Source organism: Ruegeria sp. AA6, assembly GCF_056542865.1.
Genome location: NZ_JBQGAN010000001.1, coordinates 115344 through 173014 on the forward strand (window position 1 = coordinate 115344; position 57671 = coordinate 173014).

A 57671-nucleotide genomic window follows, 5' to 3' on the forward strand; every position below is an offset into this window, starting at 1 on the left:
ACCAACCACCGTTTTGAGATGCGCCGAAGCACAACGGTTACTTAATACCATCCTCAGTTTTCGATTTAGCACGTCTTCGGTCGGTAACTGGTTCGTGTGGCCGTACCCGTGCGTTATTATAAGGAAAACTCCGCTTCCACGGTATGAGAAGACTCCCTCCGACTTCTTTGAGGCGTTTTGCAAGCATTCGCCAATGTCAGAAATCACCCGTCGAAACGAGCCAAAATCACTCATGTCAAAATGATATTCGGCACCCTGAAGTTTGACTGCTGTTACCCACGAGTCAAAACGGCGCCCTCTTGATAGTTGGTCGACGTAGTTGTCAAACTCAACATAGCGAAGGCAGCGGTCCAACCCTTCGATCGACAATGGATCTTCAAAGTTGAATTGTTTGTTGAAATCCAGTTCTTTACGGAGATTCATCAGCGAGGCCGACGAAGATTGTGCTCTGATCCGTTCCATCATCAAAAGATGGGCAGCATTCATGCGGCTGCGCAGTTCGAAGAAGTCAAACGGCTTTGTAATGTAGTCAAATGCGCCTTCCAAAAAAGCCTCTTCGATGTGCTTTTGGTCCGTCATCGCAGTCAACATAATAACCGGCGTGTCCAGATTTCCTGGCATTTTTCGCAGTTGTTTGAGCAATTCGATCCCGCTGGTGCCGGGCATCTGTATATCTACAAGCAGGCAATCGAACGGAGTTTCAGCCGTTTCAACTTTCTTGAGTGCCGCTTCGGCGGAATCTGCGACAGAAACACTGCAGTTTTCAAGCTCGGGTAGCGCCGACTGAAGCAGCTCAAGAATACTTGGCTCGTCGTCGACAACCAGAACGTTAAGTGTGACCTGTCTCAGCGCCTGGATTTCCAGCTTTTTTTGGAACCGATCATGGCCGAGAGTGGAATGTTTCATAACTGATAAACCGCTGTTACTCTGTCTAACTTGGTCAGAATAGTAAGCGAGTGGGACGAAACAGCGGCAAAACGGCAGAAAACCTGCGGGAAACAGGGTATTTTCTTGACCTTATTTTGGCAATTGCTGCCTTAACACCAATTTTGTTGTCGAATTTCGCCGCTTCGTTCGAAACTGGCCAAAGCGACTGGATCGGGCGGCAGACAATAATTCACGGGACGATGCAGGGCTTTGAAATGGCCTTTAGTAGCAATGTCCAGAGGGTCTCAGGTGTGCAGTGTATCGAACTGGATTCGGCGTCCTTCCGACTCCTATCGCGGTTCAAGGCAATACTGATAGAGCCAAATGCACTTTATGTAACAATGCATTCAAGCCGCGTTAGGAGTTCTCACAGCCACTAGCCGATATTGAACAGAACCGACTGACTTGCAGTGCCATCTATTGAGAACTTGGCCCCTACCGGAGAGGCAGACACTCCCAACCGCCTAGACCACCGCGCCCAGACAGATGGCACAATTCCCAAAATACTGGACGCGCCGCCCTGCTGCGCGGCAATGGTCATTTGGTGAAATAGTTCCTGCTGGACCAGAAGCCTGCGCGAGGACGAGACACCTTCGGTCACAAAAAAACGGGTCGCTTCCCACACCGTAGGTTTTACAGGAGCTTCGAAGAACAGGATATCAGTTGGAATATCTCTAAGAATGCCGCGCTGTGCATCCCGCAACATGTAGCTATAAATTCCACATTGTGCCGTGCTTGGTAAAAGGCGGACCCCGCCAAGAACCTCGCCAAATTCGTGAAGAACGACCCATTGGCACGCTGGAGTATCGTATTGGTCGAACTCCATTCCATCAGTTTCACCGACTTGCCACTTGAGTCTGTCGATAAAAATGGACTTTCGCGTCTCGAGGTACTTCGCAAGCAATGTCCCGTGTTCGTGAATGTTACGAAAGCTCATTGTCGTCGCGCGAACGCCACCAAGCTCGCCCCGCGAAGTGGGCAAACTGCGTTTTAGCGCAAAAGATTTGCGCCGCACCAAGGTTTTTGGCGCTGCTTGTGCGTCGTTGGCAGGGCTTAGGTCCGGGAAAACATCCGGAGTTGTGTATGCCTGCTCATACCTGAGTGGTCGATCCATATTTTTCTCATAATTTCGGCACACTTATGACAAGATTCAACGCAGCAAGTCTACAACCTAATGACGTAATCTTTGGATTTATTGGGTAAGTGTGTCTAAATCACATCCCTTGGATCGAATGATCGACTGGAAGAAAAGCACCTCTCGGATTATTTGGGAGTCTTTCTTCTTGTTGCAGAGTTTCTGTTCGACCGATTGCCTGTCAAGTCGCTGTTAAGGTTTGATTTCATATTCGCATGCATTTTGCACTCAAATGCCAACATTCGGCGAAAAAGTCACAGCCAGCTACAGGACCAAGCGCCGCGTAAAGGGCGGGATGATCCGCATCTCGTGATTGAGTCGACTCCGCTTCACAGAGCAGGCCCGCCTGGAATTGACATGCAAGTAAAAAATGAAGCGTAGACATATCTGAGCCCACCTTGGGTCAACCTTTTGCCGCCTTTTGCCTTCATCATGGTCTGGTCCTGAGAATTTTATGCACCGGCCAATCGCTGCTCTTAGTCTGCAACGCCCAGCGATTGGTTCGGTACAAGAGGTTGGTGAAAGTTATGCGTATACTTGCCGTAGACGACGACCCCAGTATCTTGGAGTTGCTGAACAGCGTGCTCGCTGCATTTGGGTATAAAGATGTCGTTACCGCCCGAAGTGGGCAAGACGCCCTTGATATCTTGGCAAACCCATCAGAAGTTTTCGACTGTTTGCTTTTGGACGTACAGATGCCGAAAATGAACGGGATCACTCTGTGCGAGGAAGCCCGCAAACTTCCCGGCTATATGTACACACCTATAATCATGGTGACTGCCATGGTGCAGAAACAGTACATTGACGAAGCTTTCGAAGCTGGGGCCACTGACTATGTCACAAAGCCTTTTGAGTTTTCTGATCTGAAGCAAAGACTTTCGGATGCCTACAGAATGGCAGCGGAACGCAGAGCTGCAATCGAGGTGCTTGAAGCCGACGAGGAGGCTTGGCAGGAATCGGAAGTCTATCCAGATGTTCGTCTTAGTGAGCCGCAATATTTCGGCGATTTGCCAGGGTGTATTGGCTTGGCCGAATTTGAGAATTACGTCATTCAGCTTTCAACTATGCACTCTACGGCGGCAAAAATCCTGGCCGTGAAAGTGACTGACGTAGATCAAATCTACAAATCCAGTTCCACAAGCGAGTTTCGGGAATCCATGGCGTCAGCGGGTGCCGCGCTCCTTCGTGCAACGAAGGAAGGGCGCAAGGTTGCAACGTATTGGGGCAATGGCGTCTTTCTGTTTGTCTTCGACAACCAGGACGGGGTGAATGCAGAGCGATTGCTAATGCAAGGGCCGGAAATTACGGACGGTGTTCTGTTGGGGAGTACGCTGGTTTTCCAGGTTGGCGAAGAAATTGTGCTGGAAGCGACGACCAAAATGGAAGCCTTGTTTTTGATAGACAAGGCCGTCGAAACAGCCGAATTGACGAGCAATCAGGCAGCGAGTTTCGGCTAAAAATTTTGCCTGCAGTATGTAGCCAGAAGAGAGTAGGGGGCTGTCGAAGCCCTCGCCATACATTGGCGGCGGCCTTTCAGTTGCCCAGAAACATATTCTAAATCAATGGGCTCGGGTTGTTTTTGCGTGCTAGGCCGCCACGCATTCTGTGCATCCAAACAGATTTGCCCGGAAAACGTGGGCGAGATCTGAACACAAAAAAACGGCTCATTTTGAAGTCCATCGATCCGATTTGCACGACAGAAACCTAAACAAACCGGGTTTCGAGATTTCGAACAGCAAAAGTCGAAATCGCAGGTCGATCAATTCATCCCAGGGGCAATCAGAAGAAGCCTTCACTTGAATTCGCCTAATGCTCCGAGTTCAGGCAACCCGTAGGTGGCACAAGTGCTGTCACTTTGGCGGCGATTGCATTCAAATAAGGCAAATCCATCATAGTCATGCCCGTGGGGCAGGAGCTTGTGACCGCTATGGATTTAGTGCCATTTTTTAAGCTGGCAGGTAATGCAAGTGACTGTTTAAGCGGGCATCAGCTAAACATATTAATCCAACGGATCACCATCGGCGCCAAGCAAATCATCAACAAGACAGGCATCATGAACATGGCCATGACTGCAGACATCTGTACGGGCAGGCGGTTGGCTTTTTCTTGTGCCCGAAGTTCGCGATTCACGCGCATATCAGTGGAGAACGTATTGAGCGCTGTGGATATGCTGGTCCCGTACTGGTTGGACTGCAAAAGCGTGTTGGCGAAGGAGTGCATTTCGTCAAGACCTACGCGATCTGCCATGTCCAGAAACGCAGTTTGGCGTTCCTTACCAGCCTGTAGTTCCAGTTGCAGTATTGTGAACTCTTGGGAAATTTCAGGTGCAGCCTGGGCCAATTCATGGGACACGCGAACCATCGCTGCATCAAAGCCCAGCCCTGCTTCGATCGCCACCTGGAGCAGATCAAGAGCGTTTGGGAGGCTGTGTTCAATTGCCTGGCGACGTTTTCTAATCCGTCTCCGAAGCCAGAGGGCCGGACCATAGAAACCGATGACCATCAATGCCGTCACAATTTGCAACGCGTTAATCCACGTCACACCTTGCAATAGGTTTTCGATACCCAGTTGCACTTGTGTTTCAAGTGGCAATGCCATCGCGACCACAAAAGCAGTGGGAAGAACGCATCCCATTACAATGCGGAACAAGTAGAATGTGCGCACCGCATTCTTGCGCTGAACACCGGCTTGCTTCAGGAGGCGGCCGACTCGGGACCGTTCGCTCTTGGATGAAGGCACAAAGGCCTTGAACAGCCCATGAGGGTCGCTGTTGTCGCCTTGGAGAAGGTCAAAGTCCGTTCCGTGCCCACGCGAAATGGTCCCGACGCGCATACGGCGCGCTGCGGTGTTGTCGCTGGTGGCCATGCCTGAGACCCCTAGCACCACAAAGAAGACACTTATGGCGATACCGGCCAGCAAAAGATACTGCAGGGGAAGGCTTGGATCGTTCAGGAATTCTTGAATATTTTCCATGTTTCTGCTCCCTGTCAGAATTTAAAGTTAACGAGCCGTCTTAGAATAAGACCCTGAAGAACTGTCAGGCCAATGATGGCGCCTGCAAAGTAGGGAAACAGCGGATCATTTCGGACGTCGCCATAGAATGACGGTGTTGTAAGCTCGATCGAGAGATAGATACCTATCGGCAGGAACGTCAGGATTACGCCACTCAAACGGCCCTCTGCAGAGATGGCCTTGATCTTCTTCTGCATGGTTTGGCGGTTTCGAATAACATTCGACAGAATGGCCAAGACGCGAGCCAGATTACCACCCGTACCGTGCTGAATGCCAACGCTGACTGCAAGATAGTGGGCATCTTCAGTTCCAACGCGATTTGCAAAATCCTGGAAGGCGGTTGCCACGTCGTCACCATAGTTGATCTGGTCCTGGATAATGCCGAATTGCGAACCAACTGGATCAGGCAGGTCCCTGGCAACATTGCCAACCGTAACGGCAATGGGGTGACCAACTTTGAGGCCACGCGCCATCAGGTCCAACGCGTCCGGCAACTGCTTGGTCATTTTCTGAGATCTATCCTCTTTCATCGCGATGAGCGTGATAAGAGGAACGGCAATGCCGGAAACGATACCGCATATCAAAGCCAATTCCGGAGAGATATAGCGGGTCGCAAAAACAAAGACAGCAACTGCCAAAATAAGGCCGGCAAAAATGATCCAAATCGGATTGATCATAACGCCAGCCTGAATAAGCAGGCGCCGGAAGCGGGCGCTGAGCCCAGGGTTTTCGCCTGGATTCAGCATGGCAGGATCCCGCAGCAACTGAAGAACTTCGTCAGAGCTCGCACCACTCTGAATCATCTTCATGCGTCTGTTTCGCGCTTCAGTCAGGGTTTCCTTGCGAAGGAAGAGTTGTTGCAAACCTTCGTAGGCAAGCAGGATTCCTATGAAAATAGAGATGTAAATCAGTATGTTTATCGTGTCAGGCTGTAGATCAATCATGATGACATAGCTCCACGAATAAACATGTCGTTATCTACATCGACGCCAGCAGCAACCAGTTGATCGAAGCATTTCGGGCGAATACCCGTGGGAATGAATTCTCCAAGGATTTCACCGCTTTCGGACTTGCCGCGGCGTTTGAAGACAAAAATGTCCTGCATGGTAATCGTATCGTCTTCCATTCCGGTTATTTCCGAAATGCTAACGACACGGCGGGTGCCATCACTAAGTCGGCTGAGCTGCAGCACAATATGAATGGCCGAAGCGATCTGCGACCGAATGGTTCTTACGGGTAGATCGGCACCAAGCATTGTGACCATCTGTTCAACACGGCTCAGAGCATCGCGGGCCGAATTCGCGTGCACCGTCGTCATTGATCCATCGTGCCCGGTGTTCATGGCCTGAAGCATGTCAAAGCATTCGGAGCCGCGAACCTCGCCGACGATGATACGGTCAGGGCGCATCCTCAGGGCGTTGCGAACCAGGTCACGCTGCGTGATGACGCCTTGGCCCTCAGCATTTGGTGGGCGTGTTTCCAGTCGTACAACGTGGCTCTGCTGAAGTTGAAGCTCAGCAGCGTCTTCGATTGTGACGATGCGCTGCTTGCCATCGATATACGATGAAACGGCGTTCAGCATGGTCGTTTTACCAGACCCGGTGCCCCCGGAAATAAGAATGTTCAGGCGTGCTTCGACCAGCGCTTCGAGAAGTCGGGCGGCCTGCTCGTTCATACTGTTCTGATCAACCAGCTTTTTTATTGTCAGCGGGTTGCGAGAGAACTTCCGGATTGACAGGGCAGGGCCATCCACCGAACAGGGGCGAATGATCGCATTCACACGACTGCCGTCTTCCAGGCGCGCATCGACCCAGGGTTGGGATTCATCGATGCGGCGGCCAACTTTGCTGACGATCTTGTCGATGATACGCAGCAAATGGCGTTCATCACGGAAGCGTGCCGTAGATTCCTCGAGCAGACCAAACCGTTCGACGTAGACCTGGTCATAGGAATTTACGAGAATGTCGTTGATGGTTGGGTCTGCAAGCAACGGCTCTAGCGGGCCCAAGCCAAGAACTTCGTGAATGAGCTCGTCTACAAGAACCGTGAAATCTTCGGCTCGCATGTGCAGTCTTTCGGCCTCAACCATACCAGTGACCAGAGCGGCGATCTGCCGTTTCAACTCCGAACGCTCGACCTTGTCGATGACGGACAGATTAAGCCGGTCAAGAAGTTCGCTGTGTAAGCGGCTTTTCAGTTCTAGGTGAGCTTGCAGGTCCACGTCTACGGGTTCAGAAGTCACCTGCGCCGGAGGTATATCGATGGGCCGTTCCAGCGTCAGAACATTCGACTTGGAACTCGCCTTGCGTGATCTGAATTCATTGAACACAGTGATCTCCTTTTACGTACTCTTAACGGCGACAGGTTGAACCTCGGTCGACACGGCAGCAGCCAATTTCGTCAGGGCTTTGCCAAGATCCGATTGCGGTTTCATGTCCACGATCGGTCGTCCAAGATCCACGGAATTGCGGGCGACTTTCGGATTGTCCGGTAGCCAGTGCTTCAGCTTTGTCTCCAGAACCTTCTCGGCCTCTCGGACATGCGACGGGCGAACCAGAGTGTTACGCTCGCGGCTGACAACGATTTCAACCGGCAAAGTCATGTTTGCCTCTCGGTAGAAATCAATTAACCGCCGCGCCTGGCGCACGCATGGCACAGTAGTATCTGTGACCAGAGCTAGCTGAGCCGCCCGTTTCAAAATGGGCTCGACCCATTCGACGACGGCACAGGGAAGGTCGACTACAATATAATCGTACCGCTGTTGAAGCAGGTCGAGCATACTTTCGATCATATCGGGCCGCATTGATTGCAGCGGCACCATCGGTGCCGGCGCACACAATACATCTAAGCCCAGAGCGTGCTCTTGCAGGATCGAAGACATAAAATGATCATCGGGTTTTTCGGCGTTTTCTATCAACTGCAGGAAACCGCCGTTGTCCTCTAGATCCAAAAATACGTTCGAGTTTCCGAACTGAAGATCAAAATCCAATAGCGCGACGCGGCTTTTGGCCGATTTTCGGAAAAGAGAACCCTTTCCACCAACCAAAGAGCACGCAAGATTTACGGCGACCGTTGAAGCACCGACACCACCGCGAGATTTGGCAACCGGAATGACTTTGCCCAGCGCAGACGCCGCACTCTGGAATGCCGCCTGTGGAACTGAACGGGCGCTAATTTTCTCGCTGACGGCCGCTTTCAGCCCCTCACCATCGATCGACAGGGGCAGCACTTCGTCAATGCCGATCTTTCGCAATTCGCGGGCCTTGCTGATCGTAAGGTCATTCTGCGTCAAAGCCACAAACAATGTGTCGTCGTCGCGATGCGCCAGAAGGTCTTTAATCGCCTCCACTTCACCTGCATCATCGGGATCAATTTCGAAGATCACCAAATCATGCTTGAAGGCCAGCTGAAGGGCGGTTCCGTTCAAGGCTTGAAACGTGGTCGCACTCTCAGTGACTTTGTTGTTTCCTTCAGCCGGAAAGACGCCAGCTACAGTCTGAGCGATAGCCGCGTTATCGGAAACAAGCATGACCGAGTGTGATTTCATTGTGGAAACGTTTTGTTCCGTCATCCTGACTCTCCTAGTGCAAGGTCTTCAGCAGGTAGTGAGACGCTGAAATTTGAATAGCCGAGTGTTTCTGGAATCGTGCTGTTCGAAGCTCCCGCGGCATTTGCCAAAGCGGCCAGGGGTGATACGAACTCAAAGTCATTCAAATCCAATTCGACCGTAACCATTGGGGTGTACGGGCCGCCCAGAAAACCTAATTCCGAGTCGAATTTGTAAACGATCCGCAGGTTGTTTATCGTCGCGCCCGGCGGCAAAAGCGGGTTGATGCGATCCCAAATTTCCGTCGCAGTGTTGCTGCCACCATTGTTCACGTTGCCTGTGCAGACGAGGTCGCCCGGATCTCCACATACTCCGTCAGAGTCGCTGCATGCTGTGCCAAATCGAGGGGACAAGGGGGAACTGCCGCGATCATGTGTGGTAGGCAGGGGGTGGCCGCTGACATAGGTACAAGCAGGCGGGCGCACGGTGGCAATCCGGGCAGCCATTTGTGAGGCCTTCTGCGCGTTTACAACGCTGTAAGACAGGCGCCCGAAATCCAGCAGCGACATGAAAATGAACAAGAATAAGGAAACGACAATAGCGAACTCGACAAGAACACCGGCATCCTGATCGTTAATCAGCTTGTTTCTGAGATGCTGCATTCGCGCCCGGATATGAGGATCGTGTTTCATTGTCCGAAAATCCGCGTTGTGTCCGAGACGTTCGTGGTCAACGAAGGTTCGACGCTGGTGAACAGGGACAGCATGCCGCTCATCGGGATGTCGATGGTGATGTTGGCACTTACCTGGCCAACGGGTGCCGGGCTAATTCGATACGTGCCTGTAACGCAGGTTAAACTGGGTGTTACCGAGTTTACACGTATGCTGGACGGGAAAATGCCGCTGTCGTTTCTGTCTTTCTCGACAATGTCTTTTAGAGTTGTTGTTAGCCCGACGACAGAGCCGCCCGAACTGCAGATATCTGCTGGCGTAACCCTGGACATATAGCGGCTTGCATCGCGGACGCCTGCGATGACGGCTTGGTATGACCACATCAGTCGTGCCGACTCCAACGTCGCAGCCAACAAGAACAGCATGAGCGGCAAGATCAGGCCAAACTCCACCAGGATCGCTCCATCGTCGCTCTTGCCGAAGAGTTTGAAACGGGAGGTCAGTCGCAAAGTCATAATTACACGCCCTCCTTACCGATACAGCTGCACGACGTCGCGAAAGATACCGCCGAACCCATTGCCGCCACTGCCGACGCCAGAGACGTCTGGAAAACCAACGACCTCGCCATGAATGTCAAAGCTGGGCGGCGAGCCACCGTCATCACCAACAGGCTCGGTCAGGAAAACCGCGACAAACTGTGTAACCGGTACGCCTTCGGTTCGACCAGAAACCGGATTATCCGTGCAGTTGACGCCAGCCGCGATAACAACGCGCCGCGCTGGGTCATCAGACATCTCGCTTGAGCACATTGGGCGACCGGTTTCCGCAAGGGAAGGATCGAGGATTGCGTTCGAATTTGGCGGTGAAAACGGGTTGCTGTCTCCATACTCGATTTCGCGCAGATACATTCCGTAGCGCGTATCGACAAAAACGTCATTCTCGGTGCCGACCAGAGATGGCAAGTGGGCGTCTGTTCCGCCGTGATTTGCGTCCAGATATGCTTGACGGTTCCAGTTTCCATCGCCGAAGCGGCCACATGTGCCCGCTATCAGGCAATCGTCGCGGCCGAGTGCGACTGTATCCGGAGTTTCTTCTTCATACCCTTGAATGCAGGAGCCACCGCCTTTTTTTTGAATGCCCTTGATGACATTCGGCGCAGGCGCGAAATCTCTGTTGTTCTTTTCGCCGTTGAGAACGCTGCGAAAGATGTCAAAGCGGACATTGAACGCTGCATTCGTGATTCCGACCTTTTGTCCGGGCTCAGTAGTCAGACCATTGGTCAGGACGCATTGAGTAATCTGGTCCTGCGCCGCAATCAGGCAGGCCAGCTTGTTGCCGCCTTCGTCAGCGCAAACGCCCGATGTGTCCTGAAAATTCTCAAGATCGATGAAACCAAAGTTGCCGGGACCCCAGGCCGAGCCGTTGCCACCACTACGCAACAGGATTTGATCGCCAACCGTCATGGTATCTTCCCAATCGTCGGGCAGGCAGAACATCAGGGGTGACACATCGCACGCGGCCTTGGCGTAACCTGCAACCGCTTCCGCAGTAAGGCTGACGGACGTAATCCCGTTTCCACCAACCAGCCGGTTCAAGGCGGACGCGAGGTTCATCCTCAGGGATTTTGGTGTCAGGATCACCTGGGCAAATTTAGCTTCGCGCGGGTCCGTCGTGACGTCATCGCCCAGCGGATCGAGGTCCGAGGCCGGAAGGGCGGAATGAAACGTCAGTGTGAAATCTGTCGCGCCAGAAAGCGATCTTGCGCCGTCCGCAAAGGTCTGATTGCGGCTAATCAGGGTTACGGCAGCATTATTTGAGCGGGTCAGCGCATCGGGTTGCCCGTCCAACTCCGCCGCTGCAGCCAAGGCGACATGGTCGGCGAAGGACTGCAGTTCCGAATGGGTCGAGCTTAGCCGGCCAACGTCCAAGGTGATCGCAAAGAAGCCGAGAAATGCCACCAGCGCAGTGCCCCAAAGGAGTACAATCGTGCCGCCTTCGTCCTTTGCAATGCGGGATATGATTGCTTTCGGAAACATGGCTGGATCCTACTGGCTTGCACTTTGACTAACGTCGATTTCACGAGTGCTGGCTTGGATATCGGGTGTGACGATCGCAGGCGAGATTTCAGCACCTGTCTGATTGCTGGGATCTGCTTCGGCCGCGGGTTCAGATTCGTCAGCTTCTTCGCTGCGCCGACGTGTTCTATCGAAAGTCACAACTTCGGATTTGGTGCCGCGATTCAATCTGACTGTGGGTTGGGCTTCGGTGTCCTCAACTGGTCCTTCTTCCTGCAGCAGATCGCGCAGGCGAACCATCTCCATCGGCTCATCTTCAACGCTATCCAAAGTTCTGAGGGTCAGGCTCAGCGTGCCCGCCTTTTGCGCAAGGGCTAGTCGTTGACCTTGTTGGGGGGTGACTTCTACCGTGATCGTCCGGGCAATTTCAGGTTGATCGCTCAATTCTTCGGATTGTTGGTCTACGCCGATCACCCGAATTTTTTGCAAGACGGTCACGGCGGTTAACTCACCACCCGCGCTTTGCGTCAGAACAACGTCCACCCAGTCACCTGGGGTAACGAAACCACCAACCGCGGTAACTGCATTGACTTTAATGGCCATGGCGCGGGTGTTTTCGCCCAGTTTCTGAACCAGAGTTACTTTTTCACCGTAGCCCGAAACCTTCGACTGAATAATAACTTCACCGGGGAAGAAACTTCCTTTGGCACGCCGTAAGTTCTTGTTATTGCTTGGAACAAGCGTGTCCATCTCCGTGAAGACCCCTGGAAGCAGCGCCTCGCGCGGCCATGGGTGAAGTGTGACGTGGTGCTTTTCAATTGGCTGTCCAAAGGGGATTTCCGTCTGCGCAATAAAAATATCGACCAAATCGGCATTTGAGGCCGTTGGTTCAGGCGCGGTTGGATTGATCTGAATATAGTCTTTCGCCAGGAACACGGACCCAGAAGCAATCGCGATTCCGAAAAGCGTGGTGATAACTGGTCTGATACGCATCTCTGTCTCCAAAAGTTACGCTCAAAGAATTCGAAACATGGTAAGGTCTGTGATTTTCGAAAATCCCGGCGGTGAATTCTGCGCCGCTACACGTGTGCGACGGCGCAGAACTTTGTTCTGTATGATGAAATCGTACCCTGCTTTACGGCGAGCAGGTGTGCGATGCGCTCAGAGCGGAACAGGCAGATTCCACATTGGCTGCGGTTGTCGTGCCGAGGAACTGGAACGCACCAACTGCGATCGATCCTACGACCAGCAGCGCGAGGCCATATTCAACAATTGCTGCACCGCTTTCTTCTTTTACGAACTTGTTCAGGAATTTAGTCATGTTTCCCCCGAAAGGTTAAATTTACACCGACGTTGCGCATTATCACAATCACAACGCGAGCCACGCATTCGTCGTCAGCTCACGAATCAAGGTAGCCGAGGAAAATTCACTCGCCTTCCGATAAAACTTGGAGAAATACAACTTTAAGAAGAATTTATAAAAAACCGTTCATGATAAAAGGTATTAAATTAAACCTTCAATTAACGAGTTGTTTATTTTGTTCCGAATCAACAATTTGGGAAACAATTAGGCAATACTGATTTGAATTGTGCTGGTTTCAGTGATCTATCCTGGGAGCATGAAAGCAGCCATCGGAACGCGCTACGGGTGGGCGTTTCCGTAAAGTGATCCTGATTAAAGTAATAAAAACAAATACTTAAAACGTTGCAAGATTTTTCAATTTCTCTGTGTACCTGAAAAAGGGTACCGCAAAACTGGTTGCTGAGGTGACGTAGACCTAACAGGTTTGTGTCAGTGGTGGGGGCTACAGTAAGGAGCCCGACTGTGTGTGTTTGGTCGGGTTGGTGAATAAAGTTATGAGTATCAGTTTTGCTAAAAGCGCTCGTGCGCAGGACTGCTTGAATTTCATCTTGGAATGGACACATGCACTAAATGGAAGCAATTCCATTTCAGATGTTTTGGAGCGTTTGCTTCATTTGGCGAACGCAGAAGCGGCACTCATCGTGCGTGTTTCGAAGCCTGCCAATAAAGTAAACTATGTAGCACGTTGTTGCGTGCAAAAAGGAAAAGCATTTCCCGTTCAGCCTCAGACACAAGCCGAATATGTGCTGGGCGACTGGTCGGCTACCGCAAAGGCCGGGTCGATCTGGAAATCGTCAGACATGAGGGAGGACACCGCGCCGATATCGCGTCTTCCACAGGTGAAGCCGACCGGAGTCGAAGAGGTTGTCGTTGTTCCTTTTGAGACCAAGGCAGACCATGTCGATTTTCTTGAGTTGCATTACTCACAGAACATTCGGGCAAATGATATCGACCTGCTCAGCATACTGGCTCCTACGCTAGCTTCTGGATGGAGTAGACGCATCCCGGGCACAATCTCGGCGAGGTTGGAGCAGGGGCGGGGGCATCGCCTAAGAGCAGTTCGGAGCGAGCTGTTTATACCGATCCTCAATCCCCAAAACCCGGCTAACCTAAGCCGGTGTGAGTTTCGGATTTGCGCAATGATGAAAGAAGGGATGACAGTGAAGAAGATTTCGCAATCGCTTTCTGTCAGTCCGACTACTGTACGCTCGCACCTAAGTTCGATTTTTGCCAAGACGGGCGTTTCCAACCAAGTCGAGTTGCTGCATCAGTTGAACCGCAAGGCGAAACCCCAAGGCGATTTCGAGGGCACCCAAGTGGCGCGCGCCGGTTAAGCGCGCGACTGGAAATAGACTGCACTGCGATTTCTGGTAAAGAGGGCTTTGCTGACACCATTCTGGCCAAGGGTTCTTTTGGTGTGGTGTGGAGGTAAATATCTGAAATATAATAGAAGTATGATCTTCCTGTCTATGAGAAGGGTGACATGGGCCTGAAGGCTTGATGGCAAGTATCTCGCAGGAATCAACGCCCTGAAGGAGGAGTCTTTTGGGGCGCATGCGACTATAGACCTGTCACGCGCGCCTGCTTCAGGTTGTAAGCGCCCTTCGCGATCAAAACGCTTTGATGGGTGTCTTTCGCTAATAAAGAATCATGGAAACGAAGAAGAGCGCCTGAAATCACGTATTGGGCCTCAGAGGATTCTGAAGTCTTACAACCTCTTCCCTAAATACTCGCTTGAATTCCACATCAGGATGTTGTGGCGTAGGAGGGCTTTCCAATGAGCTAATTTACTCTCCGAACTTGGCTACAAGCCAATCTGATCCTAAGCATGTCACGATAGATGGCGATGCGACCTGGGCGGGAGTCAGTTGCAGTGCTGGGCAAGCCACTCACTATTCCCCCCTTTGATTACACGGCACGGTGGATGCGGACGCTACGACATTTTCAGCGAATCCAGTGCGCCGCAATTGTTGAGAAACCTGATTCTTTAGATGTTGGCTGGTTCGGTTTAACGCCCGCGCCAGTTTGACACGTGCAAGTGACGACTGTCAGCGCTTGCAGATTGGTTTGTGGATGCAGTATTTGTCTCGAAAATGGAAACCAACCGCCGCATTTGGGGTCATTGCTGTTGAGCCTATGGACAGTTGCCGTTCATCCTGTGTTCACGCAGAATTTGATAGATTTATTTAGCTCTTAGGCTGTATTGAGTGCTGAGGATGAAGAAGCTTTTAGTCATCGCCTGCCTGGTCACTCTCCTCCCCCTTCTTCAGATGGAAGAAGGGCACGCTGCTCCTCGCGAAATGAAACAGGCCGAGTTGCGCAAAGCGACGACTTCAGGGGGCGCTATTCGGCTGAATAGAGTGATTAAAGGTGTCGAAAAACATTTCGGCGGCACTCCGGTAGATGCGCGCGCATTTAAGACAGACAAAGTTTATTATCGAATCCTGATGAAGAAACCAAATGGGAAGATCGTTAGCGTCATTGTAAATGCACAAACTGGGGTTGTTGTGCCCAACCGTTCAAAGATCGGCCGCCAAATTTCAAATGCGGCTAAGTCGACGCAAGCTACTGCCGCCAAAGCCGCATCCCAAGCTAAGTCCTTCAATAGCAACAGACAGGGCAACAGTGTCGGCAATGGCAAAAGCAACGGAAACAGTGGCGGTGGCAATAGTGGCGGCAACGGCGGCGGCAATGGTGGCGGCAACGGCGGCGGCAATGGTGGCGGCAACGGCGGCGGCAATGGTGGCGGCAACGGCGGCGGCAATGGTGGCGGCAATGGTGGCGGCAATGGTGGCGGCAATGGTGGCGGCAACGGCGGCGGCAATGGCGGCGGCAAAGGCGGAGGCAAAAAATAGTTGTCAAAGTTTTATTCGAGCGCCTATAGAAATAAGATATGAGAATATTACTCGCAGAAGATGAACCGCACCTTTGCGAACAGGTAAAAAAACTGCTGAACGCTGAAGGTCGCGTGGTCGATGTCGTCAATAATGGCATAGACGCTTTGCATATGGGGACGACTGAGTCCTACGATATGATCATCCTTGATCTTGGTTTGCCACAACGCGACGGTACTTCCGTTTTGCGCGAGTGGCGCAGTGCTGGGATAAAAACTCCGGTTCTAATTCTGACCGCTCGGGACGGTTGGAGCGAGCGCGTCGATGGTTTGGATGCCGGCGCTGATGATTACATGACTAAGCCGTTCCATTTGCCGGAATTGGCTGCACGTGTCCGGGCGATCTTGCGTCGCCAAAGCGGGCAATTGAACCCAGTGATCGAGATGGGAAGCATTGTTCTCGACACGCGCAATGGACGTGTGACCGCAGATGGTGTTCCGGTAAGCCTGACAGCTCAGGAAATTGCTGTACTGACCTATTTGGCCCATAACGCCGGCCGAATGATCCCAAGAGCGGAACTATCAGAGCATATTTACGAGTACGACGGTGATCGGGACTCGAACACCATTGCGGTGTTCATAAATAGGCTGCGCAAGAAACTCGGACCGGATCTGATCACAACGATCCGAGGTCGTGGATATATGATCGATACCGCCTGATGCTATCACTTCGACAACGTGCCTTGGTTGGGGGGATCGCTTCCGGGGCTTTGTCCGTTGGTCTGGGTACGTTGGCCGTTTTTTCCTATATCAACTCCAGGGTTTCAGAGCGGTTCGATACTGCGCTTAGAGATCGCCATACGCAGCTTGTCGTGGGGCTTAGCGTGGCGACACAAAATCCTGACGCACTGCGCGATCTCATGTTCGATCCTAACTACAGCACCCCGTATTCTGGCCGGTACTGGCAAGTTACAAATGGTACTGGAGATATTTTCACTTCGGCTTCTCTGTTTGATGAAACCATAGATGAACCGCCTGGTGGCACCGAAGGCGCAACGATTTGGGACACATCCGGCCCCGAAGGAGAAGTTCTACGCAGTGTCTATCAAGAGATAACGTATGAAGATGGAACTGTTTGGGGCATCAGTGTTGCCGAAAGTCGGGCTCAGTTAATCAACGAAAGGCGGGCGGCTCAGCGTAGCCTATTGCCGGTTTTTGCGGCTGTTGGATTTATTTGCGTCGCAAGCGCATTGTTGCTGACTTCAGTTATCCTCAGACCACTTCGGAAGCTGCGGTCTGATGTTGCACACCGTTGGGAGTCGGATGACGACCTGACCCCAAATGATTATCCGGATGAAGTGGCACCGTTGGTGGGCGACCTGAACCAGCTTTTGCGCCGGAACAGAGATATTGTGTCTGGGTCTCGCAGGCAGGCCGCTGACTTGGCTCATGCCTTGAAGACACCAACAGCCATTTTGAGAAATGAACTTAGAACGCTTTCCGAAGACGGTGCCAATACAGATATCGCTCAAGAGGCTTTGGGTCGGATCGACGCCCAGTTGGGGCGCTCACTTGCGCGCATGAGGGCTATGAATACAGCGGAACTGACCCATTCTCGGACAAACCTTTCGAACTCTGTCAGCAGACTGGCGCGACTGTTTACACGAATGACCGCCGAACAAGGCAAGCATCTGGTCCTTGTGGATAATCCGGATATCTGGGTGCGAATGGATACGCAGGATGTTGAAGAAGTTCTTGGTAACCTGCTGGACAACGCGGTCAAATGGTGTCGCAGCACGGTGCACTTAACTCTGGTCCAAAAGGTAGGCTCTATCGAGGTTCGGGTCGAAGATGATGGCCCTGGCATTCCGGAAGACGCTCAGCGTGAGGCACTCCGCTCTGGTGGTCGTCTGGATACTTCAGTCAGCGGCAGTGGGTTGGGGTTGGCAATTGCTGTTGACTTGCTGAATGCCTACGGCGCCCGCCTGGAACTGGGCAAATCTAAAACTCTTGGCGGGTTACAGAGCTGTGTCGTGATCCCGACCACACCTGTCGCACCATCTGCATAGTCGTTCGTCGCCGTATTGCAGTGATCAAAGTTGTGCTGCTTCAAATGCCCGAAGACGAATTGCCTTTTGGATTGGGGGCACTGGAGTCGGCCATAGGCGGCATTTACTGTTTTGCGACATTGCATTGTCGGTTTGACGAATGCCTCATTGCATTTTTTCCTCAAGATAGCCGCGAATGCGGTGCGGTGGCCGGTAAACATACTGCCCAGTTCTGACAGGTGCTTTTTCGCGAGGTGCTCTGGCTTTGTGGGCTCTCCGTGCCGCTATGATACCCGCTAACTGACAGGAGTTTAAGAAAGTGACTTCAAGGCCCCTTGACCATATCCGCGTCCTAGATTTTGGCCAGTATCTTGCCGGACCATTGGTTGGAATGATGTTGGCAGACATGGGGGCCGAGGTTGTTCGGATCGATCCTCCGGGTGGTCCCCGGCTAAAGGAACCAGCAACCGACATGCTGTCGCGCGGCAAGACCGCTCTGACGTTGGATCTAAAGACGCCCGAGGGTTTGCAGACGGCGAAGGACCTTGTCAAACGCGCAGATGTTGTGATCGAGAATTTCCGCCCCGGCGTTATGGACCGGCTGGGTTTGGGGCCGCAGGCGTTGCGCCAGATAAATCCACGGATTGTGTCTTTGTCATTGCCGGGGTTTGCCTCAACCGATCCTGCATTGGCAGACATTCCTGCATGGGAAGCGGTAATTGCTGCACGCACGGGTCAGTTCACTGATGTGGGGTTGAACAGGCGGCTTATGGGAGTGAACCCTTCGTTTACACCATTGACTCTGGCGTCAGCCTACGGGGCCTCGTTTGGTGCGATGGCCGTGCAGTTCGCACTGCTGGCCCGAGATGAACATGGCGGAGACCATATCGAGGTCCCACTGGCCTCGGCGCTTCTTGAAGGGCTTGTTTATAACTGCGAACAGATTGAGGACTATCCCGAACGCTACAAATCCCCGCGTGAGGTCGAGCTGGACCGCCGTGCGGCTGAAGGTCTGCCAATGGACTTGGGCTTTGCCGAGCTGGAGGAGTTTCTGGACCCGTTTTATCGTACTTATAAATGCTCCGATGGCCGCGGGTTCTACGTGGTGGCTAGCAGCGTAAAGACGCACCCCCGTCGCGTGCTGGAAACCTTGGGGCTACAGGAGTTAGCCGACCAGCTGCCCGATTTTAACGCGTATCTGGATACGGCAGACTGGCCCGACGAATGGTCGATGCGGAATTACCCGGTCGGTGCGCGTGATCGTGCGCGGGTTTCTGGTGCTATGAAAACGGCTTTTCTGACCAAACCTTCTTACGAATGGGAAGAACTGTTCGGGGCCGCAAAAGCTCCGGCGACGGCGCAGCGATTTAGCAAGGAATGGCTGGCCGATCCGCACGCGCTGGCGTCCGGATTGGTGCTTGAGGTCAATGACCCGCGTCACGGTCTTATGCGGCAGATGGGAAATGTGGCCTGGCTTGCCGATGACGAGGCGTGCGTTGACAAAATACCGGGGTCAAATCCGGATAGCGCGCCACTTTCAGAGATTCTGGCCGAACCGCCGCGTACCGGAAACACTGGCGCGCGGAAAGGTGGATGGCTGGACGGGTTGAAGGTGGTGGACCTGACGAACGTGATTGCCGGGCCGACCATCGGGTCGACGCTGGCCCGGTTCGGCGCGCAGGTGACATCTGTTCAGCCTGTGGAGCCCTCGGTAGACCCTTGGAATACCATTATTTTTGGTCTCCACGCGCATCGCGGCAAAAAAAGCGTCTTGCTTAATCTGTCTTCGGATGATGGACGGGACGCTCTGAACAGATTGATTGCCGATGCGGACATCATCACGATGAACGGTACGGATGAACAGAGGGATGCCTTGGGTCTTGGCCCAGCGCGTCTGGCTGAAATCAATCCGCGTCTCATATTGGTGCAACTCGACGCCTTTGGTGGCCCAATGCGGGGGGCGAAGTCGGACCATTTGGGGTATGATGATCTTGCTCAGGCTGCAACTGGCGTGATGGTCCGGTTTGGCGGTGGGATGGAGACACCGGAAGAGCACGCGCATTTCGGCACCATCGACGTGCTGACCGGGTTTTGCGCCTGCGTTGCGCTGGGCGGGGCCCTTTTACGGTTACAGAAGACTGGGAAGGGCGGAATTGCGCGCGCAGCACTGGCCGGTGCAGGAAATCTAATTCAAGCGCAACTCATGTATGACTTTGAAGGTCGCGCGCCCTTTGATGAACCCGCAGGAAGACAAACATTGGGCTGGGGGCCGTTCTACCATTGCTACCCCGCAGCGGATTGTTGGATGTTCTTTGCTTCTCCTTCCGAGCAACGGGACGCCCTGCGCAAGGTGCCCGAACTTGCTGATTTGGCCGAGGCGGAGGAAACTGAGCTGGTATCACTTTTGTCGGATCGTTTCGCTTCGCAACCTGTCGCGCATTGGGAGAAAGCTTTTGCCCGCAGTTCAAGCACGGTCATGCCATTGGGGTCTCTGCATCAAACGCGCGACGCCGCGCTGCAACCGGAAAGTACAGGGGGGATCGACCTGAGCCAGTTAACGTTCAGCGTCATACGCCACGATCAGCATCCTATGGGCCGCTGGTGTGATCTGGTTGCGCCAAACGCCGTACGTCCCGAGCGTGCGGAAATCCGTGTCCCCGGGCCATTGCCCAAATATGGCGAAGATACGCGCAGCGTGCTCAGAGGCGTTGGTATAACAGACAGTCAGATTGACGCCATGATAGAGGCGGGGTCAGCGGGTGAAAGCTGGTCCCGGAAGTATCTTCCGGATTAAGGGGTGCTCTATGACGGGGTCGGAAACGCCACTGCCTGAAACGACACCCAGAACGCGGGCCAAGGCGCGGCATATTCTGGATAACTACTATGTCGGGCCGTCTCGGGACGATGCGGTTCTTGAGATCTGGGGCTATACGGAACACATGAGCTATGCCCCAGGCGACCGCCTCGAGCTTCGGGTTTCGACGACGGCTGAAACGTGGGATTTGGAAATCGGTCGAGACGGCTCAAGTTACGAGCCGTTACTCTCAAAGACAGATTTGAAAGGGACGCATCAGACCACGCCCGAGGATTGTTCAGTCGTTGGCTGTGGTTGGGATGTGTCCTTCGAACTTACCATCCCAGATGATTGGCGCGAAGGCGGATATCTTGTAACCCTAACCGCTGAACGTGGCGGAGAACGGGTCGAAGAGCATCACCTGTTTCTAGTGCGCCGCGCGCAGGAAAAACCGCCTGTGCCCTTTGTTCTGATCTGCGCGACCGGCACATGGCTGGCCTATAATTGCTGGGGCGGATCCAATCACTACGAAGGGATTACCGGCCCAAATCGCGACGCGTTTTCGCCCGTTGTCTCAACCCAGCGCCCCTGGACCCGAGGATTTTGCAAATTGCCCAAAGGCGCGCCGCGGGCAGTTCCGGACACGCCGCATGTGCCGGGTACGATGGTGCGCTACCCGTACATGGAATGGGCATATGCCTACGGGTACTCTAAGAAATATGCATCGGCCGGATGGGCAAGCTATGAACGCCACTTTGCAGCTTGGGCCGAAGCGCAAGGGTTCGAGTTTGATTTTGCCACGCAGCATGATCTGGACGCCAACCCAGATTTACTGAACCGCTACAAATGCGCTGTGTTCGTGGGGCATGACGAATATTGGTCTGCGAAAATGCGCGACGCGGTAGATCGTTACACCATAAACGGTGGTCGGGTCGCTCGGTTTGGGGCGAATTTACTGTGGCAAACCCGGATCGCAGACGGTGGCGCGACACAGGTCTGCTACAAATACATGGCAGATCAGGACCCACTATTGGGCACGGATCAAGAGCATCTGGTGACCACAGCGTGGGAGGTTGCCCCAGCAAACAGACCCGGCGTGCAGACCTTTGGGGTGAACGGGTTAAAAGGGGTTTACGCCGGTTTGGGTCGTTGTGTGGGGCAGGGAAGTGGGGGTTTCACAGTGTATCGCCCCGATCACTGGGCGTTGCAGGACACTCAGTTGGGGTATGGCGATCAGCTGGGGGCAGGCTCACGCATTTTCGGATACGAAGTGGATGGGGTTGACTATCAAATGATGGATGGCCTGCCTGTTGCAACTGGCGCGGATGGAGCAGACCCGAATTTGGAAATCCTGGCGCTGGGGCTTGCTACTAATGTCGAACCTTCGCACGGGGACTGGGGGGAAACCGTCTATATCGGTGACGCTGACGCTGCCTTCAAAGCGCGGGCCATGTTCGGTGATATCACACCCGAGACGCTAGATCGCAGCACCCGAGGAAATGGAGCAATCATTCACTGGCGAAGGGGGCAGGGTGAAGTCTTTACCGCTGGTACCTGCGAATGGGTGATGGGTTTGGTCCGACGTGACTGGCAAGTCGAGCAAATAACGCGAAACGTACTGGGTAGGTTCGGCGCCACATAAGCCTTGCGATCAACCGAATCGGCGACAGGAACAGGCATCACTCAGCTTGGCAGGAGCCAAGCGGTTTTGCGCTGGGGTTTTGTCTCATGCCCTAAGCTGCGCCAGAATGTTCTCTAGCACCACGCTTACCTTGGTCTCGATCTCTGGTGCCTCAGAGGCCCTGGGGCCAGCAATGTTCAGAACTGTAATGGGGGTGGCCGCAAACCACACGAGAATTTGTTGCGCGCAGGCTGTCACACCTTCTCTGAGGTCGACAACCAGATGAGGTTTCTGCGCTTCTTCGGCGAAGACCAAAGTCTGCTGCGTGCCCGGACTGGTCGATCCATCGACAAAAATCAGCGTAGCGTCACTGGTTTCCACATTGAGCCGGGTACGCTCTGCGACTGCGGCAGATTGGGTTTCCGACAGGCCGCTGAATTGGTCGGGAATCCGTCCGCCCTCATTCATGCGACCTTTGGGAACCCAGCCGCCATAAGCCAACTCATTATTGCGCGCGAATTCAAGTGCCGCGGTATCCACGCCTGTTTGCCCGCCTGAGACAATCTTCATAATCTTTGCCTTATTAGCTTTGCGCGAGGTTAGCGACGTCACCAGATCATGGCAAATCGCGAGAGCTATCAGCGTGGTATACCGTAGCTTCCGGCCCACTACGTTGATCAATTGACATCGTCAGAAGTTGCCCTGCCTGAACGACACTTGTGGGTGCAAAACGTGTAGTCTGCAGACTTTACGCCACTACTGGATAGTATTTGTCGGGATGTGGGAGGGGCCACGCCGACTGGATGTGCGCACAGAGTTTTCTATTGCTGAACCCAAAGAAACACGGACAAATTACTCACGGGCAGGGGGCTGAACATCGCATGGCGACTCAATCCAAAGGTAAAGCAGTTTTTCTGACGGGCAGTTTGATGGGCCACGTCACCCGTATGTCGCTTACTACAAGCATCGGTCTGATGGCGATTTTCGCTGTCGATTTCGTGGACATGATCTTCATTTCGATGCTGGGCAACGACGCGCTGGCCGCAGCCGTGGGCTATGCCGGTACGTTGCTGTTCTTTACAAACTCGATCAATGTTGGCCTGTCGATTGCTGCCGGGGCGTTGGTCGCGCGTGAACTTGGCGCGGGACGTTCTGACCGGGCGCGCCAGTTCGCGGCCAGCGTGGCGTTACTTGGAGCGCTGGTCGGGGTGGTGATATCCGCAATAGTCATGTTCAATCTGACGTTCTGCCTGTCGTTGCTCGGTGCAGAAGGCGAAGTATTGCGTTTGGCGACCCGCTATGTGTCGATCATTTTACCGACTATGTGGGTGATGGCGGTCGCAATGACTGGTATGGCAGTGCTTCGGGCGTACGGGGACGCACGACGTTCAATGCAGTCGACCATTTATGGAGGCGTGGCGAATGCCGTCTTAGACCCCATTTTGATCTTTGCGGTTGGACTTGGGCTGGATGGGGCGGCTATCGCTTCGGTCATTGCACGTGTTTGCATGTTGATTGCCGCAGTTAGACCTGCGGTGCGCGTGCACAATGGATTTGCCCGACCTTCGCTTCGGAACTTGGGTGCGGACATCCGGCCGGTCAGTGCAATTGCCGTGCCTGCTGTTCTGACCAATATCGCAACGCCAATAGGCAATGCCATTGTCATCCGCGAGGTTGCGCAATTTGGAACCGACGCCGTTGCAGGTATGGCCGTGATCGGGCGGCTAATGCCCGTCGCGTTTTCGGTTGTCTTCGCCTTGTCCGGGGCCATCGGCCCAATCGTTGGTCAGAACTTTGGCGCGGCGCAGTATGACCGTGTGAAAGCTACCTTTCTGGCAGGAGTGAAGTTCACTGCCGTCTATGCCTGCCTAATGGCCGCCACACTGTTTTTGCTGCGCGCGCCAATCGCCGATCTGTTTCAGGCGCAGGGGGAAACGCGAGCGCTGATCTATCTGTTCTGTGGACCTCTGGCACTGGCCTCGTTCTTCAACGGCGTAATCTTTGTGGCGAATGCCAGTTTCAACAACCTCGGCCATCCAGTGTACTCGACCTGGGTAAACTGGGGGCGGCACACATTGGGCACGTGGCCCTTTGCAGTTGCCGGCGCTTATCTTGCAGGCGCACCCGGAGTGCTTCTGGGTCAAGCGTTGGGCGGAGTGATATTTGCGGCGATCTGCTGGATTTTGGTGCGACGAGTCGTCTCAAAACTGGCTGTACCTCAAACCACCGACCCCTTTGCAGGTCAGACACGTTTGCAAGCCTTATTCGGGCGGCGTGGTTGGTGATCAGTTGCCCTGATTACGGGCTTCCAGCCGTTCTAGGTTGACTACGGTCGACAGCATCAGGCGATCGTGACTCCAGTCTTCGGTCTGTTGCACCGCCGCCGCCGCCAGTCCAAGGACCAACGCAAACAGGATACTCAGGCTGACAAACAGGAAGGGCATCGACTGGTGCATGGTAGGCGCATCAGCCAACGCAATCACTCGTTGACGCAGCACGCGTTTGGCTTTGCCTCCAGTCACCAGAGCCACGTTCAAAACACGGGGACTGCCGCGAACGACGGTGCGCGCGCAGTAGTCCAGCAGACACGATGTGTAGTCGCTTGTGTCGATGCCCCTGCGCGCCACGACCGATTGATCGCAGGCCAATTCGCGCAAGCGGTCGAATTGGTATTTCAGCACGACATAGGCCGGGTTCCAGAACAGCAGCGGGCGCAGCAATTCAAAGCCCAACTCCCATTCCACATCCCCTGCGCGGATGTGTTGCAGTTCATGCGCAAGTGCAAAGCGCATCTCGCGCGGAGAATCCAGCAAGTGGCTGGGCAACACGACATGGCGCCGGCGCAGCCCCCGCACCGCGAAAGGTACGGCAATACGATCTGACAGGCGGATGTCCACCTTTGCAGAGCGGCGCCAAAGGAAGCTGGCGTCCACCGTGTGGCGGATGGCAATCGCGTCGCGGACTACACGTAAGGCAAAGGCCAGAGAGGCGAGGGCCATCAGCGCAAGGATTGCAGAGATTACAGGGTGGCCGCCGTTGAACAGCACTTCGAACCAGCGTTGGCGTGTGTTCAGCAACGCCTCAAACTGCGTTGCCGGCATCGCGATATCCCCGCGCAAGTAGGCCGCAACGGCAATATCTCCGATCGCCACTGGACCCTTGACCAGGGAGTGTGTGGCTATTGCGAACACGCCCAGCGCCAGAAGTGGGCTGAGGACAACGCACAAACACAGGGCCTTGAGCGCGCGCAATTGGGCGACATAGCAATGGCTCAAGGATGTTCTGGCCAAAACACCGCGCGCGACCAACCAGACAATGGCGGCCAGTCCAAGCACGAGATTCAATTCCAGATATGCGTCGAGAACCGGTTTAACCGCTGTCATTTTGCAGTCTCCTCTCTACCAGTGCTCGAATTTCCTCCAGATCGGCTTCGCTCAACCCCGCGTCATCAACCAGACGTGCCACCAGCGATGCCGGTGTGTCATCGAACAAGGTGCGGGAAAGGTTTTGCAACGACCGCGCCTGATACCTGTCTTTTTCCAGAAGCGGCTTGTAGATCAGCGTCTTTCCGTCCTTGCGGCTTTCGACAAAGCCCTTTTCATCAAGAATACGCAGGATGGTTGCGCCGGACGTATAGGCCAGATTGCGTTCTGGCGGCAGGCGATCAAGTACGTCACGGACCGAGCCCTGACCCAGCGCCCAGAGTTCGTTCATGAACTCAAGCTCCACTTCGGTCAGAAGGTTTGTTGTCTTTTTCTTTCGCATCGGTCTTTCGTGTCGCGTAATTTGGTATGCTTGACAGACAAACATCCTTTCGCGGTTTCGCAAAGCTTAAACTTTCCAGAAAACGAAGATGCCCCAGCCGATAGACAGGAAAAGCGGCGTCCAAACGGGTTGTCCCACCAGTCCAAGCCAGGCGAGGAAGATATAGGCCGACCCCAACAGTGTGATGAACAGGCGATCGCCCAGCGTTGTGGTCAGGCCAAGCACTCCGCGCCGCTCGATCCCGTCGCGGAACTTGAAGCCTTCCAGTAGACCGATCAGAGCAATGGCCGAGAAGATGCCCGCAAACAGCGCCAGTGTTGCCGGGGTCCAGGCCATCCAGAAATCGGGCCAGAGGGGATCGGTCCAGGAAAAGCCCTTTTCCTCTTGCTGGCCGACATTGCCCCATCCGGCCTGTTGAGCAAAGGCCATGGTTGGAAGGAAGGGGAGGGTAAGAAGGAGTTTGCGCATATCGAACCTCACACACGTCCCATCGCGAAACCACGCGCGATGTAGTTGCGGACAAACCAGATGACGATGGCGCCGGGGATGATGGTCAGTGTTCCGGCAGCCGCCAGCAGGCCCAGTTCGTAACCGGCGCTGGAGGCGGTGCGGGTCATCACGGCGGCGATGGGTTTGGCCTCGACGGCCGTGAGGGTTTTGGCCAGCAGCATTTCCACCCATGAGAACATGAAGCAGAAGAACGCTGCAACGCCCACGCCCGCTTTGATGTTCGGCAAAAAGATCGTCACGAAGAAGCGCGGGAAAGAATAGCCGTCGACATAGGCCGTCTCGTCCAGTTCCTTTGGGATGCCGCGCATGAAGCCTTCCAAAATCCAAACCGCAAGAGGCACGTTGAAAAGCGTGTGTGCTAGCGCCACGGCCAGATAAGTGTCGAACAGGTGGATCGACGAGTAAAGCTGGAAGAACGGCAGCGCGAACACGGCTGCCGGGGCCATCCGGTTGGTCAGCAGCCAGAAGAACAGCTGCTTATCCCCCAGGAACCGATAGCGCGAGAACGCGTAGGCCGCAGGCAGCGCCACACAGACCGAAAGTACCGTGTTGATCGTCACGTAGATGATCGAGTTGATGTAGCCCCAGTACCACGTCGGGTCGGTGAAGATGGTGATGTAGTTCTCCAGCGTAAAGGTCTGGGGAAACAGAGAAAAGCCCGACAGAATCTCGTTCGTGGTCTTGAAGGACATCGCCACCAGCCAATAGATAGGCAGCATCAGGAACGCGATATAGAGGATCGGGATAAGGGACCGCTTCTTCATTGCGCGTCATCCTTTGTCATCAGAGTGTAGAAGACCCAGCTGACCAGCAGCGTGATGGCGAAGTAGATCAGGCTCATCGCGGCTGCGGGGCCAAGGTCGAACTGTCCCAGCGCGATCTTCACAAGGTCGATCGATAGCAAGGTGGTTGAGTTGCCGGGGCCACCGCCGGTCAGAACGAAGGGCTCGGTGTAGATGTTGAAACTGTCCATGAAGCGCAGCAGAACAGCGATGGTCAGGACAGTTTTCATCTTGGGCAGTTGGATATAGCGGAACACAGACCACGGGCTGGCACCGTCGATCTTCGCCGCCTGATAGTAGGCGTCCGGGATCGACACGAGCCCCGCATAGCACAGCAGCACCACCAGAGAAGTCCAGTGCCAGACATCCATGACGATGACCGTGACCCAGGCCGACAGCGGCTGTTGCGTCATGTCATAGTTGATGCCCAGAACGTCATTCAGGAAATAGCCCAACAGGCCGATCTTGGGCAGGGTGAAGATGTTCCACATCGAGCCGACCACGTTCCATGGGATCAGCATGGGTAGGGCCATCAGGACCAGACAAACTGGCACCCAGAACCCTTTGCGCGGCATCGACAGGGCAACGATGATGCCCAGCGGCACCTCGATCAGCAGGATCAGGAAGGTAAAGAGGAACTGCCGCCCCAGCGCGGCCTGAAACCGGTCAGAGCGCAGGATTTGTTCGAACCAACCCAACCCTTCCCAAAAAAACTGGTTGTTGCCAAAGGTTTCCTGAACCGAGTAGTTGACCACCGTCATCATCGGCACCAGTGCGTTGAACGCGACCAGCGCCAGCACGGGCAGGACAAAGAACCATGCTTTTTGGTTTTCCGTTCTCATTGCGCCCGCTCCTCGGTTGCGATCCAGCCGTCGCGATAGACGCGGGATTGTTCTGGATTGAATTGCAGGAAAACCTGCGAGCCCGGCTCTGGGACACTATGTTCGGTCACCGCCTTTAGCGCGGTGTTACCGACCATGGCGCTGACCACGTAGTGGCGGCCAATGTCTGAAACCTTGGTTACATGCGCCGGGATGCCGGTGTCGCCGAAACCCACATATTCTGGGCGGATGCCAAGATCGGTACGGCCCCCGTCCCCGTGGGTTGGGCCTTCCAGCATCACTTCATGGCCCTCAAACAAAGCCCGGTCGCCTCTGGCTTCGCAGGGGAGGACGTTCATGCCCGGGGAGCCGATGAAGTGGCCGACAAACGTGTGTTGAGGTCGCTCGAACAGTTCGACCGGCGTGCCGATCTGCACCACTTCACCTTCCTGCATCACGACCACTTCGTCCGCAAAAGTAAGCGCTTCGGTCTGGTCGTGGGTCACGTAGATCATCGTGGCTTTGACGCGTTGGTGCAGCTCCTTCAGCTTGGATCGCAGCTTCCACTTCAGATGCGGGTCGATCACTGTCAGCGGCTCATCAAACATCACCGCGTTCACATCGTCGCGGACCAGACCGCGCCCCATTGAGATCTTCTGCTTGTTTTCCGGGCTCAAACCCGAGGCACGGGTGCCTAGCATATCCGTAACGTCCAGCATCTCGGCGATCTCATCGACGCGACGCTTGATCGTGGCAGCGTCGACGCCCCGGTTCTTTAGCGGAAACGCCAGATTTTCGCCCACGGTCATCGTGTCGTAGATCACCGGGAACTGGAACACCTGCGCGATGTTGCGCTGATCGGGGGGCAGGGCAGTGACGTCTTGACCATCGAACAGGATCTGCCCCTCAGAGGGGGTCAGCAGACCCGAGATAATGTTCAGCAACGTGGACTTGCCGCAGCCCGACGGGCCAAGCAGCGCATAGGCACCGCCATCGCGCCAGGTCACGTCGATTTCCTTCAGCGCATAGTCCTCGGGGCCTTTCGGCATGGGCATATAGCTGTGTCGCAGGTTCGAAAGCTTGATCTGAGCCATGTCAGTCCACCCTTTGGCCGTCTTGGCCGAAATACCGGCAATGCGCCGGGTTCATGTAGAAACTGTGGTCCTCGCCCACCTGATAGGGGTGGACGCCCGCAGCGAGCGACACCCATGCTTCGTCTCCATGTTGGAAATGCGCGCTGGAATCTGAACCCGACAGTTCTGTCACGATCACTCGGCCCGTGAGTTCCACGTCCGCGTCGGACGTGGGGAAGGGGGTAACGCGGTGTGGGCGCACAGCGACCATGTAATCGCCGTCGGCCATCTCGGTGACGGGCCAGCCGCCTCCGCCTGCCAATCGCGCCTGAGCGCCGGATACGGTGATACGAGCCACGTTGATCGGTGGGTCCGAGAAGACCCGTGCGGCGGCAATGTTTTCGGGATTGCGGTAGATGTCTGCGGTGGGGCCGAATTGTGTGACCCGGCCATCCTCCATGAGGGCAGTGTAGCCACCCAACAATAGGGCCTCTTCGGGTTCTGAAGTCGCGTAGACCACCACGGCCCCGCGACCTGCGAATAGGTCGGGCAATTGCTCGCGAAGTTCTTCGCGTAGTTTGTAATCAAGGTTGGCCAGCGGCTCATCAAGGAACACCGCGCGGCTTTCCTTGGCAATCGCGCGGGCCAGCGCCGTTCGCTGTTGTTGGCCACCCGAAAGCTCATGAGGGCGGCGGTGCAACATCGGGCGCAATTGCAGTAGGTCAGCGGCCTCTTCCACGCGGCCCTCGATTTCTGACTTCGCCATGCCCGCCACGCGCAGGGGTGAGGCGATGTTGTCGAAGACGGTCATATGCGGGTAGTTCACGAAGAACTGGTGAACCAGGCTGATCTGCCGCTTCTGCGTGTTCAGCCGTGTCACGTCCTGCCCATCCATAAAGACTTTGCCTGAGGCTATCGGGTCCAGCCCAGCCATCATCTTGATCAAAGAGGTCTTGCCCGACCCCGTCGCGCCCAGCAGCACATTAAAATGGCCGGTCTCCAGCGTGAGGTTCGTGGGTTTGATATGGATGACGTTACCGACCCGTTTGGTCGCGTCTTGTAATTCGATCATGTCCGTGAGTTCCGGTCCTTCAGTGCAAAGCACTGGCCTTTGGGGTGGGGATGCCTGAAGCGGCACCCCCGGTTGCGTTAGCTTATTGAGACTGCCAGCGCTGAACCAGTTCGTCGTAGTTGACGGTCTGGCCTTGCGGCTTTTCGTTCTCAAGCTTGGCCTTGGGCGAACCCGCTTTTTCCAGCCAGAAGGCAGGATCCTGCGGCTCGTTCAGACGCGGACCACAGCCACCATAGACACCGGCGCTTTCATCCGCGGCCTGCATGCGGGCCATGGTGATGTCCATCTCTTCGGCCAAACGATCCATCGCCTCTTGCGGGGTAAACGCGCCAGAGTTCACGTCACCGATTTGCTGCCACCAAATCTGGGCCAGCTTCGGATAATCCGGAACGTTGATACCGGTCGGCGACCATGCAACGCGATCAGGCGAGCGGTAGAACTCGACCAGACCACCCAGCTTGGGTGCGCGCTCGGTGAAGGACTCGTGGTTGACCGAGCTGTCGCGGATGAAGGTCAGACCCACATGGGACTTCTTCACGTCAACAGTCTTGGACGTCACGAATTGGGCATAGAGCCAAGCCGCCTGAGCACGATCCTCGGGGGTCGATTTAAGGAACGTCCACGAACCCACGTCTTGGTAACCAACCTTCTGACCTTCTTCCCAATAGGGGCCGTGCGGGCTGGGTGCCATCCGCCACAGAGGTGTGCCCTCGTCATCCACGGTGTTGTTGCCTTCGGACTTCGGCTTCACCATGTCGGCTGTAAAGGCGGTGTACCAGAAGATTTGCTGGGCCACGTTGCCTTGGCTGAGCGCCGGCAGCGACTGGTAGAAGTCATAAGACGCCGCACCCGGAGGCGCATAGTTCCGCAGCCATTCGTCCCACTTGCGGATCGCATAGACCGCGGCCGGACCGTTTGCAGCACCACCGCGCGAAACGGACGCACCAACAGGGTTACAGGTGCCCGCTTCCATGCGGATGCCCCATTCGTCGACGGGAACGCCGTTCGGTTCACCTACGTCACCGGCACCGGCCATCGACAGCCAGGCGTCGGTCATACGCCAGCCCAGGTCAGGCGCGCGCTTGCCGTAGTCCATGTGGCCATAGATCGCCACGCCGTCGATTTCCTTCACGTCGTTAGTGAAGAACTCGGCGATGTCCTCATAGGCCGACCAGTTGACTGGAACGCCCAGGTCATAGCCGTACTTCTCCTTGAACGCGGCCTTGTTGGCCTCATCATCGAACCAGTCCTTGCGGAACCAGTAGAGGTTCGCGAACTGCTGGTCAGGCAGCTGATACAGCTTGCCGTCGGGACCGGTCGTAAACTGAATGCCCATGAAGTCATCCAGATCCAGCGTCGGCGAAGTTGTAGCCGCCCAGTCGCCCGCCATCATATCGGTCAGCGGATAGGCCAATTGCAGGCGCGAGTGCGTGCCGATCAGGTCGCTGTCGTTGACGTATCCGTCATAAAGGTTCCGGCCAGTCTGCAGCTGTGTCTGAACGGCCTGAACCACTTCGCCTTCACCAAGGATCTGGTGATTTACCTTGATGCCGGTGATTTCCTCGAACGCCTTGGTCAGGACCTCGGATTCATACGAGTGGGTGGGGATGCCCTCGGACAGGACGTTAATCTCCATGCCAGCATAGGGTTGTGCAGCCTCGATGAACCACTTCATCTCACCCATCTGTTCGTCTTTCGACAGGGTAGATGGCTGGAATTCGTCGTCGATCCAACGTTGTGCTGCGGCTTCGTCGGCCCAAGCGGTACCGTGCCCCGCAATGACGGCAGCCGCCGCCACTGCGGAAAGTAGATGTCTCCGCATCTGTCTCCTCCCAAAGATTATGGTTTCCGGCGCGAACCGGATGGCGATAAGCATCAACGATTTTTTGCATATGTGTCAAACTAAATTTTTAGTAATTGAGTGTCTCGCCGGTTTTTGCGATCGGTTTTATCCTCGGTTGCCAATTTGTGAATTCGTTGTAAGCTACACCCACAATTGTAAAAAATGCCACCAGCAGCCGTGGCGACGATTAGCGAAAATCACTTGGACGTATGAGGATAGGCAATGTCCCAGAGTCTGTTGAAATACACGCGTGTACTGGAAATTGTGGGTGACACGATCAAGGTCAGGGTGCCGCTGGACGGGTCCGCAGACGCGGCGGTACGGTTCAACGATCTGGCGGTGATCGAGACGGTCGACGGCCATAAAACGCTGGCGCAGGCAATCTTCATCGACCGGGATGTGGTGACGCTGCAGGTGTTCTCGGGCACTAAGGGTATCTCGACCGAAGCGACCGCGACTTTCCTGGGGCATCCGATGCAGACGCCGTATTCGGCGAACATTCTGGGTCGTGTTTTTGACGGGGCGGGGGTGGCAATCGACGGCGGACCTGACCTGTCCTCAGAACCGCGGATTGATATCGGCGGCCCCACGGTGAATCCCGCGGAACGCGCGGTTCCGAATAAGATGATCCGCACCGATGTGCCGATGATCGACGTGTTCAATACGCTGGTCGAAAGTCAGAAGATTCCGATCTTTTCGGTCTCGGGCGAACCGTTCAACGCCTTTCTCAGCCGAATCGGTATTCAGGCGGATGCCGATATTGTGGTGTTCGGTGGTTTGGGGCTGATCTTCGACGACTACCACACCTTCCGCACGTCTTTTGAGGACGCGGGCGTGTTCTCGCGGACGGTGATGTTCGTCAATCAGGCGATGGACCCTCTGGTCGAGCGTTTGTTGGTGCCAGACATGGCGCTGGCCGTGGCCGAAAAATTTGCCGTGGAAGAGGGTAAGCGCGTGCTGGTCCTGCTGACGGATATGACGGCTTATGCAGACGCGATGAAAGAGGTCGGCATCAGTCAGGAACGGGTGCCCTCGCAGCGTGGTTATATGGGTGACCTCTATTCGCAACTGGCAAAGCGGTACGAAAAAGCCTGCGACTATGCCAAGGGGGGATCGGTCACCGTGTTGACCGTGACGACAATGCCGGGCAATGACGTGACCCATCCGGTGCCGGACAACACGGGCTATATCACCGAAGGCCAGTTTTATTTGCATTCCGGCGTGATCGACCCATTCGGCAGCCTGTCGCGCCTGAAGCAGAACGTGATCGGAAAGACCACGCGCGAAGATCACGGCCAGATAATGAATACGATGATCCGGTTTTACTCGGAAAGCCGGGATGCCGCGCAGAAGCAGGCGATGGCATTTGATCTGTCGGACTACGATCACCAGTTGCTGAAATTCGGCGCGCTGTTCCGCAAGCGGTTTATGGACATCAACGTCTCGATCCCGTTGGAAGAGGCGTTGGACTTGGGTTGGAAAACGCTGGCTGAGTGTTTTAAGCCCGAACAATTGCTGATGAAGCAGGCCTTGGTCGACAAATATTTCCCAAAGGATGCCGATGGCGCGGTTGCAGCTGAATAAATCGTCACTGGCGCGCCAGCAGACGCAGCTGAAAAGCTATGAACGGTTCCTGCCGTCGCTGGATCTGAAGCGCCAGCAATTGATGGCGGAACGGGTCAAAGCGCGCGAGGATGTGCGACGTCTGGAGGGTGAGGTAAAGGAACTCGCCCAACAGATCGGGGCCAGACTGCCGATGCTGGCGCAGCAGGGTGTTGACTTGGATGGGTTGGTCGAACTCAAGGATTACAAGGTCAAAGAGGTCAACGTCGTGGGCGTCAAGATGCCTGCGCTGGACCGGATCGAGGTTGCGGTGCGGCCTTACTCTCTGTTGGCTAAACCCCACTGGGTCGATGCCGCCGCGCAGATGTTGCACGACATGATCGAAGCGCGCTTGAGGGTTAAAGTGGCCGAGGAACGTGTGAAAATCTTCGATAAGGCCGTCGCTACGATCACTCAACGCGTCAACCTGTTTGAAAAGGTTCTGATCCCGCGGGCTAAAGCCAACATCAAGAAAATCCGCATCTATCTGAGCGATGAGCAAATGCAGTCTGTCGTGCGCTCGAAGATATCCAAGCGCAAACACGCGCAGGAGGCGGCGCCATGAGTGTCGCGCGGCTCAAGAAGCTGTCGCTAGTGGGGCGAGCGGCGCAGAAGACCGAGACGCTTGAGGCATTACAGGAGCTTGGCTGCATGCATGTCCTGCCCTTGGCCCCTCCGCCTGCTGAGCCGGAAAAGATCAGCGAGCGTGGTGCAAGAGATGCCTATAAGGCCTTGCGTTTCCTGACAGATGTGCCCGAACCGCGCCGCCAGACTCAGCGCGAGCTGGACTTCGAAATGGAGCAGTTCGTCAAGGATGTGCTGGACCTGATGCAGCGCACGCGCGACATGACGGACAGGCGGGACTTTCTGGCTCATCGAATTGTTCAGGTGCGACCTTGGGGTGATTTGGATTTCCCTCCTGACGATGCGCTGGCCGGAAACAGACTGTGGTTCTATCAACTGCCGCTGAAACATCGCAATGCGTTAGAGGCGCTAACGCTGCCCTGGGCCATTCTGGAACAGGATCACCGTTTCGTTTATGCCGTTCTGATCGCGCCCGACGAACCTGCGGACGACATTCTGCCGGTACCTCGAACGCATACGGGTTCGCTGCCCATTCACGAGCTCGAGGCGCAGTTAGAAGAGGCAGAGATTGCCATAGAAGCGCTGGAGGCCGAGCGGGTCGCGCAGACGCGATACCTGACACTTATGCGGTGCAACCTGTCGGTGGCGGAAAGTGCTGCGGAACTGGCCCATGCGACCCAGAAGGTACGAGACGAACAAGCGATGTTCGCCCTACAAGGGTGGGTGCCCGAGGACCGTATCAAAGCAGTTCTCGACATGGCGCAAGCCAAAGATGCGGCTGTTCTGATCGAAGATCCGGGTCCTGATGACTCACCACCCACGTTGCTGGAGCAACCAGAAAAACGCAGTGCTGCCGTGGACTTGGCGCTGTTTTATCAAGTGCCCGGCTACAAGGACTGGGACCCGAGTGTGATCGTCGCAGCCTCCTTTGCGTTCTTCTTTGCAATGATTGTGGCCGACGCGGGTTACGGCGCTGTAATACTGCTGGGTCTGCTTCTGTTCTGGAAACGCATGGACGGGAGCGTCGAGCAACGCTCATGGCGCCGTTACGGGCTGGTCATCTCAGGTGCGACGATTCTGTATGGCGTTCTGGTGGGCAGCTATTTTGGTGTGTCACCGCCCGAAGGGACGCTCTTTGCAAAGACCAAAATCCTCGATCTGAACAATTTTGGGGCCATGATGATGATCTCGATTGTCGTGGGCGTTTTGCATCTGGTTCTCGCCAATGCTCTGGCTGCGCGTGCCGCTTGGGGGCAACGCAAGGCTATTGCAAATATGGGCTGGATCGCGGCGCTGATTGGCGGGTTTGTCTTGTGGCTCGGCTACATGAAGGGAGATAGCCCAACGCCGGGCGCAGCGATCCTCGGCGTGGGCGTTGTGGCCATCCTATTGTTTTCCAGCGAACGGCAGATCAAAAAGCCAACTGATTGGCTGTGGCGTCTGATCGAAGGTATCCAGGCTCTGGCCGGGGCGATGGGCGCGTTCGGAGACGTACTGAGCTATATGCGCCTGTTCGCGCTTGGGCTGGCATCAGCCTCGCTGGCGATCACGTTCAACGATCTGGCGGTATCAGTGATGCACGCTTTGAAGGGGCCAGGCATCCTGTTCGCGCTGCTGATCCTTATCGTCGGCCATATCCTGAACTTCGCCCTCGCGTTGATGAGCGGCGTCGTCCACGGTTTGCGTCTCAATTACATCGAATTCTTTAAATGGGGTCTGCCGGACGAAGGCATCGTCTTTCGCCCGTTCGCCCGCAAGGAGGTTCAGGAATGAATGAGCTTGTTCTGACATTGGGTTGGCTGGGTATATATGCCCCCATGGCACTAGGCGCAGCCGCGAGCGCCATCGGCTGTTCGATTGCCGGGATGGCGAGCATCGGTGCCATGACTGAAACCGATGGTGGTTATGGTCGGTTCGTCGGCGTCTCGGCCTTTCCTTCGACCATGGTGATCTACGGCATTGTTATCATGTTCACGCTGAACCGTGACGTGACGCCCGAAAACGCAGGTGGACTGTTCGGGATCGGTATCCTGTCGGGCATCGCGTTGATGTATTGCGGTATCTGGCAGGGCCGGGCCTGTGCGGCGGCGATAAACGCGACCAAAGAGAAGCCAGAGATCTTCGGTCTGTCGCTGGCACCCGCCGCGATTATCGAAGGTTTCGGCGTCTTTGCATTCGTCTTCGCTCTGGTCATCAGCGCGGGGATTAGCTGATGGCACAGGATGGGATGATCTCACACGGTGTCGACGCGCTGATCGACAAGTTGCGGAGTGACGGAGTGGCCGCAGGGCAAGCCGATGCGGACAAGTTGCGTGCCGATGCCAAGGCCGAGGCCGCGAAGATTTTGGCCGATGCCAAACACGAAGCGGATGCATATCAAAAGAAGGCCCGCAGTGAGTCAGACAGTTATCGCGCAGCCGGAGAAGAGGCGCTCAACACAGCCATGCGCGATGCTGTTCTGACAATGAAGGCGGGGCTGACGGATCGGTTCCGCGAAGATGTCGAACGCCTTGTCACCAAGGAAATGGCTGAACCGGACCTGTTGAAACAAATGATCCTTGAGGTTGTGGGACGTGCGGCCGAGGGCGCAAATCTGGACGGCAAGATGCAGGTCATCCTGCCCGCCAAGGTCGCCACGCAAGAGGACATAAAGCAAAACGCCGATGACATCCAATCCGGCAAGCTGACCAAATACGTCCTGGGCCTGACCGCCGAAATGTTGCGTGAACAGGTGGAACTGCATGCCTCGGACGACGCGCAGGATGGTATTCGGGTCCGGGCCGAAGATCAGGGTGTGGTTCTGGATTTGACAGACAAGGCCGTCGCCTCACTGTTGATGGAACACTTGCAACCCCGTTTCCGCGCCGTGCTGGAAGGGGTGATCCGGTAACATGCCGGACCCCGACGCCTATATCGCGCTGATCAGCAGCCTGCCGGGCTCGGAACGATTGTTTGTCGCCAAACAGCCGCCTCTGTCCCGCTTGCGGCTGGATCGGCGACTGTCGGCGCTTACACCGGAAGATGCCCGTGTTTTGCAAGTGCTGGAGCACGCTCTTAACTGGAGCGACTATGACATGGACGTCACAGACGCGCAGGCCATTGAACGGTGCAAAGAGGCGTTGAAAAATATTCCGCAGCCGACTATGCGAAAGGTCTTCGTCGAAAGGATGGACCTGCGCACGGCCATAGCCGCGCTGCGTCTGCGTAAGCAGGGGGGAAGTCCCCCGGCCGGTACATTTGGAATGGGACGCTGGAGCAGTCATATCCCGGCCAGCTGGAGCGACCCGACCTTCAGGCTGGACGGGCCGATGCCGTGGATCAAAGAGGCCAAGCAATTGCTGGATGCCGAAGACCCTCTGGGGCTGGAACGGCTGCTTTTGTCGGTCAGCCACAAGCAACTGAAACGGCACGCTGCCCGCCACTATTTCGATTTCGAAGCCGTGGCGATCTATGTGCTGATCTGGAACATTTTCGACCGCTGGGCGCAAAGCAACGCGCAGGACGCGGCCACGAGATTTGAACATCTGGCGCAACAGGCCATGGCCGGTGCCGCCGAGATCGACTTTGACGGAGCATACACATGACAGCCCCAACCCCCGCCACACAGACCGCCACCGCCCGTGTCGTCTCGGTGCAAGAGGGGCTGGTGCAGATCCAAGCCAACCACGATGCTTCGGGCCAGCCCGGCCAACTGGTCAAGAACGAGGTCGTCTTCATCCTTCCCACACGTCCCGGTCCCGGTGGCCGTCAGGAGCGTCTGAAAGCCGAAGTGCTACGCGTGCGCGGCGATACGGCGGACGTGCAGGTCTATGAAAGCACCGATGGTGTAGCAGTGGGTGACCCGGTGGAACAGTCGGGGCAATTACTGTCGGTTGAACTGGGGCCGGGTCTGCTGGGGCAGGTGTTTGACGGCTTGCAATCGCCTCTGCCCAAGGTGGCGGCTGAGTTTGGCACCTTCCTGCCACGCGGGGCGGACGTGGCGCCGTTGGATGAGCAGGCGAAGTGGTCGTTCACGCCCTCGGTCAAGGTTGGGGATACTGTCACTGCAGGCGACAGTATCGGGACGGTGCCCGAGGGGCATTTCAACCACAAGATCATGCTGCCCTTCAATTGGGTCGGCGACTACAAGGTCGTATGGGTCCAGAAGGGGGCCGCCACCATCCACGACATCGTGGCACGGCTTGAGGACGCGCAGGGCGGAGAGCATACTCTGACCCTGTCGCAGAAATGGCCGGTGCGGCGGCCTCTGCCCGAGAATATTCTGAAACGCGCGCTGTCTGAACGGTTGTATCCAACCGAGCCGGTTCTGACATCGCAGCGCCTGATCGACACGTTCTTCCCCATCGCGCGCGGGGGTACGGCCTGTATTCCGGGGCCGTTCGGGGCGGGCAAAACAGTGCTGCAAAACCTGATCGCGCGGAACGCAAAGGTGGACATCGTGATCGTCGTGGCCTGCGGAGAACGTGCGGGTGAAGTCGTTGAAACGATTCACGAATTCCCCAAGATGACCGACCCGACAACGGGCGGAAGCCTGATGGATCGGACGATTATCATCTGCAATACGTCGTCTATGCCAGTCGCCGCGCGTGAGGCGTCGATCTTTACAGGCATCACGCTGGGCGAATATTACCGCCAGATGGGTTATGACGTGCTGCTGATCGCGGACAGCACCAGCCGCTGGGCGCAGGCAATGCGCGAAACCTCTGGCAAGCTTGAGGAAATCCCGGGCGAAGAGGGGTTCCCAGCCTATCTGGAAAGCTCGATCAAGGGCCTGTACGAGCGTGCCGGCGCGGTGAAAACGAATGACGGCGATCTGGGCAGTCTGACCCTGATTGGTACTGTCTCACCTGCGGGCGGCAACTTTGATGAGCCGGTCACGCAGTCGACCCTGTCGACCGTAAAATGCTTCCTCGGCCTGTCGTCCGAGCGCGCCTACAAGCGCTTTTACCCCGCCGTCGACCCGATGCTCAGTTGGTCGCGCTATACGGATCAGCTGTCAGACTGGTACGACAAAAACGCCGAACCCGGCTGGACAGGCAAGGTCCGTGACCTGCTGGACCTTATCGAAAAAGGCGAACAGGTCGATCAGATGATGCAGGTGACGGGCGAAGAAGGTGTCACCATCGACGACTTTGTCACCCAGCAAAAGGCGCTGTTCGTGGACATGGTTTATCTACAGCAGGACGCGTTCGACAAGGTGGATGCAACTGTTCCGCTTGAGCGTCAGAAGATGACGTTCAAGCTGGTCTACGAGGTAACCCAATCAACGGCCGCGTTCGCGGATAAGGCCGAAGTTCGGCAGGTGTTCACGCAGCTGACCGGTATGATGAAGAACTTCCACTATGCAGCGGAAAACACGCCGGAATTCAAATCCATCTGGGGGCAGATCACAGATCTGTGCCGCGACAAGTTCGGGATATGAGGAAAATGGCAGCCCGTAGGGGAATCGAACCCCTCTTTCCAGGTTGAAAACCTGGCGTCCTAACCGATAGACGAACGGGCCATTTGGTCCAAACAAGCACAAGTGGCAGCCCGTAGGGGAATCGAACCCCTCTTTCCAGGTTGAAAACCTGGCGTCCTAACCGATAGACGAACGGGCCACGCTGGCTTGTGGAGGGCCTTTTACGGTTTACCTCACCCCCCCGCAAGCCGAAAAATGCAGGGATGTGAAAGTTTTTTGTTGGGGCGGAAATCGGGGCTAAATAGCTTCTGCCGCGTCCTCAAGTCTCAGCTGTACGCTTTGACGTCCACCCCAGGTGTTGACCTCAAGTCGCCCGGCAAAATGAAAGCGCGCGCCGCCATGATTTGACAGCTTTTCACCCAGTGGACCGTCAAACGCGCCAAATGAGATCGCGTCCAGACCACCACCTACACCATCGGATAAAGACAGTTTCAGATGGGATTCTCCTACGCGTTTGGCAAACCGCACCTGCAGGTCAGGCAGGGCGTACCGCGGGGCAGGGGCGCTGGCCCCAAAAGGACCCGCCTTTTCGATCTGTTCTATCAGATCAACCGTGGCTGCGCCCGGCATCAGGGTACCTTCCAGCTTAAGATCGGCGGGCCCGCCTTCGCCCGCGCCCTGTTTAGCCAGCAATTCGCTGAGCCGTTCCATCGCGGGTTCCAGTTGGTCACGCATCACGGTCAAGCCCGCCGCCATCTTGTGACCGCCGCCTTTGACCAAAAGCCCTTCGGCCGCCAGCCGCTGGATGGAAGCGCCCAAATCAACGCCCGAGATCGAACGACCAGACCCTTTGCCCTCATCCCCGTCAAAACCGATGACAATCGCCGGGCGGTTCGCGCTTTCCTTCAACCGCGATGCCACAATGCCGACGACACCCGGATGCCAGCCTTCTCCCGCGGCCCAAACCAGCGGCGCGTCCAGACCCCGTTCCTCAGCCTGTTCCAGAGCCGCGGCACGTACGGCGTTTTCGATGTCTCGGCGCTCGGTGTTCAGCTCATCCAGCCTTTGCGACAATGCCTCGGCTTCGTGCATCGACTCGGTGCTGAGCAGGCGGGCACCCAGATCGGCCTGACCAATCCGCCCTCCGGCATTCACGCGCGGTCCAAGCAGAAACCCAAGGTGATAGCTGTTTGGTGCCGAATCCATCCGCGCAACATCTGACAGGGCCACCAAGCCCGGTCTTTGACGTTGTGCCATGACTTTCAACCCTTGCCGCACCAGCGCGCGATTGGCACCGATCAGCGGGGCAACATCGGCCACGGTCGCAAGTGCGACAAGGTCCAGTAGGCTGATCAGATCAGGGCCTTTTACACTTGCCTCACGTAGTTGCCGCCCGGCCTCTACAAGCATCAGAAACACTACCCCAGCGGCACAAAGATAGCCCAGATCGCCGCTCTCATCCTGCCGGTTGGGGTTCACGACGGCGGCGCAGTCGGGCAGGGTTTCACCGCCCAAGTGGTGATCCAGAACAATCACATCCGCGCCTTTGGCAGCAGCAATGGGCTCATGGCTCAGCGTTCCACAATCGACGCAAATAATCAGATCGTGGTTGGCTGCCAATTCCTGCATGGCAGGGACGTTGGGGCCATAGCCTTCGTCAATCCTGTCGGGCACATACAAGGTCGCCTGTAAACCCATCTGCCGTAGCCAAACAAGCAACAGAGCCGCAGAACTGCCGCCATCCACATCGTAATCTGCGAATACAGCGATCCGTTGTTTGTTCCGGACAGCGGACAAGAAACGGGTGGCGGCCTTTTCCATATCCTTCATCGCACGCGGATCGGGCAGCAGCTCCTTTAACTTTGGGTCCAGAAAACCCGGCGCCTCTATCGCCGGAACTCCCCTGCGGGCCAAAACCTGACACACGGCCCGAGGCAGCCCCGCCTGTTGCACCAGCATTTCCGTGGCACGCTCGGTTTCCGCCGAAGGACCAACCCAACGCCGTCCATTCAATGATTGCTCAACGCCCAGAAAACTCAATGCTCTGCCTCCATAGACCAAGGCCGGACCCTTTCGGACCCGGCCTCTTCATCTTTTCACAAATACTCGCGCCGAAGCCAGCGGCGCAAGCCGCTTATGCTTCGTTGTGCGGCCACATCGGTGTGCGGTAAGACATGCGACGAACCGAGCCGGTTTTCGACCGCATCAACAGCGTAGTCGTCTCAACCCAACCGGGCTCACGCTTGATGCGCGGCAATAGCGAGCCGCCGGTGACGCCAGTCGCTGCAAAGATCACATCTGCGGTGACCATCTCGTCCCGCGAATACACTCGATCCAGATCCGTGATGCCCGCCTTGGCGGCACGACCGCGTTCGTCGTCATTGCGGAACAGCAGGCGACCAAAGATCTGTCCACCCATGCATTTCAGCGCAGCGGCAGCCAGAACGCCCTCGGGTGCGCCGCCTTGACCCATGTACATATCAATACCGGTTTCTTCGCTTTCGGCACAATGCATCACACCGGCCACATCACCATCGGTGATCAAGCGGATCGAAGCGCCGGTCTCGCGTACTTCCGCGATCATCGCTTCGTGACGAGGGCGTTCCAGAATGCAAACCGTAATATCAGCGGGTTCGCAGCCCTTGGCCTTGGCCAAGGCCTCAACACGTTCGCGCGGCGTCATGTCCAGATTAACAATGCCGTCAGCAAAGCCAGGCCCAATCGCAAGCTTGTCCATATACACGTCAGGTGCATGCAGCATCGAACCGCGCGGCCCCATGGCAATCACGGTTAGTGCGTTGGGCATGTCTTTGGCGGTCAGCGTGGTGCCTTCCAGCGGGTCCAATGCGATATCAACGCCGGGGCCGTTACCTGTGCCAACCTCTTCGCCGATATACAGCATCGGCGCTTCGTCGCGCTCGCCTTCGCCGATGACCACGACGCCCGCAATGTCCAGCAGGTTCAGCTGTTCACGCATCGCGTTCACGGCGGCCTGATCGGCGGCCTTTTCGTCGCCACGACCAACAAGAGAGGCCGAAGCCAATGCGGCCTGTTCTGCCACCCGTGCAAGGCCCAGAGACAATAGGCGGTCGTTGAAATCTACTTTGGCAGCACTCATGTTCGGTATCCTCAGGTCAGTAAAGGCGTTTTGTCCGGCATATCCTGCGTTTCAGGCAGGCCGCAAGGGGCAAACCTCTTCGATGCGCAATGCAACGGGCTCTTCGGCGACTACATCGGTGTCACGCAACCCTTCCAGAGCAACATCCAGCGTGGCGCGAGTTGTTTTGTGCGTTACGATCAAAACCGGCGCGGTGCTTTCGGTGTGGCCGTACTGACGCATCCGGTCGATAGACACGCCTGCGTCGCCCAGAATGGCAGCCACTTTGGCCAGCGCGCCGGGTTTGTCGAACAGCGCAAGACGCAGATAGTAGGGGGCAGGCAACCCGGTCACGGCAGGTTTCGCATCCTGAAGCGAGGTCGCAGGGCGTCCAAAAGTTGGGATGTGCAGCCCACGTGCCAGATCGCAGACATCGCCCATCACGGCGCTGGCGGTGGGGCCTTCGCCGGCACCGGGGCCACGCAGAACGACCTGCTCAACCGCGTCGCATTCAATCACCACCATATTGGTGCCGCCTTCCAACTGACCCAGAGGCGAGCTGCTTGGCACCAGACAAGGCTGCATCCGCTGCTCAAGCCCGCGCGCCGAGCGTTGTGCTACGCCCAACAACTTGATGCGATAGCCCATGTCGTCGGCCTGATGAATGTCTTCCAGGGTGATCTGCTGAATGCCTTCGATCTGGATGCCATCGAAATTCGGTTTTGTTCCGAATGCGATCGAAGACAGCAGCGCCAGCTTATGCGCTGCGTCAATGCCGCCAACGTCGAGATTAGGATCGGCCTCAAGATACCCCAGCTGAGCGCATTCTTCGAACAGGGCGTTATAGCCCTGTCCCTGCGACCGCATCCGGGTCAGGATATAGTTGCAGGTGCCGTTCATAACGCCCATGACGCGGGTAATCTCATTCCCGGCCAGCCCTTCGGTCAGAGATTTGATTACCGGGATACCGCCTGCAACGGCGGCCTCGAACCGGATCACGCGGCCCGCTGCCTCGGCCTTTTCGGCCAGTTCCTGACCGTGGATTGCCAGCAGGGCCTTGTTCGCTGTGACAACATCCTTGCCAGTGGCCAGTGCCGCCTCAACCGAAGCTTTCGCCGGACCGTTCTCGCCTCCGATAAGCTCGACGAACACGTCGATATCATCACGCTTGGCCAGCTCTACTGAGTCAGTTTCCCACGCATAGTCCGACAGGTTCACACCACGATCTTTGTTCGGATCACGTGCCGAGACTGCGACAATCTCAATCGGTCGGCCCGTGCGTGCTTGCAATAGATCCGCATGGCGACGGATGATCTTTACGACACCCACGCCAACCGTTCCCAAGCCCGCAATTCCCAGCCGCAGCGCCTGTGTCATCCCGTGGGTTCCTTTCCGCTCGAATATTTCCGTGGTTTCGGGCCTGCTGCCCGTTCAGCGCTGCCTTAGCGGGTTCGGCGCTAGGGTGCAATGCGTCGCTGTCCCGGACGAGCTTGGAATCACAGTTGGTCAGTTAATTTCCGCGTTCTGCAGTTCTTGTGACTTTTTCTCGAGCGCTTCGCGTCGCGCGATCAGGTCTTCTTCTACCTCGGCTGCCTCATTTATCGGATCGACAGGAGGCCCCAGGTTTTCCTGCAGGGGAACAAGTGCGGGGTAACGGGCTGACTTGAGCTCGGGCAATTCGCGCCCTTCCAATTCCGGGAAGTCAGCGCACCCGGCGCAGGTAAGGATCAGGATCAGAAAAGGCAAAGGCTTCATGCGGAACCCTTTCAAGGTCGAATGTCTCTGTGATGCATCTTTTACTTGGTTCTTTCAAGCAGGGTTCTATTTGAACATACGTTCAGATACGGTGAGGCGATGGCACGTACACAAGGATCACATTCAGATATCACCGGCCCGCGTATCCGCAAGGCGGCACTGGGGTTATTTGCCCGTCATGGCTATGCGGCGGTTTCCATGCGCCAGATCGCGGCCGAGGTCGGTGTGCAAGCCGGGGCACTGTATAACTACACCCCCGACAAGCAAAGCCTCTTGTTCCGTCTGATGCATGAGCACATGCAGGATTTGTTATTGGCGTACAAGGAATTGGGTCAGCCTGCGGATGCGACCGAGGCATTGCGCCAGTTCGTTGGCTTCCATATTCGCTTCCATCTGGAACGACCTGACGAAGTGTTCATCGCGTACATGGAGCTGCGCAACCTGACGCCCGACAATTTCGCCGAAATCGAAGCCCTGCGCGGCACTTACGAAAATGCCCTCGAGGCCATCCTGCGTACGGGGCAGGAGGGAGGTTTGTTCGATATCGCGGATACCAAGATCGCCACGCTGGCTGTCATTGCCATGCTGAATGGCGTGATGACCTGGTATCGCGCTGGTGGGCGGCTGTCACTGGACGAGGTCGAACAGGTCTATTGGGACATGGTCCGACGGTCGGTTTCGGCCTAGTGTGCCGGGCGGATGAACGTTCCGTTTCGCAGTTCGCGAAAGGCTTGTTCAAGTTCTGCCCGAGTGTTCATCACGATCGGGCCATGCCAGGCGACGGGCTCGGCAATCGGCGCGCCTGAGATCAGCAGGAACCGCACACCTTCGGGGCCAGCTTGAACCGTGATCTCATCTCCGGTGCCAAAACGAACCAATGTCCGGTTGCCTGACATATCCCGGATGTTGACTTCTTGCCCGGCGACTTCTTTTTCCAGAAGAACCCCCGCAGGCTGAGAGGCATCGGCAAAGGCGGCCTGTCCTTCAAACACATAGGCGAAGGCGCGGCGATAAGTGTCGATCCGAAAGGTCTTTTTCACCCCCGCGGGTATCTGGATGTCCAGATATTGCGGATCGGCGGCGATCCCATCGACTGGGCCGGTCTTACCCCAGAACTCACCCACAATTACGCGTACCGTCGTGCCGTCATCATCAGTGATTTCGGGAATATCCTTGCCCTGGACGTCCTGATAGCGCGGAGCAGTCATCTTCTGCGCCGACGGTAGGTTGCCCCAAAGCTGAAACCCGTGCATCTGGCCCGACTGGTTACCTGTTGGCATCTCCTGATGCAGAATGCCAGATCCGGCCGTCATCCATTGGACATCCCCCGCGCCCAGCGTTCCACTGTTGCCCAGAGAATCCGAGTGTTCGACCGTTCCGGCCAGAACATAGGTGATCGTTTCGATCCCGCGATGGGGATGCCAGGGGAACCCGGCCTGAAAATCCTGCGGTCGATCATTGCGGAAATCGTCAAACAGCAGAAACGGGTCGAGCTCTGATGGGTCCTGGAACCCAAAAGCACGATGCAGTTTGACGCCCGCACCTTCCATTGTAGGCACGGCTTTTCGGGTCTCTAAGGTCGGTCGCAAAGACATGATGATCTCCTGAAGCTACGCGCAGCATGTATGCTTGCCGCAGAAGGCGTCAATCGGCAGAAAAGAACGCTGAATGTGCGAAAATATGCCCCCCTGTCATTTCGGTATCAAAGTCGCTACACCAAAAGGAAAACAGCAAGGGATCACATGCAACAAGACGTACTGGCCACAATTCGACCTTCACCTTCTAGACGCTGGTTGGGCGTTGGGATGCTGAGCATTGTGGGGTTTCTGGCTGTATATGTCGCTCTCGCGCAGCCCCCGGAACCTTGGTGGCAGCTGTTCTTACTGGCAGTCAGCGGCGCAGCTTTTTGGCTTGCTCACCGAATGTGGATCGCGACGAAAGACACGATTGAACTAACACAGACCGAGCTGAGAACCGGGGCAGGGCGGCTGATCGCAAAGGTCGAAGATATAGAAGCCATCGATCAAGGCGTGTTTGCGTTCAAGCCATCAAATGGATTTCTTCTAAAAACCAAGGAAAGCGCTGAAAACAGTTGGGCACCGGGGTTATGGTGGCGGTTCGGGCGCCGAGTAGGGGTCGGCGGCATGACTACAGCCGCCGAAGTTAAATTTATGCTCCAGTTGCTACTGGCGTTGCTTCCTGGGAACAAAACACAGGTGAAAAATCGTCATCAATCTTAGGTGCAAAACGCGGGCGCGTGAAAACCATATTGTCGAATTGATGGTCTCTGTTCAACCAACCTGTCTTGAGAATTGGAACATAGTCTTTTGATGTTTCAACAATGATCAGAGTATCCAAATCGGCCATCTCTGGCAGAAGTTCACTCAACTCATCAATTTCGTCGTCGGACCAGGCTTCCGCATATCCGCAACGTGTCGTCCACAAGATGGTATAGGTGTCGTCTTCTTCGCCTTCCCCGCCTTTTTCGAACCTGACGTAGGACAAACGCATTTTCAAAGGCGAATTGTTGCGCACCATTTGATTGAATACCATATACATGGACGTTGCGTAGGTGTCGGTGAGTTCAACCTCACCCTCACGCGAGATCAAATCACTTACCGTATACGCGGCTTTGACATTGGCGGTGCTTTCACGAAAGCCGTCGAAATACGTATACGTAAGTGTTACTGCCCAAACGAGGACAGGAAAAATTATTATCGACTCTACTGTCAGGCTACCGTTTTCGCGGCCAGAGAAAGTGCCAATCGCGGATCGGATACGTGAATAAAGACGCTCCATCTTAAGGCTCCTGAACAAAGGTCGTCGTTGATGTAAGCGTGATCAGACCATCGTCGCCTGATACAGCCCGGCCCATTTTAGTCGTCGGGAAAAGCGGGTCGACCTTTGCACAGGCACGCAAGATCATCAGTGCATTCGAGCCGCCGGGTTGCCATTCGGTGGTGGGCTGAACTTCTGCTTCTCTGTCTACGCAAGTCGCATTGGCCGGAAAACTCAAGCCGGAGTAAGGATCCTGAACAATCATCTGCAATAGCAAGTTGTCCGAGCATTTTTGCATCACAAGCATCTCATCGCAGATGGCATCCTTGATGGTATCGTGTCCGAAGTCATCCAAATTGACCCCAAGGCGAATATCTCGCACGACCAAGTCCATGGAGCGATCCAGCATTGCCTGTTGAATAGTGACCAGAGAGTATTCGATGACACTCAGAATAAAGAACATGTAAAGCGGAAACAGTATGACGAACTCAACGGTCACCGAACCGTCTTCAGCCCGTTTTAACCTAACTATTTTTTTTAGCAGGCTGCGGATCATTGCGTCAGCCTCAGTTGTTTAATGGACGCAGCGATGGTTTCAAACGCCTGAGCCAGTGAAAGATTATCGCCTCCTTCAGTGCCATCATCCAGAGCGCCGCCATCTTTGACCTTGAAATAGAAGCCTTCTCCGCTGGAGCAGTATTTGATTATTTCAGCCCCTTCTTCAGGTGCTTCGAAAGCAATGCCATAGATTTCGACTTTCTTCTGCGTCTTGAGGGCGTCACAGATACTCTTCGTTCGTGTGTCTTTGGTGCCAGAACGGACCGTGGTGTAGGCCCCGCTGTGCCAGTCCCGCGAACTCTGATCTCTCCCATTCCATGGGCCGTAGTTCCATCTGGCATTCCAGTCTAGGTTCACCTTATTCCACAATTCCGCATAGCTCAGACGAACAGAGGCGGCTTCCGCTTCAGGGGTGCCTTCCTCTTCATAGGGTACAGAATGCTCCCGGGTCCCCTGTCGGGTATAAAAATACTCTGGCGGATTTTCCGAGATTTGCACGCTGTACTCGCCCGAGGCACGTACAGTGCTGCAGGATCGCCCCCACCAAGTTCTGTGACAAACCCTTTTGTCAAAAGTACCATTGGGGTTGTACCAGACATCAGAAGGGCCGCTGCGAAAGCCGTCATTGATCTCCCAATGCTCAGTGTTCGCGCCGTCGGTCATAACAATCAAGACCTTTTTTACATTGGACTCATAGGCCCTTGGCCGGCTGCTGAACTCACTCGGGACGACGTTCTGCTGCGATAGCTTGGTTATTACGGGCCGGAACTGGGGATCCAGCAACGCGGCACCCCATTTGACGCCGATTTCGATCGAGGTATTTCCTCCATGAGTCAGAGCTGCAATTTGTTTGTTCAGGGCGTCGATGTCATTTGTGACCGGGGTGATGGGGCTGCCCGCCCGGACTAGACAGTTAAAGGGATCGGACGCTTCAGACGAGTATCGGTCTCCGTAGTTACTGAAGTCAAAATGCGCAGCGCGATTGAGTGGCCGTGCTGGGTCAATATAGTTTTCGCTAAAGTCAGCTTCCTTGAAATCCACGCAATGCGAGTAGGTGTGCTCAGTCGATACCCCTGTCATATTGCTAAGAATATTTGCTCCTGCATTCACCTGATGTGAATAGGGTATGATCGAGATCGAGATTTTCTCAGGGTTCTCTTTTGCGTACATCGTGGCCACAAATTTCGTGGCCGCATCTTGAAGCGCTTCAAGCTTTGTCAGGTAGGCGGGCGTCTCACCCTCCCCAACAATATTTCCATCTTTGTCAACTGGATTGCCATCTTCGTCTTTCTTGGTCGTAGCAGACGGATCTTTCATCGACCCGGAGATATCCAGAACCAGAGAGATTTCGATAGATCCAATCGACTCTTCTGCGACGCTCGTGACCGAAGCCGTCAACGTCGGGTATCCAAAAAAATACATGAAGTGTGTTTTTACTTCGACTTCAGCATTTGCTGTGACTTTTCTTGCGCCAATATCAGGTTGATCGTCGACGACTGGTTCTCCGACCAGTTTGCCGCGGACGTCGGACTTTTCAATGTAGGACTTGACGACTTCCTTCGGGGGAAGGGGCTGTTTCACATTAGCCGCAGCAAGTACCCCTCGGTCCAGCGCACCCTGCAGGCTGGCCCTGTCGCGTTCAAAGTTCATAATGTCCACGCCGATGCCAGCCGTAGCAAGGATGAGGATAAAGCCTGCTAACACGAAGATCGTGAACACCCCGCCATCTTCGTCCCGTGCGAAACGATGAGCCGACAAGGCTGCATTATCAAATCTTGCAGTGCGGCACTTAAATTTGCGCATTGACATACTGGCGACCTCTCTAGACAGACATCGAAAGTGCTAAGGGAAACTTAAACCCAAAATTAACGCCGAAACGTGGCGGGATTTGGGCAAAAAAGCCACTGAGTTGGCCGGTTTGCAGGCAAAAGAGGGATAATTTGAGGGGCCTACATGGTTCTGTTGTCGTGTGGTCGACAATCCCGTCGACACGGACCGAGATTCGCGACTCAGTGCCGATCTCGGAAATTTCATCATCTTTTTCGGGTTTTATTTCTGCTTAATTATTGATCGTTTGAAGATTGGGTGCGACAAAAAGTCAGAACGCAAGTCGTTCGTTGGCACGGAGGATTAAATGACGGCCATTAAAGAACCCAGCTTTCGCGAGAGTGTGGACCTGATGTTCAACAGGGCGGCGTCCCTGATGGACCTGCCACCAGGCTTGGAAGAGAAAATTCGAGTCTGTAACGCCACCTACACGGTGCGGTTCGGCGTGCGTCTGAGGGGCGAGATTCATACATTTACAGGGTATCGTTCGGTTCATTCCGAGCATATGGAGCCGGTTAAGGGCGGAATTCGCTACGCCTTGGCCGTGAACCAAGACGAAGTCGAAGCGCTGGCGGCGCTGATGACCTACAAATGTGCGCTTGTTGAAACGCCCTTTGGCGGGTCGAAAGGCGGGCTGTGCATTGATCCACGAAAATACGAGGAGCATGAACTGGAGCAGATCACGCGGCGTTTCGCCTATGAACTGGCTAAGCGCGACTTGATCAATCCGTCTCAGAACGTGCCTGCGCCTGATATGGGCACAGGTGAGCGTGAGATGGCCTGGATGGCTGACCAGTATGCACGCATGAACACCACCGATATCAACGCGCGGGCCTGTGTCACGGGCAAGCCGTTGAACGCTGGCGGGATCGCCGGGCGGGTTGAGGCGACCGGTCGGGGTATTCAATACGCCCTGCGCGAGTTTTTCCGTCACCCCGAAGATGTCCAGAAAGCGGGGCTTTCGGGCAAGCTCGATGGCAAACGCGTTGTGGTTCAGGGGCTCGGAAACGTGGGTTACCACGCCGCGAAATTCCTGAGCGAAGAAGACGGGTCCAAGATCGTCGGCATCATCGAATGGGATGGCGCTTTGTATAACCCCGACGGCATCGATGTGGAATCCGTACGTCAATGGATCGTCAAGCACGGGGGCGTCAAAAATTATCCAGATGCCACGCATTCCGCCGAAGGTGCTTCGGTTCTTGAAGCGGAATGCGACATTCTCGTCCCAGCGGCGCTTGAAGGGGTCATCAACCTGACCAACGCCGACCGGATCAAGGCACCATTGATCATCGAGGCTGCGAATGGCCCTGTGACGGCCGGTGCCGATGAGATTCTGCGCAAGAAGGGCACAGTGATCATTCCCGACATGTACGCAAATGCCGGTGGTGTGACAGTGTCTTACTTCGAATGGGTCAAGAACCTCAGCCATATCCGCTTTGGCCGGATGCAGCGCCGTCAGGAAGAGGCGCGTCACGAGTTGATTGTCAGCGAACTGCAGCGCCTCGATCGCTATTTGGGCGATGCGTGGTCGATGTCCCCTGACTTCAAGGCCAAATACCTCAAGGGTGCGGATGAGTTGGAGCTGGTACGGTCGGGCCTCGACGACACGATGCGCATTGCCTACCAGTCCATGCGTGAAGTTTGGCATTCACGCGATGATGTCGAGGATCTGCGGACGGCGGCTTATATTGTGGCCATTGATCGGGTTTCGAAGAGTTACCGTGCCAAGGGTCTTTGACACTATGTTTGGTGGGGTGTCTGGACGCCCCACCAACGCAAATAAGCACTTTCGACGAAAAGGGTGATAGCGGGCACTGCCGCGGGCGAGTAAGCTGCTGCGGAAGAAACGATTCCGGAGACCCCCATGTTGCGTACCGCCGTTGCGGCCATTTTGCTGTCGGCCACATCTTTGGCCGCTGAGGAAACCAAAGAACAAAGTTGCCAATATCAGGCAGATGTCGTTGCAGCGATCCAAAAGGCACGGCTTGACAAGGTGAAAGAACGCGACGTGCCGCAGGCGGTGGCGGATAGTGGGCCGACTTGGCCCGAAAACTACAATAACGCTATCCCGCTGATCACTCCTTGGGTTTACGAGCAAAAGATGCGTGACGTCCGAAAAAAGGATCTCGGAGCGGCTTGGTTGGAGCTTTGTCTGCAACAATAATCCACAGGATGGCGAATTCCTTGTGGACAATCGCGCGCCATCCCCTTGGCGCGCGTTTTCATTTCTGGCAGGTTTGAGCAATGTCATTGCCCCCCGGATTTCTCGATGAACTGCGCACCCGACTGAGCTTGTCTCAGGTCGTCGGGCGCAAGGTCATGTGGGATCAGCGTAAGTCGAACCAAGGCAAGGGGGACATGTGGGCACCGTGTCCGTTTCACCATGAAAAGACCGCGTCTTTCCATGTCGATGACCAGAAGGGGTTCTATTACTGCTTTGGCTGCCACGCCAAAGGTGACGCGATCAGCTTTGTGAAAGAGACCGAAAATGTCTCGTTCATAGAGGCGGTCGAGATACTCGCGCGCGAGGCCGGGATGCCGATGCCCGCGCGCGATCCCAAGGCTCAGGAAAAGCAGGATCGCCGCTCGCAACTGGCCGAAGTGATGGAGCAGGCGGTGCAATTCTTCCGCTTGCAACTGAAAACCGGGGCAGGGGGCGCGGCGCGCGACTATCTTGCGCGCCGAGGTCTGGACACGCAGGCACTGGAACGTTGGGAGATTGGTTTCGCACCGGATGGCTGGCAGGCGCTTTGGGATCATTTGCGTGGCAAGAACGTCGGGGAAGATTTGATCCTGGCAGCCGGTTTGGCCAAGCCGTCTAATAAGGGCAAGAAGCCCTACGATACGTTCCGAAACCGGATCATGTTCCCAATCCGCGATTCGCGCGGGCAGTGTATTGCCTTTGGCGGGCGGGCTATGGACCCGAATGACAACGCCAAGTATCTGAACTCGCCCGAGACCGAATTGTTCGACAAAGGCCGCAGTCTCTATAACCACGGCCCCGCTCGGCAGGCGGCAGGTAAGGGGCAGCCTCTGATCGTGGCCGAGGGCTATATGGACGTGATTGCGCTGGCCGAGGCTGGGTTTGGGGCGTCGGTCGCACCGCTTGGCACCGCGATCACCGAGCATCAGTTGCAATTGTTGTGGCGCATCTCGAACGAGCCGATCATCGCGCTGGATGGAGATACGGCAGGTCTGCGCGCCGCCATGCGGGCGGTTGATTTGGCTCTGCCGCTGCTGGAGGCCGGGAAATCTCTGCGGTTCGCTCTGATGCCCGAGGGCAAGGACCCCGATGACCTGCTGCGCGCCGAGGGGGCAGGGGCGGTACAGGCGGTGCTGGATGGGGCCATCCCCATGGTTAAACTGCTGTGGCAGCGCGAGACCGAAGGCAAGGTGTTCGACAGCCCCGAACGCAAGGCCGCGCTGGACAAAATACTGCGCGACAAGATCAAGCTGATCCGAGACCCGTCGATCCGGTCGCATTACGGGCAGGAGATTAAAGACCTTCGCTGGCAATTGTTCCGCCCGCAGCGACAGCCCCAGAACAGGCAATGGCAGCCGCGCGGGAAATGGCAGCCACAGAAACAGCCTGCAACAGCGGGGGCGCGGGCCTCGTTTCTGGCCTCCTCCGAAAATGCCGAGATTCAGTTGCGTGAAGCCGCCATTTTGGCCATCGCCGCCCTAAACCCGCAGGTCGTCATTCAGTTCGAGCATGAACTTGAAGAGATGGAGTGCCGCGACCCTGACCATTCAGCCCTGCGGCACGCCATTTTGCGTCATGCGATTGACGATCCTGACCATCTGAAAGACCACATTGCCGAAACTTTGGGCCCCGGTGCCCTTGAAAACCTGCTGGCCCTTCGCCATGTCGCAGTAATCCCCTGTGTGTACAAACCAGGCGACGTTGAAAAGGCCGAGATGACGCTGGCCGAGGAACTCGCAAAGATCAAAGCGCTCCGGGGGTTGGATGCTGAGATTGCCGAAGCTGCAGAGGAACTGTCTGATCTTGCTGATGAGGCGCTGACTTATCGGCTGGCGCAAGCCGCCGAAGAGCGCAACCGCACAAGCCGCAGCCAGAATGAAGACAGGGCCGTGTTTGACGTCGCTGACAACGGCGCGCGAATCAACCGAGACGAGAAAGATGCGTTTCAGGCGATCATGTCAGGTATCAATTTTGAGCGGAAACGCCGGTAAAGTGGTGTTTTCGTAAGGCACTGGAAAAGAAAAACGGGTAAACGGGTGGCCGAATCACTTCTACGCGCTAATGATTCGGTTCAAACGAATCACCCATCCCTGCAGGAGCATTGAATGGCCGCCAAAGACACGTCCGAAGATCGCAAATCAGACGAGCAGGAACAGGAAATCTCGCTGGACATGAGCCAGGCCCAGGTCAAGAAGATGATCGCCGAGGCCCGCGAGAAAGGCTACATCACCTATGACCAGCTGAATCAGGTTCTGCCGCCTGATCAGGTCAGCTCGGAACAGATCGAAGACGTTATGTCGATGCTGTCCGAGATGGGCATCAACATCATCGAAGATGAAGAGGCCGAAGAAGAAGAGAACAAAGGCTCGACCGAGCTGACGACCACGGACAGCAATCGTGAGGTTGCGCTGGCCGGGGCCGCTACTGAAAAACTCGATCGTACCGACGACCCGGTGCGCATGTATCTGCGCGAGATGGGCAGCGTCGAACTGCTGAGCCGCGAGGGCGAGATTGCCATCGCCAAGCGGATTGAAGCAGGTCGCAACACCATGATCGCCGGTCTGTGCGAAAGCCCGCTGACCTTCCAGGCGATCACCATCTGGCACGACGAACTTCTGTCCGAAGACATTCTGCTGCGCGACGTCATTGATCTGGAGGCCACCTTTGGCAACCAAATGGACGAAGATGGTGGCGTCGAAGAACCCGTTGTCGACACTTCGGCGGTGCAGGCGGCAAAACCAGCTAAGGACACTGGCCCTGAGCTGGATGCCGACGGCAACCCACTGAATAATGACGACGATGACGACGACGACGATCAGGCCAACATGTCGCTGGCCGCGATGGAAGCCGCGTTGAAGGATCAGGTTCTGACCACGTTGGAGCGCATCTCGACTGACTTCTCGATGTTGTCGGAGATGCAGGACAGCCGAATTTCCGCCACTCTGAATGAGGATGGTTCGTTCAGCGAAAAGGACGAAGAGACCTATCAGAAGCTGCGCGCCGAGATCGTTGAGCTGGTGAACGGCCTTCACCTGCACAACAACCGTATCGAAGCTTTGATCGACCAGCTCTATGGCATCAACCGCCGTATCATGTCGCTAGACAGCTCGATGGTGAAACTGGCCGACCAGGCTCGGATCAACCGTCGTGAGTTTATTGACGCCTATCGTGGCCGCGAGCTGGACCCGAACTGGCTGGCCGAAATGGCCGAAAAGCCGGGCCGTGGTTGGCAGATGTTCATCGAACGCTCGACCGCCAAGGTCGAGGAATTGCGCAACGATATGGCTCAGGTCGGTCAGTATGTCGGTCTGGACATCTCTGAATTCCGCCGCATCGTGCAGCAGGTTCAGAAAGGCGAGAAAGAGGCGCGGCAGGCCAAGAAAGAAATGGTCGAAGCCAACCTGCGTCTGGTGATCTCGATCGCCAAAAAGTACACGAACCGTGGCCTGCAATTCCTTGATCTTATTCAGGAAGGGAACATCGGCTTGATGAAGGCGGTGGACAAGTTCGAATACCGCCGTGGCTACAAATTCTCGACCTATGCGACCTGGTGGATTCGTCAGGCGATCACGCGGTCTATCGCAGATCAGGCGCGGACCATTCGTATTCCTGTCCACATGATCGAAACGATCAACAAGCTGGTTCGGACCGGTCGTCAGATGCTGCACGAAATCGGCCGCGAGCCTACGCCGGAAGAACTGGCCGAAAAGCTGCAGATGCCGCTTGAGAAGGTGCGCAAGGTGATGAAAATCGCCAAGGAGCCGATCAGCCTTGAGACGCCGATTGGCGACGAAGAAGACAGCCAACTGGGCGATTTCATCGAGGACAAGAATGCCGTGCTGCCACTGGACAGCGCCATTCAGGAAAACCTCAAGGAAACCACCACACGGGTTCTGGCCTCGCTCACGCCGCGTGAGGAACGGGTTCTTCGGATGCGTTTCGGCATCGGCATGAATACCGACCACACTCTGGAAGAGGTTGGCCAGCAATTCAGCGTGACCCGCGAACGAATTCGCCAGATCGAAGCGAAGGCGCTGCGCAAGCTGAAACACCCCAGCCGATCACGCAAGTTGCGGTCCTTCCTGGATCAATAAAGACAAAGGCGCCTCAACCGAGGCGCCTTTTTTCATACCTTCACACATTTTCACGTTGTCCGCTCCGATAATCAAATTGGCGGCAACTCACAAGGCGCAGACCGTGCTCTCCTTTATATCCACGGTGTCCACTCATGGGACAGGCCGGGGCGAGGCTGTGCCGCTGATGACCCCCGGCCACCCAGTTCAGGGGCGTTCCGGAATGTCCAGACGTCCGCGAAATGTGCTTGGGGCTTGACCGGTCCAGCGTTTGAAGGCCGTAGAAAAGGCAGGTTGGTCGGCATATCCAAGAGAGTAGGCAATCTCGGACAGGGGCATCCCGTTGGTGATAAAGGTCTGCGCCAAGTCGCATCTTAGGTCATCAACGATTTCGCGATAGGTGACGCCTTCGTCCTTGAGCCGCCGAGCAAAGGTGCGGGGGCTCATTCCAAGATTGGCAGCAGCTTCATCGGCATGGATAATCGTACCGGGCATCGAACGTGTGATTAGCCCTTCGACCTGCGCGCGCAGCTTTTGCTTAGGTGAGCGGCGGTCGGCCAGAACACGTTCTCCGTATTGCAACAGATGCGCACGAAGGTTTGAGTCATAAGTCGGTATTGGCATATCCAGCGCGGATAGGGCGAGGACGATTTCCATTCTTTCGGCCCCAAAGACGACGGGAAAACCAGCGAGTTTCTGAAATTTGTCCCTATTTTGACCGACTTCGTGCTGAAACCTTAGCTCGATCGGATAGAAGTTCGATTGCGTGAGGCTCCGCATACGAGCGAGCCCAGCGAACATCAGAAACTCGGTTCTTCGGTGATAGCGGGCAAAGCTGGCATCCTTCCATTCGGCTTCGATTGTCGCAAAGTTGCCGGCAAGGCGTAAGGTGAAGGCGATGGCCGGGTCGATGATCTTGTGAAAACGCGAAGTATTCTCAATCACTTGCCGCAAATCGCGTGAATACTTACTGATGTATGCGGTCAGGCTGGAGGTCGATGAAAACTGCAGCCCGGATTGCGCTGCGAAAGTGATATCCCCGACCGTATCGCAGGCATAACGCACAAACAGCGCTTCTTGGTGCGCGCTATAGGTTGTCGCCGGCGGGGCGATTGCGTCTCGGGTCAGATCGCATTTTTGTAGGATGCGGTCAGATGCCTCAGAACTCTGTGTGTGTTGATCAAGCGCTTTAGCCAATAGCTGAATGCGAGCGATATCAACGTCCATGGATTTCTCCACTGTGTCTTAAATTATTTCGGGCTTTTCGGCGGTTTGTGTGGTGCAGGTTTACTCAACTGTCTGGAATTCGAATGGTTTTGGCGCGCGAAAACAAGACCCAAGGTCTGACATATCTTAACTTGCTGTCGTTGTCGGGTCAGCACCTTTTAAGGGAAAAGGTCAGAGCCCTGGACAAAATTCACCAAAACCGGTGGCTCCCCGACATTCCTGATTGACCTTCCTCGGCTGCGAACGGCCACTTGTCGCATTGCCGAGCTTGGGGCCGAGTGGAAAACTTGTTCTGATGGATTTAAAAAATCGAGCATACAGGCAGAATGCAGCGATAACCGAACTGGCGGAAGCGCCGGACACCATCGTTTTCGATGCCGAATGTGTTCTGTGTTCCGGTTTCTTTCGCTTCATGGTGGCGCGGGACACGTCGCAGCGCTTTAAGTTTGCAACTGCGCAATCACCGCTGGGGCAGCGGTGGTATCAGGATTTAGGTTTACCGACAGAGGATTTTGAGACCAACCTTGTGATAGTGAACGGCAAGGTACATCAGCGCCTGGACGCCTTTGCGGCTGCAATGAGAACGTTGCCGGGGGGCTGGCCAATCTTATCTGTGTGCAAGTTCCTGCCTGAATGGATCAAGGACCCACTTTATTATGCTATTGCGCGGAATCGGTACAAAATCTTTGGGCGCTCTCGGACCTGTTTGATCCCGGACGCAGCGCTCAAATCC

At 55.6% G+C, this 57671-nt stretch carries 51 protein-coding genes and 2 tRNA genes (2 of these 53 cut by a window edge); 22 read left to right on the forward strand and 31 right to left on the reverse strand.

The features are described from left to right. Both ACR0LN_RS00465 and ACR0LN_RS00470 read right to left on the reverse strand, forming a co-directional pair. Positions 1–906 carry the 5' portion of a response regulator gene (locus ACR0LN_RS00465; RefSeq protein WP_480426890.1) on the reverse strand. The gene continues 228 nt to the left of window position 1, outside the view, so the window shows 906 of its 1134 coding nt (coding positions 1–906); its start codon is at positions 904–906; its stop codon lies beyond the left edge, outside the window. Between the two features lie 397 nt (positions 907–1303). Next, a complete protein-coding gene (locus ACR0LN_RS00470) occupies positions 1304–2041 on the reverse strand; it encodes an acyl-homoserine-lactone synthase (RefSeq protein WP_480426892.1) in 738 nt (245 codons plus the stop codon). 548 nt (positions 2042–2589) lie between these two features. On the opposite strand from ACR0LN_RS00470, the gene ACR0LN_RS00475 reads away from it, so the two are divergent. After that, complete coding sequence (locus ACR0LN_RS00475) at positions 2590–3519, forward strand: response regulator (RefSeq protein ID WP_480426894.1); 930 nt, start codon at positions 2590–2592, stop codon at positions 3517–3519. A 529-nt stretch (positions 3520–4048) separates the two neighbouring features. Here ACR0LN_RS00475 and ACR0LN_RS00480 read toward each other — a convergent pair. The 9 genes from ACR0LN_RS00480 to ACR0LN_RS00520 form a co-directional block, all read right to left on the reverse strand. Continuing rightward, positions 4049–5035, reverse strand: a complete 987-nt coding sequence (locus tag ACR0LN_RS00480) for a type II secretion system F family protein (protein ID WP_480426897.1) — start codon at positions 5033–5035, stop codon at positions 4049–4051. A 14-nt stretch (positions 5036–5049) separates the two neighbouring features. Further along, a complete protein-coding gene (locus ACR0LN_RS00485; RefSeq protein WP_480426899.1) occupies positions 5050–6018 on the reverse strand; it encodes a type II secretion system F family protein in 969 nt (322 codons plus the stop codon). After that, complete coding sequence (locus ACR0LN_RS00490) at positions 6015–7403, reverse strand: TadA family conjugal transfer-associated ATPase (RefSeq protein WP_480426902.1); 1389 nt, start codon at positions 7401–7403, stop codon at positions 6015–6017. Before ACR0LN_RS00490 ends, ACR0LN_RS00485 begins: the two co-directional genes overlap by 4 nt. 12 nt (positions 7404–7415) lie before the next feature. Next, entirely contained in the window at positions 7416–8645 is a 1230-nt protein-coding gene (locus tag ACR0LN_RS00495) for a CpaE/TadZ family protein (protein ID WP_480426905.1), read from the reverse strand. Further along, positions 8642–9313, reverse strand: a complete 672-nt coding sequence (locus ACR0LN_RS00500; RefSeq protein ID WP_480426908.1) for a TadE/TadG family type IV pilus assembly protein — start codon at positions 9311–9313, stop codon at positions 8642–8644. Before ACR0LN_RS00500 ends, ACR0LN_RS00495 begins: the two co-directional genes overlap by 4 nt. After that, the gene (locus ACR0LN_RS00505) at positions 9310–9807 is read right to left on the reverse strand and encodes a TadE/TadG family type IV pilus assembly protein (RefSeq protein ID WP_480426910.1); all 498 of its coding nucleotides are present in this window, start codon (positions 9805–9807) and stop codon (positions 9310–9312) included. Before ACR0LN_RS00505 ends, ACR0LN_RS00500 begins: the two co-directional genes overlap by 4 nt. Before the next feature lie 15 nt (positions 9808–9822). Further along, positions 9823–11328, reverse strand: a complete 1506-nt coding sequence (locus ACR0LN_RS00510; protein ID WP_480426913.1) for a pilus assembly protein TadG-related protein — start codon at positions 11326–11328, stop codon at positions 9823–9825. Between the two features lie 9 nt (positions 11329–11337). Continuing rightward, on the reverse strand, positions 11338–12312 hold the full coding sequence (cpaB, locus tag ACR0LN_RS00515) for a Flp pilus assembly protein CpaB (RefSeq protein WP_480426916.1): 975 nt from the start codon (positions 12310–12312) through the stop codon (positions 11338–11340). A gap of 130 nt (positions 12313–12442) precedes the next feature. Continuing rightward, positions 12443–12628: a Flp family type IVb pilin gene (locus ACR0LN_RS00520; protein ID WP_480426919.1), complete on the reverse strand. Its 186-nt coding sequence runs from the start codon at positions 12626–12628 to the stop codon at positions 12443–12445. Positions 12629–13164: 536 nt separating this feature from the next. On the opposite strand from ACR0LN_RS00520, the gene ACR0LN_RS00525 reads away from it, so the two are divergent. The 6 genes from ACR0LN_RS00525 (at position 13165) to ACR0LN_RS00550 (ending at position 21987) form a co-directional block, all read left to right on the forward strand. After that, positions 13165–14004, forward strand: coding sequence for a helix-turn-helix transcriptional regulator (locus tag ACR0LN_RS00525; protein ID WP_480426921.1), 840 nt, complete (start codon positions 13165–13167; stop codon positions 14002–14004). An 882-nt stretch (positions 14005–14886) separates the two neighbouring features. Further along, positions 14887–15525, forward strand: a complete 639-nt coding sequence (locus ACR0LN_RS00530) for a PepSY domain-containing protein (protein ID WP_480426924.1) — start codon at positions 14887–14889, stop codon at positions 15523–15525. 38 nt (positions 15526–15563) lie between these two features. After that, complete coding sequence (locus ACR0LN_RS00535; RefSeq protein ID WP_480426927.1) at positions 15564–16223, forward strand: response regulator transcription factor; 660 nt, start codon at positions 15564–15566, stop codon at positions 16221–16223. After that, a complete protein-coding gene (locus ACR0LN_RS00540; RefSeq protein WP_480426929.1) occupies positions 16223–17572 on the forward strand; it encodes an ATP-binding protein in 1350 nt (449 codons plus the stop codon). The genes ACR0LN_RS00535 and ACR0LN_RS00540 overlap by 1 nt, the downstream gene beginning before the upstream one ends. A 298-nt stretch (positions 17573–17870) precedes the next feature. After that, on the forward strand, positions 17871–20345 hold the full coding sequence (locus ACR0LN_RS00545) for a CoA transferase (protein WP_480426932.1): 2475 nt from the start codon (positions 17871–17873) through the stop codon (positions 20343–20345). A 10-nt stretch (positions 20346–20355) separates the two neighbouring features. After that, complete coding sequence (locus ACR0LN_RS00550) at positions 20356–21987, forward strand: N,N-dimethylformamidase beta subunit family domain-containing protein (RefSeq protein ID WP_480426935.1); 1632 nt, start codon at positions 20356–20358, stop codon at positions 21985–21987. A gap of 84 nt (positions 21988–22071) precedes the next feature. On the opposite strand, the gene ACR0LN_RS00555 is transcribed toward ACR0LN_RS00550, so the two are convergent. Then, on the reverse strand, positions 22072–22536 hold the full coding sequence (locus ACR0LN_RS00555) for a putative molybdenum carrier protein (protein WP_480426938.1): 465 nt from the start codon (positions 22534–22536) through the stop codon (positions 22072–22074). Between the two features lie 311 nt (positions 22537–22847). Here ACR0LN_RS00555 and ACR0LN_RS00560 point away from each other — a divergent pair, with 311 nt between their 5' ends. Further along, a complete protein-coding gene (locus tag ACR0LN_RS00560) occupies positions 22848–24251 on the forward strand; it encodes an MATE family efflux transporter (RefSeq protein WP_480426941.1) in 1404 nt (467 codons plus the stop codon). Here ACR0LN_RS00560 and ACR0LN_RS00565 read toward each other — a convergent pair whose 3' ends face one another. From ACR0LN_RS00565 to ACR0LN_RS00600, 8 genes are all read right to left on the reverse strand, one after another. Continuing rightward, a complete protein-coding gene (locus ACR0LN_RS00565) occupies positions 24252–25349 on the reverse strand; it encodes a M56 family metallopeptidase (protein ID WP_480426943.1) in 1098 nt (365 codons plus the stop codon). Further along, a complete protein-coding gene (locus tag ACR0LN_RS00570; RefSeq protein WP_480426945.1) occupies positions 25336–25731 on the reverse strand; it encodes a BlaI/MecI/CopY family transcriptional regulator in 396 nt (131 codons plus the stop codon). The genes ACR0LN_RS00565 and ACR0LN_RS00570 overlap by 14 nt, the downstream gene beginning before the upstream one ends. A gap of 66 nt (positions 25732–25797) precedes the next feature. After that, a complete protein-coding gene (locus ACR0LN_RS00575; protein WP_480427677.1) occupies positions 25798–26067 on the reverse strand; it encodes a DUF2160 domain-containing protein in 270 nt (89 codons plus the stop codon). A 140-nt stretch (positions 26068–26207) separates the two neighbouring features. Then, positions 26208–27005 carry a carbohydrate ABC transporter permease gene (locus ACR0LN_RS00580; RefSeq protein ID WP_058280831.1) on the reverse strand — a complete coding sequence of 266 codons (798 nt, stop codon included), beginning with the start codon at positions 27003–27005 and terminating at the stop codon, positions 26208–26210. Next, positions 27002–27865, reverse strand: coding sequence for a carbohydrate ABC transporter permease (locus tag ACR0LN_RS00585; protein ID WP_480426948.1), 864 nt, complete (start codon positions 27863–27865; stop codon positions 27002–27004). The genes ACR0LN_RS00580 and ACR0LN_RS00585 overlap by 4 nt, the downstream gene beginning before the upstream one ends. Next, positions 27862–28938: an ABC transporter ATP-binding protein gene (locus tag ACR0LN_RS00590; RefSeq protein WP_480426950.1), complete on the reverse strand. Its 1077-nt coding sequence runs from the start codon at positions 28936–28938 to the stop codon at positions 27862–27864. The genes ACR0LN_RS00585 and ACR0LN_RS00590 overlap by 4 nt, the downstream gene beginning before the upstream one ends. A 1-nt stretch (position 28939) precedes the next feature. Further along, complete coding sequence (locus ACR0LN_RS00595) at positions 28940–29989, reverse strand: ABC transporter ATP-binding protein (protein WP_480426952.1); 1050 nt, start codon at positions 29987–29989, stop codon at positions 28940–28942. 82 nt (positions 29990–30071) lie between these two features. Beyond that, positions 30072–31811 (reverse strand): ABC transporter substrate-binding protein, encoded by a 1740-nt coding sequence (locus tag ACR0LN_RS00600; protein WP_480426954.1) that lies wholly within the window; start codon positions 31809–31811, stop codon positions 30072–30074. Between the two features lie 243 nt (positions 31812–32054). Between ACR0LN_RS00600 and ACR0LN_RS00605 the strand changes: the two genes are divergently transcribed. Genes ACR0LN_RS00605 through ACR0LN_RS00635 form a run of 7 tightly spaced genes read left to right on the forward strand, consistent with a single transcriptional unit; the run spans position 32055 to position 39441 of the window. After that, positions 32055–33416, forward strand: coding sequence for a V-type ATP synthase subunit B (locus ACR0LN_RS00605; protein ID WP_480426955.1), 1362 nt, complete (start codon positions 32055–32057; stop codon positions 33414–33416). Next, entirely contained in the window at positions 33394–33999 is a 606-nt protein-coding gene (locus tag ACR0LN_RS00610) for a V-type ATP synthase subunit D (protein ID WP_480426957.1), read from the forward strand. Before ACR0LN_RS00605 ends, ACR0LN_RS00610 begins: the two co-directional genes overlap by 23 nt. Continuing rightward, positions 33996–35792: a V-type ATP synthase subunit I gene (locus ACR0LN_RS00615; RefSeq protein ID WP_480426958.1), complete on the forward strand. Its 1797-nt coding sequence runs from the start codon at positions 33996–33998 to the stop codon at positions 35790–35792. The genes ACR0LN_RS00610 and ACR0LN_RS00615 overlap by 4 nt, the downstream gene beginning before the upstream one ends. Further along, positions 35789–36232, forward strand: a complete 444-nt coding sequence (locus ACR0LN_RS00620; protein ID WP_170486813.1) for an ATP synthase subunit C — start codon at positions 35789–35791, stop codon at positions 36230–36232. Before ACR0LN_RS00615 ends, ACR0LN_RS00620 begins: the two co-directional genes overlap by 4 nt. After that, a complete protein-coding gene (locus ACR0LN_RS00625) occupies positions 36232–36909 on the forward strand; it encodes a hypothetical protein (RefSeq protein ID WP_480426960.1) in 678 nt (225 codons plus the stop codon). The genes ACR0LN_RS00620 and ACR0LN_RS00625 overlap by 1 nt, the downstream gene beginning before the upstream one ends. A gap of 1 nt (position 36910) precedes the next feature. Then, on the forward strand, positions 36911–37603 hold the full coding sequence (locus ACR0LN_RS00630) for a hypothetical protein (RefSeq protein WP_480426962.1): 693 nt from the start codon (positions 36911–36913) through the stop codon (positions 37601–37603). Continuing rightward, entirely contained in the window at positions 37600–39441 is a 1842-nt protein-coding gene (locus ACR0LN_RS00635; protein ID WP_480426964.1) for a V-type ATP synthase subunit A, read from the forward strand. The genes ACR0LN_RS00630 and ACR0LN_RS00635 overlap by 4 nt, the downstream gene beginning before the upstream one ends. A 6-nt stretch (positions 39442–39447) precedes the next feature. Here ACR0LN_RS00635 and ACR0LN_RS00640 read toward each other — a convergent pair. The 6 genes from ACR0LN_RS00640 to ACR0LN_RS00665 form a co-directional block, all read right to left on the reverse strand. Further along, a tRNA-Glu gene (locus ACR0LN_RS00640) sits at positions 39448–39522 on the reverse strand. 22 nt (positions 39523–39544) lie between these two features. After that, positions 39545–39619 (reverse strand) — tRNA-Glu (locus ACR0LN_RS00645). Positions 39620–39717: 98 nt separating this feature from the next. Beyond that, complete coding sequence (recJ, locus tag ACR0LN_RS00650) at positions 39718–41460, reverse strand: single-stranded-DNA-specific exonuclease RecJ (RefSeq protein ID WP_480426965.1); 1743 nt, start codon at positions 41458–41460, stop codon at positions 39718–39720. A gap of 94 nt (positions 41461–41554) precedes the next feature. Continuing rightward, positions 41555–42538, reverse strand: coding sequence for a class II fructose-bisphosphatase (gene glpX, locus ACR0LN_RS00655; protein ID WP_480426967.1), 984 nt, complete (start codon positions 42536–42538; stop codon positions 41555–41557). A 51-nt stretch (positions 42539–42589) separates the two neighbouring features. After that, complete coding sequence (locus ACR0LN_RS00660) at positions 42590–43894, reverse strand: homoserine dehydrogenase (protein WP_480426969.1); 1305 nt, start codon at positions 43892–43894, stop codon at positions 42590–42592. A gap of 129 nt (positions 43895–44023) precedes the next feature. Beyond that, on the reverse strand, positions 44024–44272 hold the full coding sequence (locus tag ACR0LN_RS00665; RefSeq protein ID WP_480426970.1) for a hypothetical protein: 249 nt from the start codon (positions 44270–44272) through the stop codon (positions 44024–44026). A gap of 99 nt (positions 44273–44371) precedes the next feature. On the opposite strand from ACR0LN_RS00665, the gene ACR0LN_RS00670 reads away from it, so the two are divergent. Further along, entirely contained in the window at positions 44372–44959 is a 588-nt protein-coding gene (locus tag ACR0LN_RS00670; RefSeq protein WP_480426972.1) for a TetR/AcrR family transcriptional regulator, read from the forward strand. Here ACR0LN_RS00670 and ACR0LN_RS00675 read toward each other — a convergent pair. Beyond that, on the reverse strand, positions 44956–45867 hold the full coding sequence (locus tag ACR0LN_RS00675; RefSeq protein WP_480426974.1) for a pirin family protein: 912 nt from the start codon (positions 45865–45867) through the stop codon (positions 44956–44958). The two genes, ACR0LN_RS00670 and ACR0LN_RS00675, sit on opposite strands and share 4 nt — an antisense overlap. Before the next feature lie 30 nt (positions 45868–45897). Between ACR0LN_RS00675 and ACR0LN_RS00680 the strand changes: the two genes are divergently transcribed. Continuing rightward, positions 45898–46512: a hypothetical protein gene (locus ACR0LN_RS00680; protein ID WP_480426975.1), complete on the forward strand. Its 615-nt coding sequence runs from the start codon at positions 45898–45900 to the stop codon at positions 46510–46512. Here the strand turns inward: ACR0LN_RS00680 and ACR0LN_RS00685 are convergent. Genes ACR0LN_RS00685 through ACR0LN_RS00695 form a run of 3 tightly spaced genes read right to left on the reverse strand, consistent with a single transcriptional unit; the run spans position 46442 to position 49417 of the window. Further along, complete coding sequence (locus tag ACR0LN_RS00685; protein ID WP_480426977.1) at positions 46442–47071, reverse strand: TadE/TadG family type IV pilus assembly protein; 630 nt, start codon at positions 47069–47071, stop codon at positions 46442–46444. The genes ACR0LN_RS00680 and ACR0LN_RS00685 overlap by 71 nt on opposite strands. Before the next feature lies 1 nt (position 47072). Next, on the reverse strand, positions 47073–47606 hold the full coding sequence (locus tag ACR0LN_RS00690) for a TadE/TadG family type IV pilus assembly protein (protein WP_480426978.1): 534 nt from the start codon (positions 47604–47606) through the stop codon (positions 47073–47075). Next, positions 47603–49417, reverse strand: a complete 1815-nt coding sequence (locus ACR0LN_RS00695; RefSeq protein ID WP_480426980.1) for a TadE/TadG family type IV pilus assembly protein — start codon at positions 49415–49417, stop codon at positions 47603–47605. Before ACR0LN_RS00695 ends, ACR0LN_RS00690 begins: the two co-directional genes overlap by 4 nt. Before the next feature lie 325 nt (positions 49418–49742). Here ACR0LN_RS00695 and ACR0LN_RS00700 point away from each other — a divergent pair, with 325 nt between their 5' ends. The 4 genes from ACR0LN_RS00700 (at position 49743) to rpoD (ending at position 55732) form a co-directional block, all read left to right on the forward strand. Continuing rightward, positions 49743–51173 carry a Glu/Leu/Phe/Val family dehydrogenase gene (locus tag ACR0LN_RS00700; protein WP_480426982.1) on the forward strand — a complete coding sequence of 477 codons (1431 nt, stop codon included), beginning with the start codon at positions 49743–49745 and terminating at the stop codon, positions 51171–51173. A 126-nt stretch (positions 51174–51299) separates the two neighbouring features. Next, a complete protein-coding gene (locus ACR0LN_RS00705; RefSeq protein WP_480426985.1) occupies positions 51300–51599 on the forward strand; it encodes a hypothetical protein in 300 nt (99 codons plus the stop codon). A gap of 80 nt (positions 51600–51679) precedes the next feature. Then, positions 51680–53629 carry a DNA primase gene (gene dnaG / locus ACR0LN_RS00710; protein ID WP_480426987.1) on the forward strand — a complete coding sequence of 650 codons (1950 nt, stop codon included), beginning with the start codon at positions 51680–51682 and terminating at the stop codon, positions 53627–53629. 114 nt (positions 53630–53743) lie between these two features. Then, positions 53744–55732 carry an RNA polymerase sigma factor RpoD gene (rpoD, locus tag ACR0LN_RS00715; protein ID WP_480426989.1) on the forward strand — a complete coding sequence of 663 codons (1989 nt, stop codon included), beginning with the start codon at positions 53744–53746 and terminating at the stop codon, positions 55730–55732. A 186-nt stretch (positions 55733–55918) separates the two neighbouring features. On the opposite strand, the gene ACR0LN_RS00720 is transcribed toward rpoD, so the two are convergent. Then, complete coding sequence (locus ACR0LN_RS00720) at positions 55919–56938, reverse strand: helix-turn-helix transcriptional regulator (RefSeq protein ID WP_480426991.1); 1020 nt, start codon at positions 56936–56938, stop codon at positions 55919–55921. A gap of 295 nt (positions 56939–57233) precedes the next feature. Between ACR0LN_RS00720 and ACR0LN_RS00725 the strand changes: the two genes are divergently transcribed. Beyond that, positions 57234–57671 carry the 5' portion of a thiol-disulfide oxidoreductase DCC family protein gene (locus ACR0LN_RS00725; RefSeq protein ID WP_480426993.1) on the forward strand. The gene runs 24 nt beyond the window's last position, so the window shows 438 of its 462 coding nt (coding positions 1–438); its start codon is at positions 57234–57236; its stop codon lies beyond the right edge, outside the window.

What these genes read in the sequence shown, in the direction of transcription:
- ACR0LN_RS00470 (WP_480426892.1), bottom strand. Translation starts at nt 2,041, where the DNA reads ATGGATCGACCACTCAGGTATGAGCAGGCATACACAACTCCGGATGTT.
- ACR0LN_RS00475 (WP_480426894.1), top strand. Translation starts at nt 2,590, where the DNA reads ATGCGTATACTTGCCGTAGACGACGACCCCAGTATCTTGGAGTTGCTG.
- ACR0LN_RS00480 (WP_480426897.1), bottom strand. Translation starts at nt 5,035, where the DNA reads ATGGAAAATATTCAAGAATTCCTGAACGATCCAAGCCTTCCCCTGCAG.
- ACR0LN_RS00485 (WP_480426899.1), bottom strand. Translation starts at nt 6,018, where the DNA reads ATGATTGATCTACAGCCTGACACGATAAACATACTGATTTACATCTCT.
- ACR0LN_RS00495 (WP_480426905.1), bottom strand. Translation starts at nt 8,645, where the DNA reads ATGACGGAACAAAACGTTTCCACAATGAAATCACACTCGGTCATGCTT.
- ACR0LN_RS00500 (WP_480426908.1), bottom strand. Translation starts at nt 9,313, where the DNA reads ATGAAACACGATCCTCATATCCGGGCGCGAATGCAGCATCTCAGAAAC.
- ACR0LN_RS00505 (WP_480426910.1), bottom strand. Translation starts at nt 9,807, where the DNA reads ATGACTTTGCGACTGACCTCCCGTTTCAAACTCTTCGGCAAGAGCGAC.
- ACR0LN_RS00510 (WP_480426913.1), bottom strand. Translation starts at nt 11,328, where the DNA reads ATGTTTCCGAAAGCAATCATATCCCGCATTGCAAAGGACGAAGGCGGC.
- ACR0LN_RS00520 (WP_480426919.1), bottom strand. Translation starts at nt 12,628, where the DNA reads ATGACTAAATTCCTGAACAAGTTCGTAAAAGAAGAAAGCGGTGCAGCA.
- ACR0LN_RS00525 (WP_480426921.1), top strand. Translation starts at nt 13,165, where the DNA reads ATGAGTATCAGTTTTGCTAAAAGCGCTCGTGCGCAGGACTGCTTGAAT.
- ACR0LN_RS00530 (WP_480426924.1), top strand. Translation starts at nt 14,887, where the DNA reads ATGAAGAAGCTTTTAGTCATCGCCTGCCTGGTCACTCTCCTCCCCCTT.
- ACR0LN_RS00535 (WP_480426927.1), top strand. Translation starts at nt 15,564, where the DNA reads ATGAGAATATTACTCGCAGAAGATGAACCGCACCTTTGCGAACAGGTA.
- ACR0LN_RS00540 (WP_480426929.1), top strand. Translation starts at nt 16,223, where the DNA reads ATGCTATCACTTCGACAACGTGCCTTGGTTGGGGGGATCGCTTCCGGG.
- ACR0LN_RS00550 (WP_480426935.1), top strand. Translation starts at nt 20,356, where the DNA reads ATGACGGGGTCGGAAACGCCACTGCCTGAAACGACACCCAGAACGCGG.
- ACR0LN_RS00555 (WP_480426938.1), bottom strand. Translation starts at nt 22,536, where the DNA reads ATGAAGATTGTCTCAGGCGGGCAAACAGGCGTGGATACCGCGGCACTT.
- ACR0LN_RS00560 (WP_480426941.1), top strand. Translation starts at nt 22,848, where the DNA reads ATGGCGACTCAATCCAAAGGTAAAGCAGTTTTTCTGACGGGCAGTTTG.
- ACR0LN_RS00565 (WP_480426943.1), bottom strand. Translation starts at nt 25,349, where the DNA reads ATGACAGCGGTTAAACCGGTTCTCGACGCATATCTGGAATTGAATCTC.
- ACR0LN_RS00570 (WP_480426945.1), bottom strand. Translation starts at nt 25,731, where the DNA reads ATGCGAAAGAAAAAGACAACAAACCTTCTGACCGAAGTGGAGCTTGAG.
- ACR0LN_RS00575 (WP_480427677.1), bottom strand. Translation starts at nt 26,067, where the DNA reads ATGGCCTGGACCCCGGCAACACTGGCGCTGTTTGCGGGCATCTTCTCG.
- ACR0LN_RS00580 (WP_058280831.1), bottom strand. Translation starts at nt 27,005, where the DNA reads ATGAAGAAGCGGTCCCTTATCCCGATCCTCTATATCGCGTTCCTGATG.
- ACR0LN_RS00585 (WP_480426948.1), bottom strand. Translation starts at nt 27,865, where the DNA reads ATGAGAACGGAAAACCAAAAAGCATGGTTCTTTGTCCTGCCCGTGCTG.
- ACR0LN_RS00590 (WP_480426950.1), bottom strand. Translation starts at nt 28,938, where the DNA reads ATGGCTCAGATCAAGCTTTCGAACCTGCGACACAGCTATATGCCCATG.
- ACR0LN_RS00595 (WP_480426952.1), bottom strand. Translation starts at nt 29,989, where the DNA reads ATGATCGAATTACAAGACGCGACCAAACGGGTCGGTAACGTCATCCAT.
- ACR0LN_RS00600 (WP_480426954.1), bottom strand. Translation starts at nt 31,811, where the DNA reads ATGCGGAGACATCTACTTTCCGCAGTGGCGGCGGCTGCCGTCATTGCG.
- ACR0LN_RS00605 (WP_480426955.1), top strand. Translation starts at nt 32,055, where the DNA reads ATGTCCCAGAGTCTGTTGAAATACACGCGTGTACTGGAAATTGTGGGT.
- ACR0LN_RS00610 (WP_480426957.1), top strand. Translation starts at nt 33,394, where the DNA reads ATGGCGCGGTTGCAGCTGAATAAATCGTCACTGGCGCGCCAGCAGACG.
- ACR0LN_RS00615 (WP_480426958.1), top strand. Translation starts at nt 33,996, where the DNA reads ATGAGTGTCGCGCGGCTCAAGAAGCTGTCGCTAGTGGGGCGAGCGGCG.
- ACR0LN_RS00620 (WP_170486813.1), top strand. Translation starts at nt 35,789, where the DNA reads ATGAATGAGCTTGTTCTGACATTGGGTTGGCTGGGTATATATGCCCCC.
- ACR0LN_RS00625 (WP_480426960.1), top strand. Translation starts at nt 36,232, where the DNA reads ATGGCACAGGATGGGATGATCTCACACGGTGTCGACGCGCTGATCGAC.
- ACR0LN_RS00630 (WP_480426962.1), top strand. Translation starts at nt 36,911, where the DNA reads ATGCCGGACCCCGACGCCTATATCGCGCTGATCAGCAGCCTGCCGGGC.
- ACR0LN_RS00635 (WP_480426964.1), top strand. Translation starts at nt 37,600, where the DNA reads ATGACAGCCCCAACCCCCGCCACACAGACCGCCACCGCCCGTGTCGTC.
- glpX (WP_480426967.1), bottom strand. Translation starts at nt 42,538, where the DNA reads ATGAGTGCTGCCAAAGTAGATTTCAACGACCGCCTATTGTCTCTGGGC.
- ACR0LN_RS00660 (WP_480426969.1), bottom strand. Translation starts at nt 43,894, where the DNA reads ATGACACAGGCGCTGCGGCTGGGAATTGCGGGCTTGGGAACGGTTGGC.
- ACR0LN_RS00665 (WP_480426970.1), bottom strand. Translation starts at nt 44,272, where the DNA reads ATGAAGCCTTTGCCTTTTCTGATCCTGATCCTTACCTGCGCCGGGTGC.
- ACR0LN_RS00670 (WP_480426972.1), top strand. Translation starts at nt 44,372, where the DNA reads ATGGCACGTACACAAGGATCACATTCAGATATCACCGGCCCGCGTATC.
- ACR0LN_RS00675 (WP_480426974.1), bottom strand. Translation starts at nt 45,867, where the DNA reads ATGTCTTTGCGACCGACCTTAGAGACCCGAAAAGCCGTGCCTACAATG.
- ACR0LN_RS00680 (WP_480426975.1), top strand. Translation starts at nt 45,898, where the DNA reads ATGCTTGCCGCAGAAGGCGTCAATCGGCAGAAAAGAACGCTGAATGTG.
- ACR0LN_RS00685 (WP_480426977.1), bottom strand. Translation starts at nt 47,071, where the DNA reads ATGGAGCGTCTTTATTCACGTATCCGATCCGCGATTGGCACTTTCTCT.
- ACR0LN_RS00690 (WP_480426978.1), bottom strand. Translation starts at nt 47,606, where the DNA reads ATGATCCGCAGCCTGCTAAAAAAAATAGTTAGGTTAAAACGGGCTGAA.
- ACR0LN_RS00695 (WP_480426980.1), bottom strand. Translation starts at nt 49,417, where the DNA reads ATGTCAATGCGCAAATTTAAGTGCCGCACTGCAAGATTTGATAATGCA.
- ACR0LN_RS00700 (WP_480426982.1), top strand. Translation starts at nt 49,743, where the DNA reads ATGACGGCCATTAAAGAACCCAGCTTTCGCGAGAGTGTGGACCTGATG.
- ACR0LN_RS00705 (WP_480426985.1), top strand. Translation starts at nt 51,300, where the DNA reads ATGTTGCGTACCGCCGTTGCGGCCATTTTGCTGTCGGCCACATCTTTG.
- dnaG (WP_480426987.1), top strand. Translation starts at nt 51,680, where the DNA reads ATGTCATTGCCCCCCGGATTTCTCGATGAACTGCGCACCCGACTGAGC.
- rpoD (WP_480426989.1), top strand. Translation starts at nt 53,744, where the DNA reads ATGGCCGCCAAAGACACGTCCGAAGATCGCAAATCAGACGAGCAGGAA.
- ACR0LN_RS00720 (WP_480426991.1), bottom strand. Translation starts at nt 56,938, where the DNA reads ATGGACGTTGATATCGCTCGCATTCAGCTATTGGCTAAAGCGCTTGAT.